The 57,070-nt window shown below is 61.1% G+C and carries 49 protein-coding genes and 1 tRNA gene (1 of these 50 cut by a window edge); 29 read left to right on the plus strand and 21 right to left on the minus strand.

The window, feature by feature from the left end:
* Positions 1-218 precede the first annotated feature (218 nt).
* Positions 219-461: a DUF2249 domain-containing protein gene (locus tag BGC09_RS13045; protein WP_069804435.1), complete on the minus strand. Its 243-nt coding sequence runs from the start codon at positions 459-461 to the stop codon at positions 219-221.
* Between the two features lie 376 nt (positions 462-837).
* Here BGC09_RS13045 and BGC09_RS13050 point away from each other — a divergent pair, with 376 nt between their 5' ends.
* On the plus strand, positions 838-1,170 hold the full coding sequence (locus tag BGC09_RS13050; RefSeq protein WP_218104042.1) for a metal-sulfur cluster assembly factor: 333 nt from the start codon (positions 838-840) through the stop codon (positions 1,168-1,170).
* Positions 1,171-1,222: 52 nt separating this feature from the next.
* On the opposite strand, the gene BGC09_RS13055 is transcribed toward BGC09_RS13050, so the two are convergent.
* Both BGC09_RS13055 and BGC09_RS13060 read right to left on the minus strand, forming a co-directional pair.
* On the minus strand, positions 1,223-2,524 hold the full coding sequence (locus tag BGC09_RS13055) for a hypothetical protein (RefSeq protein WP_069804437.1): 1,302 nt from the start codon (positions 2,522-2,524) through the stop codon (positions 1,223-1,225).
* Between the two features lie 83 nt (positions 2,525-2,607).
* Positions 2,608-2,889 carry a DUF2249 domain-containing protein gene (locus tag BGC09_RS13060; protein ID WP_069804438.1) on the minus strand — a complete coding sequence of 94 codons (282 nt, stop codon included), beginning with the start codon at positions 2,887-2,889 and terminating at the stop codon, positions 2,608-2,610.
* A 180-nt stretch (positions 2,890-3,069) separates the two neighbouring features.
* Between BGC09_RS13060 and BGC09_RS13065 the strand changes: the two genes are divergently transcribed.
* The 4 genes from BGC09_RS13065 (at position 3,070) to BGC09_RS13080 (ending at position 6,884) form a co-directional block, all read left to right on the plus strand.
* Positions 3,070-3,774, plus strand: coding sequence for a Crp/Fnr family transcriptional regulator (locus BGC09_RS13065; RefSeq protein WP_084658701.1), 705 nt, complete (start codon positions 3,070-3,072; stop codon positions 3,772-3,774).
* Positions 3,775-3,988: 214 nt separating this feature from the next.
* Positions 3,989-4,543 (plus strand): O-acetyl-ADP-ribose deacetylase, encoded by a 555-nt coding sequence (locus tag BGC09_RS13070; RefSeq protein ID WP_069804485.1) that lies wholly within the window; start codon positions 3,989-3,991, stop codon positions 4,541-4,543.
* Between the two features lie 493 nt (positions 4,544-5,036).
* Positions 5,037-5,435 carry a hypothetical protein gene (locus BGC09_RS13075; protein ID WP_069804439.1) on the plus strand — a complete coding sequence of 133 codons (399 nt, stop codon included), beginning with the start codon at positions 5,037-5,039 and terminating at the stop codon, positions 5,433-5,435.
* 96 nt (positions 5,436-5,531) lie between these two features.
* Complete coding sequence (locus BGC09_RS13080) at positions 5,532-6,884, plus strand: metallophosphoesterase family protein (protein ID WP_069804440.1); 1,353 nt, start codon at positions 5,532-5,534, stop codon at positions 6,882-6,884.
* Between the two features lie 74 nt (positions 6,885-6,958).
* Here BGC09_RS13080 and BGC09_RS13085 read toward each other — a convergent pair whose 3' ends face one another.
* Together BGC09_RS13085 and BGC09_RS13090 are read right to left on the minus strand one after the other, a co-directional pair.
* Positions 6,959-8,155, minus strand: a complete 1,197-nt coding sequence (locus tag BGC09_RS13085) for a M20 metallopeptidase family protein (RefSeq protein ID WP_069804441.1) — start codon at positions 8,153-8,155, stop codon at positions 6,959-6,961.
* 81 nt (positions 8,156-8,236) lie between these two features.
* The gene (locus tag BGC09_RS13090) at positions 8,237-9,409 is read right to left on the minus strand and encodes a redox-regulated ATPase YchF (protein WP_084658706.1); all 1,173 of its coding nucleotides are present in this window, start codon (positions 9,407-9,409) and stop codon (positions 8,237-8,239) included.
* 119 nt (positions 9,410-9,528) lie between these two features.
* On the opposite strand from BGC09_RS13090, the gene BGC09_RS23540 reads away from it, so the two are divergent.
* Both BGC09_RS23540 and BGC09_RS13095 read left to right on the plus strand, forming a co-directional pair.
* Entirely contained in the window at positions 9,529-9,765 is a 237-nt protein-coding gene (locus tag BGC09_RS23540; protein WP_084658709.1) for an FmdB family zinc ribbon protein, read from the plus strand.
* On the plus strand, positions 9,752-10,321 hold the full coding sequence (locus BGC09_RS13095) for a hypothetical protein (protein ID WP_141727776.1): 570 nt from the start codon (positions 9,752-9,754) through the stop codon (positions 10,319-10,321). Before BGC09_RS23540 ends, BGC09_RS13095 begins: the two co-directional genes overlap by 14 nt.
* A 1,392-nt stretch (positions 10,322-11,713) precedes the next feature.
* Here the strand turns inward: BGC09_RS13095 and rho are convergent.
* A complete protein-coding gene (rho, locus tag BGC09_RS13105; protein WP_052891013.1) occupies positions 11,714-12,973 on the minus strand; it encodes a transcription termination factor Rho in 1,260 nt (419 codons plus the stop codon).
* Positions 12,974-13,661: 688 nt separating this feature from the next.
* Entirely contained in the window at positions 13,662-14,171 is a 510-nt protein-coding gene (locus BGC09_RS13110) for a hypothetical protein (RefSeq protein ID WP_069804444.1), read from the minus strand.
* Positions 14,172-14,505: 334 nt separating this feature from the next.
* On the opposite strand from BGC09_RS13110, the gene BGC09_RS13115 reads away from it, so the two are divergent.
* The 4 genes from BGC09_RS13115 (at position 14,506) to BGC09_RS13130 (ending at position 18,628) form a co-directional block, all read left to right on the plus strand.
* On the plus strand, positions 14,506-14,955 hold the full coding sequence (locus BGC09_RS13115; RefSeq protein WP_069804445.1) for an FtsB family cell division protein: 450 nt from the start codon (positions 14,506-14,508) through the stop codon (positions 14,953-14,955).
* A gap of 537 nt (positions 14,956-15,492) precedes the next feature.
* Positions 15,493-16,266: a gamma-glutamyl-gamma-aminobutyrate hydrolase family protein gene (locus BGC09_RS13120; protein WP_069804446.1), complete on the plus strand. Its 774-nt coding sequence runs from the start codon at positions 15,493-15,495 to the stop codon at positions 16,264-16,266.
* Between the two features lie 386 nt (positions 16,267-16,652).
* On the plus strand, positions 16,653-17,957 hold the full coding sequence (locus BGC09_RS13125; RefSeq protein WP_084658715.1) for a GAF domain-containing sensor histidine kinase: 1,305 nt from the start codon (positions 16,653-16,655) through the stop codon (positions 17,955-17,957).
* A complete protein-coding gene (locus BGC09_RS13130) occupies positions 17,954-18,628 on the plus strand; it encodes a response regulator (RefSeq protein ID WP_069804448.1) in 675 nt (224 codons plus the stop codon). Before BGC09_RS13125 ends, BGC09_RS13130 begins: the two co-directional genes overlap by 4 nt.
* An 82-nt stretch (positions 18,629-18,710) precedes the next feature.
* Here BGC09_RS13130 and BGC09_RS13135 read toward each other — a convergent pair whose 3' ends face one another.
* Together BGC09_RS13135 and BGC09_RS13140 are read right to left on the minus strand one after the other, a co-directional pair.
* The gene (locus BGC09_RS13135; RefSeq protein ID WP_069804449.1) at positions 18,711-20,156 is read right to left on the minus strand and encodes an aldehyde dehydrogenase family protein; all 1,446 of its coding nucleotides are present in this window, start codon (positions 20,154-20,156) and stop codon (positions 18,711-18,713) included.
* Between the two features lie 157 nt (positions 20,157-20,313).
* Positions 20,314-21,207 (minus strand): fumarylacetoacetate hydrolase family protein, encoded by an 894-nt coding sequence (locus BGC09_RS13140; protein ID WP_069804450.1) that lies wholly within the window; start codon positions 21,205-21,207, stop codon positions 20,314-20,316.
* Between the two features lie 414 nt (positions 21,208-21,621).
* Between BGC09_RS13140 and BGC09_RS13145 the strand changes: the two genes are divergently transcribed.
* Both BGC09_RS13145 and BGC09_RS13150 read left to right on the plus strand, forming a co-directional pair.
* A complete protein-coding gene (locus tag BGC09_RS13145) occupies positions 21,622-22,470 on the plus strand; it encodes a class I SAM-dependent methyltransferase (RefSeq protein ID WP_069804451.1) in 849 nt (282 codons plus the stop codon).
* A gap of 7 nt (positions 22,471-22,477) precedes the next feature.
* A complete protein-coding gene (locus BGC09_RS13150) occupies positions 22,478-23,500 on the plus strand; it encodes a class I SAM-dependent methyltransferase (protein ID WP_069804452.1) in 1,023 nt (340 codons plus the stop codon).
* Here the strand turns inward: BGC09_RS13150 and ppk1 are convergent.
* On the minus strand, positions 23,475-25,643 hold the full coding sequence (gene ppk1 / locus BGC09_RS13155) for a polyphosphate kinase 1 (RefSeq protein WP_069804453.1): 2,169 nt from the start codon (positions 25,641-25,643) through the stop codon (positions 23,475-23,477). The two genes, BGC09_RS13150 and ppk1, sit on opposite strands and share 26 nt — an antisense overlap.
* 308 nt (positions 25,644-25,951) lie before the next feature.
* Here ppk1 and BGC09_RS13160 point away from each other — a divergent pair.
* The 7 genes from BGC09_RS13160 to BGC09_RS23125 all read left to right on the plus strand — a co-directional run bounded on the left by BGC09_RS13160 (position 25,952) and on the right by BGC09_RS23125 (position 35,337).
* Positions 25,952-26,036: transfer RNA gene (locus tag BGC09_RS13160), tRNA-Leu, on the plus strand.
* A gap of 464 nt (positions 26,037-26,500) precedes the next feature.
* A complete protein-coding gene (gene tig / locus BGC09_RS13165; protein ID WP_069804454.1) occupies positions 26,501-27,985 on the plus strand; it encodes a trigger factor in 1,485 nt (494 codons plus the stop codon).
* A 51-nt stretch (positions 27,986-28,036) separates the two neighbouring features.
* Entirely contained in the window at positions 28,037-29,317 is a 1,281-nt protein-coding gene (gene clpX, locus BGC09_RS13170) for an ATP-dependent Clp protease ATP-binding subunit ClpX (protein ID WP_069804455.1), read from the plus strand.
* 444 nt (positions 29,318-29,761) lie between these two features.
* The gene (lon, locus tag BGC09_RS13175; RefSeq protein ID WP_084658721.1) at positions 29,762-32,413 is read left to right on the plus strand and encodes an endopeptidase La; all 2,652 of its coding nucleotides are present in this window, start codon (positions 29,762-29,764) and stop codon (positions 32,411-32,413) included.
* A gap of 486 nt (positions 32,414-32,899) precedes the next feature.
* Complete coding sequence (locus BGC09_RS23120; protein WP_218104043.1) at positions 32,900-33,463, plus strand: magnetosome magnetite crystal formation protein family; 564 nt, start codon at positions 32,900-32,902, stop codon at positions 33,461-33,463.
* 280 nt (positions 33,464-33,743) lie between these two features.
* A complete protein-coding gene (locus BGC09_RS13185; RefSeq protein ID WP_084658724.1) occupies positions 33,744-34,316 on the plus strand; it encodes a DUF4870 domain-containing protein in 573 nt (190 codons plus the stop codon).
* Positions 34,317-34,710: 394 nt separating this feature from the next.
* Positions 34,711-35,337, plus strand: a complete 627-nt coding sequence (locus tag BGC09_RS23125; protein ID WP_218104044.1) for a DUF4870 domain-containing protein — start codon at positions 34,711-34,713, stop codon at positions 35,335-35,337.
* A gap of 182 nt (positions 35,338-35,519) precedes the next feature.
* Here BGC09_RS23125 and BGC09_RS13200 read toward each other — a convergent pair whose 3' ends face one another.
* From BGC09_RS13200 to BGC09_RS13230, 7 genes are all read right to left on the minus strand, one after another.
* On the minus strand, positions 35,520-35,915 hold the full coding sequence (locus BGC09_RS13200) for a MerR family transcriptional regulator (protein WP_069804457.1): 396 nt from the start codon (positions 35,913-35,915) through the stop codon (positions 35,520-35,522).
* 437 nt (positions 35,916-36,352) lie between these two features.
* Positions 36,353-37,354 carry a DnaJ C-terminal domain-containing protein gene (locus BGC09_RS13205; protein ID WP_069804458.1) on the minus strand — a complete coding sequence of 334 codons (1,002 nt, stop codon included), beginning with the start codon at positions 37,352-37,354 and terminating at the stop codon, positions 36,353-36,355.
* A gap of 402 nt (positions 37,355-37,756) precedes the next feature.
* The gene (locus tag BGC09_RS13210; RefSeq protein WP_084658727.1) at positions 37,757-38,482 is read right to left on the minus strand and encodes a nucleotide exchange factor GrpE; all 726 of its coding nucleotides are present in this window, start codon (positions 38,480-38,482) and stop codon (positions 37,757-37,759) included.
* A gap of 314 nt (positions 38,483-38,796) precedes the next feature.
* Complete coding sequence (locus BGC09_RS13215; RefSeq protein ID WP_069804459.1) at positions 38,797-39,816, minus strand: segregation and condensation protein A; 1,020 nt, start codon at positions 39,814-39,816, stop codon at positions 38,797-38,799.
* A gap of 166 nt (positions 39,817-39,982) precedes the next feature.
* On the minus strand, positions 39,983-40,603 hold the full coding sequence (locus BGC09_RS13220; RefSeq protein WP_141727778.1) for an HD domain-containing protein: 621 nt from the start codon (positions 40,601-40,603) through the stop codon (positions 39,983-39,985).
* Positions 40,578-41,309, minus strand: a complete 732-nt coding sequence (locus BGC09_RS13225) for a site-2 protease family protein (RefSeq protein ID WP_069804460.1) — start codon at positions 41,307-41,309, stop codon at positions 40,578-40,580. The genes BGC09_RS13220 and BGC09_RS13225 overlap by 26 nt, the downstream gene beginning before the upstream one ends.
* A 169-nt stretch (positions 41,310-41,478) precedes the next feature.
* A complete protein-coding gene (locus BGC09_RS13230; protein ID WP_176728920.1) occupies positions 41,479-42,591 on the minus strand; it encodes an MBL fold metallo-hydrolase in 1,113 nt (370 codons plus the stop codon).
* A 75-nt stretch (positions 42,592-42,666) separates the two neighbouring features.
* Here BGC09_RS13230 and BGC09_RS13235 point away from each other — a divergent pair, with 75 nt between their 5' ends.
* From BGC09_RS13235 to BGC09_RS13255, 5 genes are all read left to right on the plus strand, one after another.
* Positions 42,667-43,416, plus strand: coding sequence for an LppX_LprAFG lipoprotein (locus BGC09_RS13235; protein WP_176728921.1), 750 nt, complete (start codon positions 42,667-42,669; stop codon positions 43,414-43,416).
* A gap of 54 nt (positions 43,417-43,470) precedes the next feature.
* Positions 43,471-45,312 (plus strand): MFS transporter, encoded by a 1,842-nt coding sequence (locus BGC09_RS13240; RefSeq protein WP_176728922.1) that lies wholly within the window; start codon positions 43,471-43,473, stop codon positions 45,310-45,312.
* A complete protein-coding gene (locus BGC09_RS13245) occupies positions 45,309-46,520 on the plus strand; it encodes a DUF4097 family beta strand repeat-containing protein (protein ID WP_069804464.1) in 1,212 nt (403 codons plus the stop codon). The genes BGC09_RS13240 and BGC09_RS13245 overlap by 4 nt, the downstream gene beginning before the upstream one ends.
* Positions 46,521-46,576: 56 nt before the next feature.
* Positions 46,577-47,257 (plus strand): alpha/beta hydrolase, encoded by a 681-nt coding sequence (locus BGC09_RS13250; RefSeq protein WP_084658741.1) that lies wholly within the window; start codon positions 46,577-46,579, stop codon positions 47,255-47,257.
* A gap of 424 nt (positions 47,258-47,681) precedes the next feature.
* Positions 47,682-48,359 carry a tryptophan-rich sensory protein gene (locus BGC09_RS13255; protein ID WP_084658745.1) on the plus strand — a complete coding sequence of 226 codons (678 nt, stop codon included), beginning with the start codon at positions 47,682-47,684 and terminating at the stop codon, positions 48,357-48,359.
* Positions 48,360-48,493: 134 nt separating this feature from the next.
* Here BGC09_RS13255 and BGC09_RS13260 read toward each other — a convergent pair whose 3' ends face one another.
* Positions 48,494-50,218: a peptide ABC transporter substrate-binding protein gene (locus BGC09_RS13260; protein WP_069804466.1), complete on the minus strand. Its 1,725-nt coding sequence runs from the start codon at positions 50,216-50,218 to the stop codon at positions 48,494-48,496.
* A 394-nt stretch (positions 50,219-50,612) separates the two neighbouring features.
* Between BGC09_RS13260 and BGC09_RS13265 the strand changes: the two genes are divergently transcribed.
* A complete protein-coding gene (locus BGC09_RS13265; protein WP_245688589.1) occupies positions 50,613-51,308 on the plus strand; it encodes a cysteine hydrolase family protein in 696 nt (231 codons plus the stop codon).
* A 71-nt stretch (positions 51,309-51,379) separates the two neighbouring features.
* Here the strand turns inward: BGC09_RS13265 and BGC09_RS13270 are convergent, their stop codons facing one another.
* The 3 genes from BGC09_RS13270 to BGC09_RS13280 all read right to left on the minus strand — a co-directional run bounded on the left by BGC09_RS13270 (position 51,380) and on the right by BGC09_RS13280 (position 55,509).
* On the minus strand, positions 51,380-52,717 hold the full coding sequence (locus BGC09_RS13270; protein WP_069804467.1) for a glycoside hydrolase family 3 protein: 1,338 nt from the start codon (positions 52,715-52,717) through the stop codon (positions 51,380-51,382).
* A gap of 326 nt (positions 52,718-53,043) precedes the next feature.
* On the minus strand, positions 53,044-54,777 hold the full coding sequence (locus BGC09_RS13275) for an AMP-binding protein (protein WP_069804468.1): 1,734 nt from the start codon (positions 54,775-54,777) through the stop codon (positions 53,044-53,046).
* A 264-nt stretch (positions 54,778-55,041) separates the two neighbouring features.
* A complete protein-coding gene (locus BGC09_RS13280; RefSeq protein WP_069804469.1) occupies positions 55,042-55,509 on the minus strand; it encodes a hotdog fold thioesterase in 468 nt (155 codons plus the stop codon).
* Positions 55,510-55,727: 218 nt separating this feature from the next.
* Here BGC09_RS13280 and BGC09_RS13285 point away from each other — a divergent pair, with 218 nt between their 5' ends.
* From BGC09_RS13285 to BGC09_RS13295, 3 genes are all read left to right on the plus strand, one after another.
* Positions 55,728-56,177, plus strand: a complete 450-nt coding sequence (locus BGC09_RS13285) for an FAS1-like dehydratase domain-containing protein (RefSeq protein WP_069804470.1) — start codon at positions 55,728-55,730, stop codon at positions 56,175-56,177.
* Positions 56,178-56,216: 39 nt separating this feature from the next.
* Positions 56,217-56,672, plus strand: a complete 456-nt coding sequence (locus BGC09_RS13290) for a MaoC/PaaZ C-terminal domain-containing protein (RefSeq protein ID WP_069804471.1) — start codon at positions 56,217-56,219, stop codon at positions 56,670-56,672.
* Between the two features lie 186 nt (positions 56,673-56,858).
* Positions 56,859-57,070, plus strand: the 5' end (the start) of a protein-coding gene (locus BGC09_RS13295) for an SDR family NAD(P)-dependent oxidoreductase (RefSeq protein ID WP_069804472.1). Its footprint extends 616 nt past the window's final position; the window shows 212 of its 828 coding nt (coding positions 1-212); the start codon lies at positions 56,859-56,861; the stop codon falls past the right edge of the window.

A 57,070-nucleotide genomic window follows, 5' to 3' on the forward strand; every position in this document is an offset into this window, starting at 1 on the left:
AGCACACGCACCGCCGGCCCCTCACTGCGAAAGGTCGCTGAGGCTGCCAAATCAAAGACCCTGAAATGGCTCACGGCCTCTGGCTTCTCGACAGCGCGGCTTTCCTGGCTGCTGTTGGCCTGCTCCTGCTGCTCCATCTTGTCTGGATGCCTCCTTTGTTTGCTTAGACTATCCTCCCGGGGATCATCCTTGCCTGTCAATCGGTAATCGGAAGGAGGTCAGCCAGCGCGCTTGACAATGCGAATAATCCACTCCTCTGGTCCCTGTTGCTCCGGTATCCAGTCGAAAGTCTCTGGATATTCGGCCAGCAATTGATAGCGCAGCGGGGCGGGATCGTGGTCGTTGATGAGGCGCAGCGCACTGCCCGGCTGCAGCGCCTCCAGGCGACTGAAAATGAGGGGATGACGCTCACGGGGCACGATCGTGCGTACGTCGAGTGTTTCGGCAAGGTTGTCGCTCATAGTGTAAACTTCTCCTTCTGGTCTATCTATCTGCAATAAGGTAACGATCATCTCTAGTGCGGGTCAGGGAGCGCTGTCCTGCGGGGGGCATCCGGAAGGAGATGCTCCCCAGCCGGGCAGGTTGTTCCCCTCTCTGCTCCCAAGTATGGCCATTTGACGGCGAAAATACCGTGACTTTTGTCGCAGCTTCGCTGCCCTTCTTCCCTCTATACTTGCCTGTGAGGTGACGGTGAGCTGTCGCTGCTCCGCTCTCTTCTTCTTCTTCTTCTTCTTCTCTTCGGGACCGACCTCGTCCCTCGAGGGAGACGCGGGGCAGCGCCCTCTGTAGACGAGACGCTCTCCTGCTGGAAGAGTGGAGAAAGAAAGAAAGAGGTTGATGGCGACAATGCTTGATGAGGAGGCTATCGAACGGGTCAAGCGCGAGATTTATGAAGCGCTGCACGAGGTAGATGATCCCGAGCTCGGGGTCAATCTGGTCGATCTCGGCTTGATCTATGGTATCCAGTTGACGCCCGAGGGCTTTGTGACGATCCGCATGACCCTCACTACGCCCGGCTGCCCCATGCATGAGTCTCTGGCGGACGGCGTCGGGGCGGCGCTGGCCCGTATTCCCGAGCTAACGGGTGGCGAGATCGAACTGGTCTGGGAACCACGCTGGACACCTGAGCGCCTGACCCCCGAAGGAAGGCGCCTGTTGGGCCTGGCCTGAGCGTTGAGGCAGCAGGCCGGTTCCAACAGGCGGGCCTGTCGAGGACTCGAAGCTAGCTGCGCAAGGTGCTCAGCTTCCACTCCAAATGGCGCACCACACTTAGCACATTAATGGCCGCACCCACCAGGCTGATCCCGACCAGGGCCGCGCCCAGGCAGATCAATCCTTCCCAGCTGAGGAGCACGGCGGGCAGTAACAGTACCAACCCGCCATTGAGCAGCCAGAAGCAGGCCCAGGCCAGGCGCTCGTGAACCAACTCGCGCATCAGCGGCACCTTCTGATGGCCGACCAGTGGCCCGTAGCGGCTATGCCAGACGAGGAAGGGCACGATCTTGTAGAGGTAGCCGACAATGCTCTGCCCGGTCCAGCCAATGAGAAGACAGAGCAGGAGCGCAACCGGCCAGGCGGTCAGCGCGGAGCCGACCGTGATCGCGATGGGCAGGGCTGTGGCCCCACTTATAAAGCAGAGTAGGGCCGCAAGACCGTGATACTGGGTCACGTCCAGCGGACGCCTTCGCCGATGGCGCAGCATGCGCCAGTAATCCCAGCCAAAGAGCCAGGCGCTAAGAGTGAGAGAGATCGCCCCAGCTAACGCCAGCCAGGTTATCCCCTCCAGCAGGCCGAGCGCCAGGCCGATGATCCCCACATTCAACAGACCTAGCACCGCCCAGCCCAGACGGTCGTCGTGATCGTGCACCAAAGCAAAGAGACGCACCAGCGTATAGGAGACCCCGATCAGGGTATTTGTCAACCAGCCAGCTACACCCAGGGTCACGTGCAGCGGCAGGATCAGCAGCACCCCCAGGCCCAAAAAGCCGTAAATGAAGTTGAGGGCCGCCGTCAGGCCGAGGGAAACGACCAGACACAGGTAGAGCAAGGCGGCAAAGAGGTAGAAGACTGTCAGAGGGCGCTTGCTGGCCTGGAACAAGGTGCTCGCTAGAATGATCACATAGCCGAGCACGGCCACGATGACCAGTGAGCCGCCGAGCGCGAGCAGTCCAGGCAGAAAGAGCCAGAAGCCACCCAGCAGTACCAGCACCCCAGCGAGATAGAGCGGATAAACTACTGGAGCCAGCGCTTTGAAGCGCAAGGGAGTAACGGCGATCACCGGCGTGAGCTGCTGTGAGGCCCCCAGGATGGTCATAGTCAGCCAGCCGAGCGTCACCGTGTGGACAAGAGCCAGGACGTGGGGCTGACCGCGGTTGATGAGGGCCTCGGGCAGCACGAAAGGCAGCAAGAGGCCGGCCAGGGCGGCCAGGCAGATGCCTGTGACCAGGAAAGGCAAGGGCACCCCGAGCGGGACGCCGCGCCGTCCCATCATCCCAGGCAGTCCACCAGCCTGCTGATCCGTCACTCTGAAAGCTCCCGGGCGAGCGCCTGCTCCAGAGGGTCCGCCGGTCATTGGCATCATCGTTCTGCACCTGTCTCGCTGCGCACTTATGATCCTCCAGGGATCTGCTGGCGCGTGAAGCGTACCACCCATTCATTAGGAGCCAGACAGAGTGTCTCGTGGCTGAAGCCACGCCCGCCAAGCACTTCGTAGAGCGGGACCGGCTCAAAGGGGGCCACGATCACCAGTGTTTCGCCTCTCTTCAGCGGCGTAGCGGCCTCCATAATGCGCACAAAAGGTTCATCGCCGCGCTCCAGGTCAGGGCGCACATCTAGCAGGGCTGTCGCCTGCTGGCGCCAGGTCTGAGCCTCTTCTTGGGCAGCGTCCATAAGCCTCCTTTCCGGCTCGGCAGGAGTACCGAGCATCTCACATTTACTTGGCTCGTCAATCGGCGCTACAATTCTGAGTGTACAGCTCGGGATAGGCTGGCACCGTGACTTTTGTCGCATCTGCAGACACGGCGCTGAGTTGACTACTTTGTACAGGCAGGCAGCGTAGACGGGAAGGCGATGACGATCGATATCGAGGCAGTACGCCGCATACCAATGTTTGCCGCATTAGGGACCGAGGAGCTGGCGCGTGTGGCCGCGGTCACCAGAGAGCGGCGCTACGAGCGTGGTGAGTTGATTATCATGGAAGGAGACCGCGGAGGGGCACTGTATTATGTGCAGAGCGGACTGGTCAAGGTCTTCAAGCTTTCGCCCGAGGGCAAAGAGCAGGTCCTGCGTCTGATCAGCGCTGGCTATACCTTCAACGACGTGCCAGCGCTGGACGGTGGCCCCAATCCCGCGAGCGTAGCTGCTCTGGAACCAAGCACTGTCTATAGCGTTGGCCGCGAGGAGCTGCGTCGACTAATCAGAGAGCGGCCTGCGGTGGCGGAAGGAGTGATCGCCGCCCTGGCGCTCGCTCTCCGCCACCTGGTGGGCCTGGTCGAGGACCTCTCGTTCCGCCACGTGACCGCGCGGGTGGCGCGTATCCTCTTGGAGCAAGAGCAGGCCCTGGCTGAAGGTCGTCAGGCACGCCGCCTGACCCAGCAGGAGATGGCCGCCATTGCGGGCACCGCGCGCGAGGTCGTAGGGCGTGCTCTCAAAGAGCTGGAGGCCGCCGGTACGATCTCCGTGCGGCAAGGGCGGGTTCACATTCTCAACCAGGAGCGCCTGCGCTTCCTGGCCGGAGGCGGCCCCGGGCTGCTGCCTGACTTCGAAGCTTCTTGATCCACACCACTGGAGAGGAGCGAGCCGCCAGGCGGCGACCCTTCCGGGCCGATTCGTCTCGTTTATCCACTGGGCCGGTGCTTGCCAGGACCGAGCGGCATCAGCCACAATGGATAAGGGAGGCTTCTCTCCTGGCAAGGCCGACCTGCTGTTAGAAGACATGAGCGGAGCGGGCAATCTTGCCTGCTGGCACGATGAGAGAAGGGGTGACCGCATGCTAGAGCAACGTGAGACGCGGATCATCAACGGAGTGACACTTGCCCTGATGCAGGGCAATATCGTCGAGGTAGAAGCGGATGCCATTGTGAACGCTGCCAACTCAGCCCTGGCCGGAGGCGGCGGAGTCGATGGGGCCATTCATCGCGCCGGTGGCCCACAGATCATGGCGGAATGCCGCAAGATTGGCGGCTGCCCCACCGGAAGCGCTGTGGTGACCACGGCAGGGCGACTGCGCGCGAAATACGTCTTTCACGCCGTTGGTCCCATCTATGGAGTCGATCGCGAGGCCCCTCGCCTGTTAGCCAGTGCTTATCAGCGCTGCCTCGACCTGGCCGAACAGTATGGCCTGCAGAGTATCGCCTTTCCTTCGCTCAGCACCGGCGCCTATGGCTATCCACTGGACGAGGCCGCGCCCATTGCCCTGCGCACCATTATTACTCATGTGCTGAAGCCAACCTCGCTCAAGCGTGTCATGCTAGTGCTCTACGGCGAAGAGGCCTATCGAGCCTATGCCCGGGCGCTCGCCTCGCTGCTGCCTGCTCAGCGGTGAAGCGGCGCCAGAGGCCGGGACCCGCTGGCGAAGCTCCCCCCTGGGCAGGAGAAGATCACCTTCGGCACCGCAGCCGGCAACGCGATAGCGACCGTACTCCACCGTCACAGCGTGACAGCGAGAGCTGGCTGTCGAAGGCAGTAGCGAGGGAGCGATAAAAAGGGCGTGGCGTCACTGAGAACGGTCCCCCCATCTTTTCCTACTCGCTCCTGAGTCGCAAAGAACAAGGTCCCTGCTCACACAGAGACGTGGGCGCCGCTCAACGGTTCCCGGCAGCGCTCCGGCCTCAGCTCCACTCTTGTTTTTCGCAGGCCGGGCGCGCTATAGTTAGGGCAAGTCGAGTCTCCCCGTCCACTTTGCACCATCACAACAAGAAGCTTATGAAAGGACGCAACCGCCGATGGCTTCACCGGGCTGATCCGGTCGATCCGATCCCCAGGCCAACTACCGGTCTGCTCTGGTAGCCCAACACGACGGGTGCGCTAGGCATACAATGGCACAGGTGTTCATCACACTCCACTATTGGAATCAGTTTCTGGTCCTGGCGACAGGCGCGATCACAACCATCTGGGGCTTTGTCCTCTTCTTCACCAAGAGGACCGAGACCCTCAATCCGGCCTGGCGCGTTGCCTTGATTGTCACAGGCTGCGTCGCGGCCCTGCAAGGTCTGCTCGGAATCATCATGGTCATCATGGGGCTGCGCCCTGGAACCGGCACGGGCCTCTACTGGCTCCATTATGTCTATGGAGCCATTGTTGTCTTCATCCTGCCCGTAGCCCTCACCTACAGCTCCAGCGGTAAAAATGTCCGGCGCGATGTCCTCATCTTCAGCATTGCGACCCTGATTCTCGTCGCGGCGGCCATTCGGGCTATGATGACCGGGCCTGCCTGATCTGCACCTGCTGGCCTGGACCTGAAGTTCTTCAAGCAACACCAGCTCAAGGGGCGGCTGCCCAGAAAGCAAGCAGCCAAGGGAGGACTCATCAGCGTGCGAGCATCCTTCATTCATGTCGCCGATATTCACCTGGGGTACGAGCAATACGGCGTCAGCGAGCGCTTCAACGACTTTGCCCGCGCCTTCTGGGAAATCATGGACGAGGCGGTTCGGCGCCAGGTTGACTTTGTCGTCATTGCGGGCGATCTCTTCAATAAACGCTCCATCGATGCCCGCACCCTGCTGCAGGCCATCGAGGGGCTGCGGCGTTTGCGAGAGCGCAACATCCCAGTGATCGCCGTCGAAGGCAATCACGACCGCAGCTATTACCGTGATGGCGTCTCCTGGCTGCAATTTCTCTGTCATCAAGGCTACTTGACCCTGCTGGCGCCGCAGATGCGAGGAGGCGCGCCGGTCATCGCGCCCTGGAGCAGAGAGACCATGCTTGGCTCGCATGTTGACCTGCTAGAGGGGCGACTGCGCATCTATGGTCTGCCCTGGCAAGGATCAGCAACCCTGCGCTGCCTGGAAGGGCTGGCCGAAGCCCTGGCGGGCGAGCATGCTCGCGAAGAGGCCGCCGGCCTCGAATACTGCTTACTTGTCATGCACACTGGCATCGAGGGGGTGGTGCCACGACTGCAGGGGCTGCCCTCACTGAGTCACTTTCAGCGTCTGCGCCCCTACATCGATTACGTAGCTCTGGGACACATCCACAAGCCCTACGAATTTGAGAGCTGGATCTACAACCCAGGCTCGCCCGAGACCTGGAGCGCCGAAGAGGCTCAGTGGCAGGAACGAGGCTACTACTTTGTGGAAATCGACACTGGCGACGCCCAGCCGGGAGGGAGGCCAGAGCGCCCTTGCTATCATCGGGCCACCCACCTGATCAACAGCCGTCGCCCCTTCGTCCGCTATGATCTGCGCGTCGATGGCCTGACAACTCCTGAAGCCATTTATGCCCGGCTCAGCGAGTTTTGCCAGCGCGAAGGACCTCGCTATGCGGGGGCCGAAGAACGCCGGCGTCCCGTCGTGCAGGTCCAGCTACTGGGAACGCTCGCCTTTGACGCCGACGCCCTTGATCTACAGCGCATGGAAGAACTGCTGCGCTCCTCTTTTCAGCCGCTGCATGCCCGTGTCGAAAACAATACCAGCGACCGTGATTATCTGCTGGACGGCGAAGGTCTGGATGGGCGCGATCGCTCCACCTGGCACGAGCTGGAGCGACGTATCTTTGCCGAGCTACTCGGGCAGGACAGCCGCTATCTGCCGGCGAAAGAAGCCTGGGGGCAGGTCCTGGCCGAGCTGAAGGAGCGTGCTCTGCAGAAAGAGGACCCCGCTCTTCTGGCGCACTATTTACGGGAGAAGCGTGCAGAGCTGCTGAGCGGAGGCGAGCCAGCTCCTCACTAAGCTGCTCGACCGCCGCCCAGCCGCCTGCACGCTGGCGATTGTCGGGTGCGGCTTGCCTCACTCAACTCAAGGCGTCAGGGATGGAGATAATCAAGCGCTGTGCGCGTTAGCACCTCCACGGCCACTGGCAGGGCCTCCTCATCGATGTTGAAGTGCGGATGATGATGCGGGTAGACTGCCCCTTTTGCTTCATTGCGGGCCCCAACGATAAAGTAGCAACCAGGCACGGCGTGCAGAAAATAGGCCATATCATCGCTGCCGGTCGTCATCACGCGCTCGTCGCTATCGACCCGCTCGGGACCAACCGCGGCCTCCGCTGCCTGGCGCACCACCTCGGTCACCAGTGGATCATTGACGCAGGCCAGGCAGCCGTCGGCCACCTCGACCTCGCAGCTTCCCCGATGGGCGGCGGCGATGCCCTGCGCCATCTCACGCAAGCGCTCGATCAGCCGCTGACGATGTCCCTCATCAAAGGTACGCAGCGTTCCCTGTAGGACCGCCTCCTCGGGAATAATATTGAAAGCCGAGCCGGCGTGAACGCTGGCGATGGTCAACACAGCCCGCTCGAAAGGCGAGGTCTCGCGACTGATCAGGGTCTGGAGAGCGAGAATAATCTGCGAAGCGATCACCACCGGATCGATTGTTCCCTCGGGCATCGCGGCATGGCCGCCCTTGCCCTTGACGCGCAGCTCCAGGCGGTCGGCGGCGGCAAAGATCGGGCCGCTACGCACCCCCACGCGCCCGACCGGGTGGCCGCTGAAGAGGTGCAAACCAATCACCCCATCCACGCCCTCCATCACCCCGGCCTGAACCATTGGCGCGGCTCCCCCGATCACCTCCTCAGCCGGCTGAAAGACAAACTTAACCGTACCTTTCAGGCGATCGCGGTGACGGCTCAAGAGGGCTGCCACCGCCAGGGCAATCGAGACATGCCCGTCGTGGCCGCAGGCGTGCATCTTGCCGTCGACCGTTGAACGATAGTCGACCTCGTTCAATTCATGGATGGGCAGCGCATCCATATCGGCGCGGATCGCCAGCGTGCGCCCGCCCTCGCCGGCGGTCCCGCGCAGCAGACCGACCACGCCGGTCCGGGCGATGCCGGTCTGCACCTCCAACCCGAGCGCGCGCAGGCGACCGGCCACAATCTCGGAGGTGCGCACCTCCTCAAACGCCAGCTCAGGATGCTGGTGCAGATCGCGTCGCAGGGCCACCATATCCGGTACCATCTCATCGATTTCCAACTTCAAAGTATCTTGCTCAGTAGAAGTCATCCTCTTCCTCCTGGCAGAAGGACTGATTGAGCCGGTGGGCGGAGCCAGACCCAGACCTGGCTAACCTGACTGGCTCTCACCTCAGCGCCCCACATTAAAGCGGAAGTGAGCGATATCGCCGTCCTGGATCACGTAATCCTTCCCCTCGAGTCGCTGCAGGCCCTTGCGAGCTGCCGCCGCAAAAGAGCCACCGCAGGCCATAAAATCGTCGAAATGGGTAATCTCGGCGCGAATGAAGCCGCGCTCGATATCCGAATGGATCTTGCCGGCGGCCTCGGGGGCCTTTGCCCCTTTCGTCACCGTCCAGGCGCGCACCTCATCCTCGCCGACCGTCAGGAACGTAATCAAATTCAACAAACGATAGCCGACCTGAATCACGCGCTCCGCTCCCAGCTTCGGCAGGCCGAGCGAAGCCAGATACTCGGCGGCCTCCTCGGGCGCCAGCTCGCTCAGCTCCGCCTCCAGACGAGCGGAGACCGCCACCGTCTCGGCCTCCTCGGAGCGTGCCCGTAGCGCCACCGTCGCCACGCCGCGCAGCTCGCCGACCAGGCTCGCCAGAGCTGGCTCCCCCCCCTGGTGGATCTCCTCCAGCAAGGTTGCGGCCTCAGCGAGCACATCCTCGCTCACGTTCAGCACATACATGCGCGGCTTCATTGTCAACAGGAACAGCTCTTTGACAAGAGCCTGCTCCTGGGCGTTCAGCTCCAGACGGCGCACCGGTATGCCATTGCTGAGTGCCTCCTGCAAGCGCGCCAGTAACGCCAGCTCTTGCTGATATTTCTTCTCGCCCGACTTGGCTGCCTTGGCAGTGCGCTCGCTGCGGCGCTCGACAGTGGCCAGGTCAGTTAGCGCCAGCTCGCTATCGAGCTGCTCCAGATCGCGCAGGGGATCAATGCCGCCGAGCGGGTGAGGCACATTTTCATTAGCAAAGGTGCGCAGCACAATGGCCAGCGCGTCGGCATTGCGGATATGGCCCAGAAACTCGGCGCTCAGGCCCCCCTTACGGGCCTCTTCGTCCTGTTGACCCATGCCGGCCACATCGACAAACTCCACCGTGGCATAGGTTACCTTCTTGGGCTTAAAAATCTCCGCCAGCGGCTTCACACGCGGATCGGGCACCTGAACCACGGCCGTATTGGCCTGCACCGTCCTGGTCGCGTAGCCGCTAATAGGCGCCTGAGCGCCCGTCAGGGCGTTAAAAAGCGACGTCTTGCCACTCTGCGGCAGACCGACGATGCCTATTCTCAGAGCCATAACGAACAAACCCCTCCTGACCAGCTATTCTTGACGCTTATTCAACCCTCCCTTACAATTAGGAGTGGTATTCTTGATTGCTCCTCTCTCTTTGTGGAACAACGCGGAGGTCGCTTCTCATGCCATTGTACGAATATCGCTGTGGTGATTGCAAATCCCACTTCGAGCTCCTGGTCAGCCACCAGCAGGCTGACGACGTGGCCTGTGCCCAGTGTGGAAGCGAGAACGTCAGGCGCCTGCTCTCAGTCTTCGCAACGCAGCGCGTTGGAGCGGCGACAGCCGTGGGCCCGGGAGACTTCTCCGCCGACGCTGGCGGAAGCTGCAGTTGTGGTGGTGGGAGCTGTGGCTGCCACTGAAACCTCTTCTCCCACTCAGCAGAGGCCGCAGAAGAAGGAGTCGCGCCTCTTCTTCAAGACCAGCTATCGGCGTGGCGTAATCGAGGCGGTCGTGATCTACACGCTTGGGCGCCTGGGGGCCTTGATCAGCCCGCAGGTCTTTCCCGACTGGCTGTTTGTGCTGTTGCCCCTTCTCTTCCTCTTCCTGCAGTACCTGGGTGGTCCGATCTGGGCAACCTATCGTATCCAGTCGACCAGGCGTGAGCGCATGAGCCGGCGCTTCTGGCTGCTCGGTCCACTCCTGGCTGGCCTCTGTTTCCTGATCGACCTGGTGATCTCGCTCACGCTTGGACTGGCCGTCAACGCGCTTGGAGGAGTGCAGCAAGGTCCAGCTCTCTGGCGCTTCTTTGCCAGCGGAGAGGCGCATCTCACCCTGAGCCAGTTCGCCCTCAATGAGCTGCGCACCGCCGTGGCCCTGCTGGCGCTCTACACCGTAGCCGTAGTCTGCACGCGCCTGGCTCAAGGCGGCTTCCTGCGCTTCACCATGCCGGCGGGGGGCCGACGGGTGACCCTCTAGCTCTCGTAGCCTCTCTGTCGCCCGCCCCTTCCCTGGCTCCCCAAGAAGAGGACAGCAAGCAGAGCAGCCGGGCGTCAAGAGAGCAACCACAGGCACGCCATAGGGAAATCGCCCCTGGCAGCTCCTCCAGCCAGGCTGGAGCCAGATCACGCGCTCGCTCGCTGCGGCGCAACGCGACGATAGAAAAGAGCGCTGCGCGGGAAAAACAGCCCGCCGCGCTTTTTCCCTGCTACGGTCAGCCGCCTGTTCATCGGCGGGATGAAACCACACGTGATCGAGGCTCTTGCTGACTGGTTGTGGTCGGTAGCCGCAGACTGCGGCATGACCCGCCCGACCCAGTCTGCTGGCATCGCCGTCCAGCGATTAGCGCTGAAAGCCCCTTCGCTAAAAGCCCCTTCCAAGAAGCGGAACGCCGGCAAGACCGGGAGCCAGTGGCTCCTTTCCTTGCCCCCATCAGCCATCAAAGCATTGGCGAAGAAAGCAAGCAGTAAAAGCGACCTCGAACATGGTGGCGGTCGTCCGAAGAGGAAGGCCGCTGATAAGTGAGCCTGCTCGCTCGCTGTGAAGGGCGAGCCAGGCTGAACGGCTCCTATTGGTCGCTGGTGCTGAACGAAGCGGGCCGGACTGGCGCGTAGCAGCCGCGAACAGCCGGCGCAACGGCGAACTTACCTGAGTCAGAGAGGTCGGCCTCCTCTCTGACGTAGGCAACGAGCATGATCCTCAACGATTCAAGCGGCAGCCAGCCAACAGAGCGTACTCATCCTGGCAGCGCAGGCCGAGGACGATCAGAGGACGGCCCTGTTGGTCCTACTGCTGGCCTGTGCTTCCCTGGCCTGGAAGCCAGGCTCCGGGCACGAAGCGAAAGAAGAGAGCGCCTAGCCTCTTATTCACGTCTGCACCTCCCACAGGAATCGGCGCGAATCAGCGCTGGCGCTCACGCTGGTTGCTCATCAACCGCCCCCAGGCGGGGGAGCGGAGAGCAAGAGGCGCTGAGCGAGCGGGAGGAGGTCCTGGCGAGGACCTGGATTGTGAGCAGCAGGCAGACGGCTCCGCCCCGTGCTGTGAGTGGCAGCCAGGGGCAGTGACCTGACCTACCAGCCGAAGCCTGCCGGGGTCTGACCTGTCAACCGACCTCGCCTCGTCGCGGCAAAGGAAGAGAGTGGGAAAGAGAGACCGGATGGCCCGGTCAAAACAGAAGGGACACTGTTGAGGGGGCCAGGAGCCAGGCCTTGCGACGGTGCGACAGCGCCAGAGAGCCCACAGTGCCCACAGTGCCAGAGCGCAACGCCGTAGCGACGCGAACGAAGCGGACAAGTGAAAGCCGACGAAGCAGAAATGACCAGCCGGCAGAGAGAAACAGAAACGTGAATGGGAATCTCTGATCGAGCTTCTCTACAAGAGACTCTTATTCAGAGTAGCCAGGAACTCCATATTATTCTGCGTCTTAGCCATCTGCTGTAGCAGGGCCTCCATTGCCTCCAGGCCGCGCTGCTCCGCCAGGGTAGAGAACATTCTGCGCATCAGCACCACGGCGCGCAGCGTCTTCTCATCGAGGAGGAGATCCTCGCGGCGCGTGCCGGAGAGGCTGATATCGATGGCTGGGAAGACACGGCGCTCGGCCAGCTTACGATTGAGGATCAGCTCCATATTGCCGGTACCCTTAAACTCCTCGTAGATCACATCATCCATGCGGCTACCGGTATCGATCAGAGCCGTAGCGATAATAGTCAGGCTACCACCCTCCTCGACCTTACGAGCGGCGCCGAAGAAGCGCTTGGGAGGGAAAAGGGCGCTGGGATCGAGGCCGCCAGTGAGCGTACGGCCACTGGGCTGGACAGCCAGGTTATAGGCGCGGCTGAGGCGAGTGATGCTATCGAGCAAGACCACCACATCGCGCCCGCCCTCGACCAGGCGTTTGGCGCGCTCCAGAACCATTTCGGCCACGCGGGTATGGGCCTCCGTTGGCTCATCGAAGGTCGAGCTAATCACCTCGGCCTTCACCGAGCGCTTCATATCCGTGACCTCTTCAGGGCGCTCACCGATGAGGGCCACCATCAAATGGACATCGTCGTACTTCTCGGTGATCGAGTTGGCGATGGCCTTCAGGAGCATCGTTTTGCCGGCTTTGGGAGGAGAGACGATCAGGCCACGCTGACCGCGGCCAATGGGGGCGACCAGGTTGATGAGGCGACCGGCGATGTTCGTAGGACCGGTTTCCAGATCGAACATCTCGCGGGGGAAGATGGGCGTCAGGTTATCGAAGTGGGGACGCCGTTTGGCCTCTTCCGGGTTCATGCCATTGATCGCCTCCACGCGCAGCAGGCCATAGTACTTCTCGTTGTCCTTCGGCGGACGCACCTGGCCGGTCACCATATCGCCGGTGCGCAGGCCGAAGCGGCGGATCTGCGACTGGGAAACATAGACATCCATGTTTCCCGGCAGGAAGCGCTCCTGGCGCAGGAAGCCGAAGCCATCCTCCACAATTTCGAGCACGCCGGCGCTAAAGATGTTGCCCTGCTGCTCGGTATGCTGCTGAAGAAGCCGGAAAATGAGGTCCTGTTTTTTGAGGGTTGTGTAGCCGGAAAGTTCGAGGTCGCGAGCGATCTCGCGCAACTCTGCGATTGTTTTGGTCTCTAGCTCAGCGATGTTCACGTTGCGTTGGGCGAATTATGTCCTTTTGGGAAAGAACACGCCCCCTCTCCTTTCTGGTTGAACCTAGATTTCATAAAGGCTGCTGGTGGGAACAGGTACATAACAGGCTTCCGCCTCTGAAAACCTGTGAACAGGTGGTGACCGTATGCTTGCTGTGCTGAAGTAATGTTTGTTTGGTTGCAGGACCCGGAAACGGATCGACAACCCGGGAGGTTCTGGTCCGGGGAGTCAGCTTCACTATACCACAGGCGCAAAGCAATGTCAACTGCTCTAACCCTGGTTTTTGCCCGCTGCTGTCCACTTCTGTCCCTCTCTGCCCGCTTGCCTGGCCTGATGCCTGCCTCGGCTGGCCTGGGGTGGGCGGGCGAGTGGGCGGGCAGGCCAGAGGGGTGATCGGAGCAGGGCGGAGCCTGCGGACGGGCTGGTCTGCCAGTGCAGTCAGTGGGAGCTGCGGCTTGAGCGAGCGAGGCGCGCCCGAGTATTGACTGGCTGATCCGCGGGCAGGCGCGCGCGCAAGCGAGTGGGCCAGCAAGTGAACGAGCAGCTAGAGACGATTGACCTCCCCAGAAGGCGAGCGTCTCGCGGGTCAAAGCGATCCGACTCGCTTCCCGTACCCGTGATCGAGCGATCGAGCGCTCTGATCGGCATTGGAGGCGGAGGCGGGATCGGCCAGGCCCCTTGCTGAGGCTTAGCGTGGCTGAGGCCGGACCCGGGCCTCTATCCAACCCGATTGTTGGACCATATCATAAAACGGAAACCACTGGTTGTCAATCCAATCATCGCAGAGGCGACGCTCTTCGTGCAGGCCGCGCCGATCCAGTTCATCGTTTACCACATTATGGGCATGCGGGTGGCGATAGCGGCGTGGCAAAGGAGAGCCGAAGCCGTGGGCGTAGTGCGCCAGCTCGTGGGCGATAGTGATGAGCAAGACCTGCTCTGGAACCAGTTCATGCTGTAAGAGGAGATTGATGCCAATAAAAGTGGTGCCGCTCTCTTCCGAGAGGCGGATCAGTCCCAGGCGGCGCTTCCAGGGCTGGCAATAGGCGATTTGCACCTCGTTGACGCGCGGAATGTCGGCAAAGTAGGTCTGCCAGATGTAGTCTAGACAGGGGGGCAGAGCGCGCTGTGGCGAGACTTCGGCCAGCGAACGGGTGCGAGCGGGGGCCTGGTCTCCAGGTGCTAGCGCAGATGGCAGCATGGCCGCTGATCCTCCTCGACGATGTGATTCTGCTTGTGAGTTCAGTATAGCAGGGTGGTCCCAATAGGCGACCTGCTGGCCTCTCGTCCCCCTCACCCCAATTTTTGCTGGTGGTTGCCTCATGATTCCTGTCCACTGCAGCGCGCGTAAGCGTAAGATCGTGTATTATTTCTACATAGCATACCTTCTGGCCCGAGCATCGCCAGCAGTTTTTTTGACAGAGAGCATCGTTGTAGATGCGCCTCGTTATGAGGCACGAAGCAACTTTCCAGGCACTCGCCCGGAAAGAAGGTAGGCAACCATGCAGTACACGCCAAGGAGAAGAAAACGACTCATGCCCCGACAAGATAGCAGCGGTTCCAGTGTAACCGCCGCGGTGGGCTTTGGCGAAAGGAGTGGGGCCAGCCGGGCGCGGAGGAACGCCCTCTTCACACGTGGCCTGATCTGGGTCACGGCCCTGATCAGTCTCTCGCTCCTGCTCGGCTCGATTGCCCAGGCCTGGTCGAATAGTCGCTTGCTGGAGCAGGAGGCCGCCGCGCGCGCTCAATATGAGCAGACGCTGGCGCGTCATGACCAATTGCAGAAGTTGGTCGACTACTACAAAGACCCCTTCGTGATCGAGAGCGAGGCGCGCCAGCGTCTGGGATATGTGCGGCCCGGCGAGCACCGTGTGGTGATTGTCAGTCCGCCATCCAGCCAGCCGGCGGCCAGGTCCCACCCGGCGCCATCCACTTCCAGCGGCGGCTTTTGGTCCCAGTGGTGGGCGATCCTCTTCGGCAGTTAGTGGGGGGTGTGCTCTTCGCCCTCGTGGTCCCTGAGTCCAGCACAGCAAAGACTCTGCTCACGCTAGCGGGCATCTGGCTGCCCAGGCTGCTGCTGCGGCCCAGGCAGCCAGATGCCACAGCCCAGTAGCATAGAAGTAATAGCATGACACAACAGGCTTGACGCCTTGCCTATAATAAGACTAGACTATCATCAGTAACAAGCCTGCAACATTGTTAGTCTTTTGAGGTAGACAACGTGAAACGTGCTATCGCTGGCGACCACGTGAGCGTCTCCTACCCGCAGTGTCCGCGTGCTCTGACCCTTGCTTCGCGGACTTTTTGTGCATTTATGGGCCTTATGGAGATGCTTATGCTTATGCGTGGACTTCAGCGTGTAACGCTGGAGCTTCGTAAGCTTGGTTGCGCAGCGATGCGTTTCGTTGTGTAGTATCTGGCATCTCCTCTGAAGCGGAACGCATCACAAGCGTTCCGCTTCTTCTGTTTTTATAGCGCTCATTATTCATACTCGAAATCTTATATGAAAGGCTGTTAAGATCATGCGTCCTTTGATCGGCATTCCGTGCCATCCGGCTTACCGGCATGGCTCTCAACGCCCGATCTACGGTAACAATCGGGCCTATGTCCATGCCATTGAGGATGCCGGGGGCGTTCCTGTGCTCATCCCGCTCGTTCATGATCTCTCCTCGCTGGAGGCTTTGCTGGCTCACCTCGATGGGCTACTCCTGCCCGGTGGGCAGGATATTCAGCCGCGTCGCTACGGGGAAGATCCGCATCCATGCCTTGGCGACACTGATCCCGCCCTCGATGAGTTTGAGTTGACGCTGGCCCATTGGGCCCTGCAAGAGGAGAAGCCGATTTTGGGCATTTGCCGTGGCCTGCAACTGCTCAATGTGGCTTTGGGGGGGACGCTCTATCAGGATTTAGAGAGCCAATATACTGGCAGCCTGCATCATATGAATCAGGATTTGCCCCGCAGCCAGGTGGTCCATCGGGTGCTCATCGAGCCGGGAACCTGCCTGGCGGCCATCGCAGGTGAGCGTGAGTTTTGGGCGAATAGTATTCACCATCAGGCCGTCAAGGAGCCGGGCAAAGGGGTGCGTATCGCTGCGCGCGCCGAGGATGGGGTGGTGGAAGCGATCGAGGTTCCAACCAGGCGCTTTGTTCTGGCTCTCCAGTGCCATCCCGAGGAGATCTATGGCCAGGTTCCCGCCTGTGCGCGTGTTTTCTCGGCCTTCGTCCGGGCCTGTGGTCTTAGCGAAGCAGCGCCTCAGCCCCAGCGTGCCCTGTCGTTGCCGGTCGGGGCTGCCTGAGTCAGCGTCGTGTGGTGGTAGACACCTTTCCCTGGCAACCCCTGGCGCCGGCCCGCTGTATGCCGTCCCTGTGCCTGTCCCTGGCAGGGGAGTGTGCGACAACGGGCCGGCGTGCCGTTGGCGGGCAATTCCGTCCTGAGTGGGGCTCCATGCGTGGGCTGCTCCGCTGCTCTGGCTCTGTGGGGGGCCAGCCTGGACCGGAGCGGTGTGATATACTAGGGAAGAATTCTGGTCCTTCTTGATTTGTTTGTTTGTTTGTGGGTGGATGTACCAGGGCCCGCCCTCGCTACCGTACAGCGGCAGGCTCAAGCTGCTTGCCACGGGGGAGAGTGTAGGATGGGGGTCCATGCTGCGCTAGCCAGCCAGCCAGCCAGTCAAGTGAAAGCATGATGGATTCTGAACGGCACCACGCTCCGGCCAGCGAGGATCTGGTCGCTGCCAGCGAGGAAGGGCAAGAAGCTTCCTCGTTGCTTGGTAGCAATCGCGAGCTGGCCATCCTCTATACTATTGCTGGCCAGCTCAATCGCAAGGTGAATGTCCGCGAGGCGTTGCAGGAGGTCTTAAGCCAGGTGGCCCGTCTGCTAGGACTCAAGACGGGCTGGGTCTGGCTGCTTGACGAGGAGGGTGCGCCGTTTCTGGCAGCCTCGCAGTCCTTACCCCCCTATCTCGCCGATCACCCCGAGCGGATGACCGGGCGCTGTCTCTGCCTGGATACCTTTCTGGGGGGGAATCTGGCCAGGGCGGCCAATATCAATGTGCTGCGCTGCAGTCGCTTGCGCAACGCTGAACGCGAGGGTGATCCTTCTTCATGGGGTCTGCGTTTCCATGCCAGCGTTCCGATCCATGTCGGGGAGACGCCGCTCGGCGTGCTGAATGTGGCCAGCGAGGACTGGCGTGAGTTGCATTCAGCGGAGCTGCAGCTATTGCATATTATTGGCGATCAGATCGGTCTGGCTATTCAGCGGGCACGCCTCTCGGCTGAGCATACGCGCGCCGCGGCCCGCCTGGCTGCCATTGAGGAGCGGAACCGGCTGGCGCGCGAGATCCACGATACTCTGGCTCAGGGGCTGGCGGCGATCGCTTTGCAGCTAGAGACCGCCGATGCTTTGCTTCCTACGCAGCCCGGGCGGGCCCAGACCGCTGTTCGCCGCGCGCTGGCTCTGGCGCGCAGCAATCTGGAGGAGGCGCGCCGCTCGGTGATGGACCTGCGCGCTGCTCCCCTACAGAACCATGCTCTGCCCGAGGCGCTCGCTCTCCTGGTCAGGCGCTTGCGCGTCGAGAGCGGGAGCCGTCTGGAGTATCGCTATGAACCGCCACCTGGACCGGGGCCGGGCGATGAACCAGGCCACTTTCCTTCTCTCTCGCCCCATTGCGAAGCCGGCCTCTATCGTATCGCTCAGGAGGCCCTCAATAACGCTCTGCGCCATGCCGCTGCTGAGCAGATCACACTCACGCTGGCTGTTCGTGATAAGATGATTGTGCTCCAGGTTCAGGATAATGGTCGGGGCTTTGATCCCGAGCGCGCCCAGGAGTATGCACGCGCAGGTCATTTCGGGCTGGCCGGCATGAGTGAGCGGGCCCGCCTGCTTGGGGCCCAGATCAGCATTGAAAGCCTGCCAGGCTCCGGTACCTCCATTAGCGTCTATCTGCCCTACCAGGGGCAGGAGCAAGAAAGGTCCCCCTGGCTATGACGATTCGTATCTTGCTCGCCGATGATCATCCGGTCGTGCGCGAGGGCTTGCGGGCGGTGCTGGAGACGCAGCCGGATCTGACCGTGGTAGCCGAAGCCGCCAATGGAGCGGAAACCATCGCCCAGGCCCGCGTGACGCATCCCGACATTGTGTTGCTGGATCTTGAGATGCCCGTCTTGGATGGCGTCGAGGCTATTCGCCACTTGCTTGAGCTGGAACCCAGGCCGCGAGTGATCGTCTTTACGGCTTTTGATAACGATGAGCGAATTCTGCACGCGGTGCAGGCCGGAGCCAGTGGCTATCTGCTCAAGGGAGCGCCACGTGAGGAGATCTTCCAGGCCATTCGGGTGACAATGGGCGGTGGCTCACTCCTGCAACCGGTAGTCGCCTCAAAATTGCTGCGTCAGGTGAGTCAGCAGAGCAACGGGCCGCAAGCTGCTTCCTACCCGTACGAGCCACTGACCGAGCGCGAACTGGAGGTTCTGCGCTTACTGGCTCAGGGCCTGCCGAACAAGGAGATCGCCGCTCGCCTCGTTATCAGTGAGCGCACTGCCAAGTTTCACGTCAGCTCGATCATGAACAAGCTGGGAGCCACTAATCGCACCGAGGCCGTGGCCCTGGCCGCTCAGCGCGGTCTGATCACACTGCAGGGCCATTCGTCCTGGCGCTAACCTGAGCGAGCGAGCGAACGAGCGAGCCACGCCGGCAGCCTGCTCATGGCGGTCGCGGCCCGCTCTGCTCAGGAGAGGGAGCTCAGGGCAGCTGGTCGATATAGACGGTCTTCCACTGAGTAAAGAACTCGCGTGCCGCCTTCCCCTGCTCACGGGAGCCAGAGGAGCTGTCTTTCATGCCGCCGAAGGGCACCTGGAACTCCAGACCTGCCGACTCCTGGTTGATCTTGACGACGCCAGCCTGAATCTCGGAGGCGAAGCGCAGCGCCAGCGAGAGGTTGGTAGTAAAGAGGCTGGCCGATAGTCCGAAAGGGGTAGCGTTTGCCAGGGCCACAGCCTCCTCGAAGGAGGCGGCGGGCAGGAGGGCTGCTACGGGGCCGAAAATTTCCTCCTGAGCAACACGGCTGCTCTGGCCGAGGTCCGTGACGATGCTGGGCCGGACGTAATAGCCCTCGCCATTGATCGTTGTCGACTCGCCACCTGCCAGGAAATGCCCCCCTTCGCTGCGTGCCAGCTGCAGGTAGCCGCTCACTTTCTGTAGCTGATCCTCCGAGACCAGCGGGCCGACGCGCGTGTCCGGTTCCAGCGGGTCACCGAGTTTCCAGCTCTGGGCCAGGGTCGCAAGGCGCTCCTGAAACTCTGGGAGGATGGCCCGCTCGACAATCACACGGCTGGTGGCCGTGCACTTTTGTCCCGCGCTGAGAAAGGCGCCGCGTGCCACCTGCTCAACGGCGACGTCGAGATTGGCGTCTGCCAGCACAACTGCCGGGTTCTTGCCGCCCATCTCCAGTTGGACCTTTTTGCCGTGCTCGATGGCCTTATGCTGGAGGGCGCGACCGACAGCATTAGAGCCGGTGAAGGTGATGGCATCAACTGCGGGATGGGTCACCAGGGGATCGCCCACTTCGGAGCCTTTGCCCAGCACCAGGTTAAGGACGCCAGGCGGCAGGCCAGCATCAAGGAGGGCCTGGGTGAAGTGGACCGCCGTTAGCGGCACCAGCTCGGCAGGCTTCCACACCACGGTGTTCCCATAAGCCAGAGCCGGCGCGATCTTCCAGGCAGGGATGGCAATCGGGAAGTTCCAGGGCGTAATAACGCTGACCACGCCAACCGGCTCGCGACGGGCGTAGAGGAAGGTCACGCGCGAGCTGCTCGGATAGGTCTCCCCGTCTGGCTCCAAGGTCTGCCCCGCATAGTAGCGCAGGATAGAGACCGCGCGCCTGGTTTCCCCAATGGCCTCGGCCAGCGTCTTGCCCTCCTCGCGCGTCAGGTCACGCCCGACGCTCTCGGCACGCTGTTCCAACAGATCGGCGGCCTTGCGCAGAATCTCGCCCCGCGCTGGTGCTGGCGTTGCGCGCCAGGCGGCAAAGGCTGAGCGCGCGGCCTGCACCGCCTCAACAGCCAGCTCCGCCCCTGCCAGCGAGGTCCGTGCCACCACCTCACTCGGGTGGGCCGGGTTAAGATCGTCGCTCAGACGCACGCCATCGCGCCAGGTGCCACCGATATACGAACGTAGTTCAAGGGTCATAGACAGACCACTCCTTCCTCCGTCTCTGCTCAAGATAAGCACTGCGTAGCTGTTCATCTGTAAGTGAGGCCGATCGCTGGTCGCTGCCGGCCAGGGCAAGATCTGGCGCCTCTATGGAATGGACCATCTCGCTACAGCCGGCGGACAGCTCGCCGAATCAGCAGCACGGGCCTGCGCTCGCCGCCTGCAGGGCCAGTTTGCCCCGCACCACCCGGTTGCGCAGCCTTCCGAGACCGCTGATCGCGATGCTTACCAGGTCGCCGGCCTGCAGGGTAAAGGGTCGTTCTGGCACCAAAGCGGTGCCAGTACAGAGAAAGGCACCGGCGGGAAACTCATCCTCGCGGAAAAGGTAGACGACCAGCTCTTCCAGGCGACGCCGCAGATCAGCGGTCGAGCTGCGACCCTGCCAGCACAGTTGCCCGTTGCGCTCGATGGTCAGCTCGATGCTCAGGGCGTAAGGATCGGGGATCTCCCAGGCCGGGATAATGGCCGGACCAAGGGCACAGCTGCCAGCGTAGACCTTGGCCTGGGGAAGATAGAGGGGGTTCTCACCTTCGATGCTGCGGGAGCTGACGTCGTTGCCGATGGTGTAGCCGACGATCTCCCCGTGGGCATTGATGACGAGCGTCAGCTCCGGCTCGGGTACGTCCCAGTCGGAATCGGCACGCACTGCAATGGCGGCCTCGGGACCTGCCACCCGCCGCGGATTGGCCTTGAAGAAGAGCTCAGGACGCTCCGCGGTGTAGACACGCGCATAGATGTCGGGCGTGGCGCTCTCCTCGCGCCTCGCCTCCTCGGAACGCTTGTAGGTCACGCCTGCCGCCCAGACCTCGCTCTCTCCATCGATCGGCGCCAGCCAGGGCGGCCTGACCTCCACTGGCTCACCACGTGCAGCGACCGCGCTCAGCAAGGCGCGCAGCTCGGCGAGACGCAGGGTCCAGAGGTCAGAAAGACGCTGTCCGGCATCGGGAAAGGCCCGCACCGCGCCCTCGTCGGTGAGCAGCCCCACGCGCTCGCGACCGTCCGCAGCGCGGTAACGAATGATCTGCATGGCTATGCTCCTTGTCCTTGCCCGTTGTAGCGACGTAGAAGCTTCAAAGGAAGTACATCTTCTAACCATATAGCCCCCGTAGGCCAGCCTGTCAACCTCTGCCAATCAGCAACTTCGCTGGTTCGCTGGCTCACTCCTCTGGTGCTCCCCCTGTTACTGGGAGTCGGCTCGCTCGTCATTATCAATGCATATTTATAAAGTACATTACTGTTCAGCTGCCGGTCGAACAGGGTCGAGCGTGCCGCCAGACCTGGCTCATGTGCCAATAGAGCGGCAAGCAACCTGAGAAGCGATCGGGCAGGGCCAGGAAGGTCAAAGCAAGAGAGGGTAGCGCCGCTGCGAGCGAGCTGAAGTGCACGTAGCTGCGCGATGGTCTGCTGAGTGTGTACTGGTTGGGGAAGAGGACAGCGTGTGATGGATCACACCCACCCTGAAGCACCACTCTCATACAGTGTTCCAGAGCTGGAGGAGCTACAGCATCTGTATCACGCACAACACGGGCTCCTGCCGCCAGAGATTGATACCAGGCGTCTCAAGCGTGTCTTGCACCTGAGCTATGGCGATCTGGCCTGGCCACAAGCGCTGGCGCGTGCTCGTCCGTCCATCAGCGTCGTAGCGCTTTTTACCAGCGCCCAGGCCCTGGCTGCCTGCTGGCAACGGCTTGATGGAGCCATCTTGCGACGGCTAAACATCGCCGAGATCGATCTCGGCGGGCCCATTCCCTTTGCCGCCGACTTCTTTGATCTGGTGCATCTCTTCCTCATGGGTCCACTACTGCGCCCGGCGGCCTGGCCGACCTTATTACAAGAGTGTCAGCGCGTGCTGCGGCTCCGTGGTCAGATCAACATCGTCGCCTTTCTTGCCGGCCCCTCTTCCAGCAGCGCCTACCAGCGTCTCCGTTCCCTCGCCGTTGCCGCCTGGCAAGCGCTCGGTTACAGCTTTGCCAGCGTGCCTGAAAGGAGCACTGGCCCCTTCGTCGACTGCAGCGTTCACCTGGGCCATCTCCTGCGGCAGCAAGGGTTTGGGCAAGTGCGCTATCGGCTCTATCCTGTAGACCTGGGCGGGTGGAACAATCCCATGGGCCGGGCCTGCGCTCGGCGTCTCCTGCAAGACCTGGCCCTGCAGAAGGCCCTCGTCCTGGAGCAGGGTGGCTGTGACGAAGCCACCTATGCCAGGCTCCTCACCGAGGCAGAGCGCGATCTCGAGACCGAAGCTTTCTGCGCCTCTGGGGTCCTCGTCTCGGTGACGGCGCGAAAGCGATAGAGCTATCATGAGCCAGTCATTGACGAACAAAGGCCAGTCAAGCGGCCTTCAAGAGCAGCAGACTCGGCAGGCCAGCATGCGACGCAGGAGGGCATCCGCTCCCGCTCTCACAGGTCCTGCCGAGCTTCCTCCAGAAGTGCGCGAAGAAAGCATTCGCCATCGCTATCTTCTGCAAATGCAAGGCGGGCGTCTCTTCCCAGAAAATATTGATATCGAAGGTGTAGAGCGTGTCCTTGATGTGGGTTGTGGCAGTGGTGAGTGGGTTTTTGCCCTGGCGCGGCGCTATCCGCAGCTCTTCATCTGTGGGATCGATCTTGATCGGCGTCTGCTGCAGCGAGCGCAGGCCCGGCGCAATCGGGCTGGCCTGGGCCAGCTTGAATTTCGCCAGGCGGACTTCACCCGTCCTTTTCCTCTGGCCGAAAGCTCCTTTGACCTCCTGCACATGCGTGCCTGCGCGCGCTTTATCGCCGCCGACGCCTGGCCGGCGCTGCTCGCCGAATGCCGGCGCGTCCTGCGTCCCCGCGGTTGGCTCACCCTGGTCGAGATCGAACTCTGCGAAAGTAGCAGCAGCGCCTTCCTTGAACTGCGTCAGCTCTTCAATCGCTGCTGGTATCGGCTTGGCCATGCCCTGGACGAAAGCGGGCTCAGCTTTGGCGTTGCCAGCCGTCTCTACGGCATGCTCCTCGCGGCGGGCCTGCAAGAGGTTGCCTACGAAGTTCACATTGCCGACCTGGGGCGGCAGCCAGGCCCCATGCAAGACGGAGAGGCCGGAAGCGCCGGGCCAGCGGGAACAATCACCACTCTTTTTCTACAACAATGCCTGGCCGAAGTCCGTCTGGCGGCTCCGCTGATCATTCAGCAAGGACTGATGAGCCCGACGGCCCTGGCCGCCCTGCTTGAGCAAGCCGAGCATGAGCTGCAGGACCCTGATCTCTGGGGCTGGGGGATCATCATCTCAGCGTATGGCAGGCGTCAGGCGGAGGAACTTGGGCAGCCAGGAGGAATCAAGCGCCCGAGGGCAGCGCGCTAATGGTCGGGCCAGCCTCATCGCTATCGTCCTCCTCTAACAGAGGGTGGCGTAGAAACCAGGCCTGGCAATCCAGCGGTGGCTCACCCGGATGCGGACGAATCCGGGCGTAGGTCCCATCCGGCAGCAGCTCGCGGGCATTGACCGTATCGGCCAGCAGCACCTCCAGCACTCGCTCACGGATGGCCTGACGCAGGCGGGGATCTTCGAGGGGAAACAGGGTCTCCACCCGATTATTCAAATTGCGCTGCATCATATCAGCGCTTCCAAGAAACAGCTCCTCGGCGCCGCCATTGTAGAAGTAGAAGATGCGACTATGCTCCAGGAAGCGGCCCACGATGCTGCGCACGCGGATATTCTCACTCACCCCCGGGATGCCAGGTCGCAGGCAGCAGATCCCGCGCACAATCAGCTCCACCTGCACCCCGGCCTGGGAGGCCTCATAAAGCTTATAAATAATCTCCGGGTCAACGAGCGCATTCAACTTAAAGATCAGCAAGCCGTAGCCATACTCGCGCCGCAGACGGATCTCCCGCTCAATACGCTCCAGGATACCGCGGCGCAGACTGACCGGGGCCACCAGCAACTTACGATACGCATTCAAGCGAGAATAGCCGGTCAGCGAGTTAAAGAGATCCGAGATATCGGCTCCTATCACCGGATCGCAGGTCAGCAAGCAGAGATCCTCGTACGTACGGGCGGTCAGCGCATTATAGTTCCCCGTACTCAGGTGAACATAACGGCGCAGCCCATCGGGTTCGCGGCGCACCACCAGCGCCACCTTGGCATGGGTCTTCAAGCCGATCAAGCCGTAGACCACATGGACGCCGGCCCGCTCCAATGCCCGTGCCCACTCAATATTATTCTCCTCATCGAAGCGCGCCTTCAGCTCCACCAGGGTGGCCACCTGCTTCCCATGCTCAACCGCTTCCAGCAAAGCATGCACCACAGGTGAATTCGTCCCCACGCGGTAGAGCGTCTGCTTAATGGCCAAGACCTGGGGATCGGTGGCCGCGGCGCGAATGAAGTCCACCACCACGCCAAAGCTATCGTAAGGGCGATGCAGCAGCAGATCCTGCTCGCGAATAGCAGCAAAGAGATCGCCGCAGTACTTCGAGAGCAAGTGGGGCACGCGCGGAGTAAACGGTGGGTCCTTCAGATCGGGACGATTGAGGGCATGCAACTCCATCAGATCGCCCATGCCTAGTGGGCCATCGATCACCGTCAGATCCGAGGCCTCGATCTCCAGATTATCGAGCAACAAACTGCGGATGCGCGGCGGCATCGACGGATTGACCGCCAGATCGACCACCGAGCCAAAGCGGCGCTCACGGACGCTCTTCTCCACATCCTCCAGCAGGTCCGAAGCCTCGTCTTCCTGCAGCTCGATATCGGCATCGCGCAAGACGCGGAAGGGATACGACTCCCAGACATCGATGCCTGGGAAGAGGCGGCTCAAGTGGGCGGCGATCACCTGCTCGATCCAGACAAAGGCCACCGGTTGCACGCCTGAGACCGTCCGGGCATGCAGCGGCAGCGGCACCTGGATGAAGCGGGGGAGGCGCGGAGGGACCTTCACCCGTGCAAAACGCTCGCCGTGGACGGCATCGTTAATCACCACGGCCAGATTCAGACTGCGGTTCGAGATATGCGGGAAAGGATGACCGGGATCGACCGCCAGCGGCGTCAGCACCGGGAAAATCTCATACTCGAAATACTCAGCCAGAGCGGCACGCTGCTCCTCATCCAGCTGCTCATAATCGAGAATATAGATATGTTGCTCTGCCAGGCGTGGTAGCAGCTCCTGACGCCAATAGCGGCGCACCTCCTGTACCAGAGGGGCCAGGCGTCGACGCACCTCGCGTAGCTGCTCCTCAGCGCTCAAGCCGTCAGGACTGGGCGTTGTGGCGCGAGCGGCCACTTTATCCTTCAGCCCGGCCACACGAATCATCATGAACTCATCGAGGTTTGTATCGAAAATCGACAAAAACTTCACCCGCTCCAAGAGAGGATGGCGACTATCCTGGGCCTCCTCAAAAACGCGACGATTAAACTCAATCCAGCTCAACTCGCGATTGATATAGAGATCGGGTCGTTCCAGGTCCATCGAGGACGAGGTAGATGGGGAATGCGGCGGCTGCTCCATGCTCTCTTCAGATGACCTCTGCACCTTAGCCTGGCAGGCGTCTCCTTAGCTTTATGATAGCACGCAATGTCCAGCGAGAGAGCAAGGTCCCAGTAGATAACGGCCCGCGCACAGGAGCTCCCCCGCGGCCGGTGCTCCCCCTCTTTGGCCGGAGGGAGTGCTCACCTTGACACTGGTAGCCCCCCTGATGTATCATCACTCAGGTGAGAGCGTTTCATCCCCTTACCAGACAGCAGGGGTGTAGGAGCGAGGAGCAGCACCCCTGAAGCACGACGGCTGGCAGCGTGGAAACGCTGCAGGGCTATCATGGGCGGTTGCTGAAATTGGTAGACAGGACGGACTTAGGATCCGTTGGTGCAAACCGTGAGAGTTCGAGTCTCTCACCGCCCACCATCACAAAGATCCCGGGGTCACCTGCAGCGGGGGGTGGCTCCTTCCATTTGCCAGCGGAGCGGGGCGGAGCGCCTGCGCGCAGTGGTACCGACAGGGCAAGGCGAAGCACACAGACGGCACGAGGGCAGGCAACCAGGCAAGCACGCTTTATCTCACGTATCTGGCTCCCCTGAGTGCTCTTCCCCGCTGCAGTTCCCGTTTGGTTCGCGGTCTCGGCGGGTGGAGAAGTGAGCGCGTCGAGCGAGCAGCCCGAGGGAGGCAGGCGGGAAGCGGCAGAGGGTGACAGCTCTGCGTCGATCGAGCAAGCAAGACCAGATTCGTCCGTCGCATCTTGTTCTGTTGTGCCCTGTATCGAGCCATAGCAGATCAAACCACCGCTCAGCCAGTCAGTGGAGCAAACAAGCAAGCAGGCGGCACGCCGGGCGGCGCGTACGTACGATGATGATGCTTGTGTTGGAGGAACAGTGAAGGTCACAGTTGAGAAATTAGCGAGCAGCGAAGCCATTCTAGATGTAGATCTCACCTGGGAAGAGGTGGAGAAGGCTTCGGAAAAGGCTTATCGTAAGCTGGTGCAGCAGGTTGAAATTCAGGGGTTTCGTCGGGGCAAGGCCCCCCGCTCCTTGCTCGAGCGCAGGTTAGGCAAGGAGTACATTTATCAGGAAGGTCTTGACGACCTGATCAGCGAGGCCTACCGTGAGGCGCTCAAGGAGCACCAACTTACTCCACTCGCGCAGCCGGAGCTGGATGCTCCCATGTTTGAGATGGGGCAGCCCTATCATTTCCGCCTGAAGGTTCCCATCCTGACCCCCGTAGAGCTGGGCGACTACCGCTCGCTACGCTTTGAGGATGAAGAGGTTATGGTGACGGCGGAGGAGGTCGAGCGGGAACTGGAGGCGCTGCGTAACCAGTATGCGAGCTGGCAGAAGATCGAACGTCCTGCCCAGATGGGGGACCGCGTCACAGTCGATCTCAAACTGACGGTCGAGGGGCGCACCATTTCCGACTACAAGGAGAATCCCTTCGAACTGGCCGCCGATCGGCCCGGTCTCTTCGCCGGTATGGATGAGCAAATCGTTGGCATGCAGGCCGGTGAGAGCAAGAGCTTCACTCTGACCATTCCCTCCGACTATGGCAATGAGGAGCTGGCCGGCAAAGAGGCCCACTATGAGCTGACCCTCCATCAGGTTGAGGAGAAGGTCCTGCCCGAATTGGACGACGCCTTTGCCGCGCGCGTTGGCCAGTACGAGACCCTGGAGGACCTGCGCAAGGTCATCAGCGATGCCATCCAGGATCGCAAAGAGCGACAGAAGCGCCAGGAGCTGCGTGATAAGGTGCTGGAGGCTGTGGTGGCTCAGTCCAACATTGTCCTCCATCCGGTTCTGATCAAGGAGGAAGTCGAGGACATGCTGCATGAGCTGTCCCACATGTTGGAGAGACAGCGTATGTCGCTCGAGCAGTATCTCCTGCTGATGCGCAAGAGCCGGGAGGAATACATGAAGGAGCTGGAGCCGGACGCAGAGAGGCGCGTCAAGCAGCAGCTGGTCCTGGATGAGGTTGCCAGGCAGGAAGGGATCGAGGTCACGCCGGAAGAAGTTGAAGGCGTTTTTCGCATGTATGCCCAGGCGGGGCAGCCACTGCAGCGCAGCGAGGCCCAGGTGCGGGCGCTGATCATCACGCTGCGGCGCGAGAAAGCGCTTTCGCGCCTGGTAGAGCTGGCGACACGTCCGGCGGAGGAAAAGGAGCAGCAGGGCGAGGAGAGCGAAGAGCAAGCGCAGCAGTCAGAGGAGACAGCGAGTGAGGCCACTGTGGCGCAGGCGGAGGCCGACTCGGAGCCAGAGGGCGGGTCGGAGCCGGAGACCGGGCGAACCAGCGAGGCACCGTCTTCCTCTCCTGCTACAATAGTAGTAGAAGATGCGGGGGCACCGGCTGACACCGGAGGCCAGCAGTAAGACTCCAGCCAGGACTCAAGCGTCGTAATTGAGGGAAAGGTAACAACGGACGTGGCAAACTCTAAGAATATTCGCACAACCTATCGCTGCTCTTTTTGCGGCAAGAGCCAGGATCAGGTCCAACGGCTGATTGCCGGCCCGTCAGGGGTCTATATTTGCGATGAGTGCATTGACCTGTGCCGGGAGATCATCGAGGAGGAGCAGGCCACCTTTAGCAAGCCGCGTCTTCAGACCGGGAAGATTCCCACTCCGAAGAAGATCTATGAGCAATTGAGCCAGTATGTGATCGGGCAGGAGCGGGCCAAGAAGACGCTGGCTGTGGCGGTGTACAACCACTATAAGCGCATTAGCGTGGGCATGCAGATTGATGACGTGGAGCTGGGAAAGAGCAATATTCTGCTCATCGGCCCCACCGGCTGCGGTAAGACCCTGCTGGCGCAGACGCTGGCCAAGATCCTCGATGTGCCCTTCTGCATCGCCGATGCCACGGCCCTCACCGAGGCTGGCTACGTGGGCGAGGATGTGGAGAACATTCTGCTGCGCCTGATCCAGGCCGCCGATTTCGATGTAGCGCGGGCCGAGCGCGGCATCGTCTACATCGATGAGATCGATAAGATTGCCCGCAAGTCTGACAATCCCTCGATCACGCGCGATGTCTCCGGCGAAGGTGTGCAGCAGGCCCTCCTGAAAATCATCGAGGGCACGATTGCCAATGTGCCCCCCCAGGGTGGCCGTAAGCACCCGCATCAGGACTTTATTCAGATCAACACCTCGAATATTCTCTTTATCTGCGGCGGCGCCTTCGAAGGACTCGATAAGATCGTCGAGCAGCGCCTGGGCAGCAACCGCACCATTGGCTTCAAGAAAACGGTGGACGAGCCTGAGCAGCGCGCTCAGGAGACCGTGCTCTCGCAGGTCATTCCCGAGGACCTCCTCAAGTACGGGCTGATCCCCGAGTTTATCGGGCGCCTTCCCGTAGTGGTGGCCCTCGATAACCTGGATAAGGAGGCGCTCATCCGCATCCTGACGGAGCCGAAGAACGCCATTGTCAAGCAGTATCAGAAAATCTTCCAGCTCGATCGCGTCGAGTTGGTCTTCACTCCTGATGCGCTCGAAGCCGCCGCAGAGTGTGCACTGAAGCGTAAGACTGGCGCGCGTGGCCTGCGCAGCATCATCGAGGATGTGCTCCTTGATGTGATGTATGAGATCCCTTCGCGCGCCGATGTGAAAAAGGTGATCATTAACGGCGACGTTATTGCCCAGCGGCATAAACCGCTGCTGGTGACGCGCAGCGAACGCTCTGCCGCCTATTCTGAGGATGAGTCTGCATAACGCAGACTCATCTGTTTTTCTCTTACTCTGACTCATTGCCTGCTTGCCGTCGAGCAAGCAATGACCGGTCGGGCAAGAGGATCAGGCCGGGCCGGCCAGGGCGGGACAGCAGGAAAGCGATCGAACGAGGACTGGGGTGAGGTGCCGGAGCGTCGCCTATGCTCGTTGCCGTTTCCGCTCCAGCTTCGCCACAGAGCGAAGGGCGGGCACGGCCAGGAGTGGCGAACAGAATGGAAACAGCCGGTCAGCACTGGGGTCTCTCCCAGGCTTCTCCCCTGGCCAGTCCTGTCCATTCCCGTTCGTCAATGGCTCGCTCTCATTCGTCTGATCACTGAGCCGTTTGCTTCTCTTCTGTGAGAAAGCTCTCGCAAAAATCAACAATTATTCTTGTTGTTATAGTTTATATAGAGAAGAGAAATAATAGATAGTAGATAGGCGGAACTCATGAATGAGCAGCAACACCCATCGGTGGAGCCAGAGACGATAGAGGTCTATCCGCTGGTAGCGCTCAAGAACATGGTTGTCTTCCCGCGCACGCGCATGTCCCTGGCGATTGCGCGGGAGAAGTCGGTGCGAGCTGTCGAGGAGGCGCTGTTACGAGCCGACCGCATGCTGGTCACGGTCGCGCAGCGTTCGCCGGAGATCGAAGATCCCCAGCCTGCGGACCTCTATGGCTGTGGGGCTCTGGTCGAAATTGTCACCGTGCATCGTCAGGCCGATGGGAGCCTGCAGGTGCTGCTCAATGGCCTGCGCCGTGTGCGTCTGTTGGAGTTTCAGGATCTGGAGCCGTTCATGCGGGTGAGCGTGGAAGTGCCTTCCGAGCCCCAGGCGCAGGGTCCCCAGGCCGATGCTCTCGTGCGTCATGCTACCAATCTCTTCGAGCATTACGCCCAGCTTAATCGTCGCTTCTCGGTCGAAGACATCAATTCGATCGTGGCCATTAAGTCCCCGGCCCGTCTGGCTGATATGCTGGCGGCCCATGTAGTGAGCGATGTGACCCAGCAGCAGGATCTGCTTGAGACCTTTGATCCCCTGGCGCGCCTGGAAAAGGTCTGCGTCTTTATCGGCAACGAGATCGAGATTCTGGAGCTGGAGTCGGTGATCCGCAATCGCGTGCGTTCGCAGGTGGACCGCTCGCAGAAGGAGTTCTATCTGCGCGAGCAGTTGCGCGCGATTCAAGAAGAGCTGGGCATGGAGACGCCGTCGGAGGCCGATGAGTTGCGCGAGCGCTTGCGCCAGAAGAATCTGCCTCCCGAGGCGGCGGCCAAGGTGCGCAAGGAGATCGATCGCTTAGAGCATATGCCACCGCAGTCGGCGGAGATCGCCGTGGTGCGCTCGTATATCGACTGGATGCTCGCCTTGCCCTGGAGCGAGCGCACGGTGGATAGTTTCGATCTGGAGCGCACGCGTCGCATTTTGGATGAAGATCACTACGGCCTGGAGAGCATCAAAGAGCGCATCATTGAGTTTCTGGCCGTGCGCCAGTTGCGTCTGCAGCGCTCCAGTGAGCAGGGGCAGCCCCAGCGTGGCAGCCAGGGGCAGATCCTTTGTTTCATTGGTCCGCCTGGCGTCGGCAAGACCTCCCTGGGTCAGTCGATTGCCCGCGCCCTGGGGCGTAAGTTTGTGCGCATTGCCCTGGGCGGCGTGCATGATGAGGCCGAGATCCGTGGGCATCGCCGCACCTATGTCGGTGCTCTGCCCGGGCGGATCATCCAGTCGATGAAGTCCGCGGGCGTGCGCAACCCGGTCTTTCTGCTCGATGAGATCGACAAGCTCTCGTCGGAGTATCGGGGTGATCCAGCGGCGGCCTTACTGGAGGTGCTTGATCCCGAGCAGAATTCACAGTTCGTGGACCATTATCTGGAGGTCCCGTACGATCTCTCCGAGGTCTTCTTTATCTGTACCGGCAACGTCAAGTACCAGATCCCGCGCCCGCTGGCCGATCGCATGGACATCATCGACGTTCCCGGCTACATGCTAGAGGAGAAGGTCAATATCGGCCTGCGCCACCTGCTGCCGAAGGTGCTGGCTGAGCATGGCCTGACCCCAGAACAGCTTAAGATCCCGCGCTCGGTGATGGAGCGCATCGTGACGGACTATACCCGTGAGGCCGGCGTACGCAATCTGGAGCGACAGCTGGCCACCATTTGTCGCAAGGCTGCTCGCCGGATCATTGCTCGCCCTTCCACCCACTTGCGCCTGACTACTGCCTCTCTCGAGCACTACCTGGGTATGCCCCGCTATTCGACGCCGCCCCTGAGTATGCGTATGCAGGTCGGGGCTGCAATGGGGCTGGCTGTGACCGAGAATGGGGGCATTCTCTTGCCGGTGGAGGTGGTCACGATGGCCGGCAAGGGCGACCTGCTGATTACAGGCCAGCTCGGCGATGTGATGCGCGAGTCGGCTATTGCAGCCCTCTCGTACATCCGCTCGCGGGCCACGGAGCTGAACATCGATCCCAATTTCCAGGACGTCACGGATTTGCATATCCATCTGCCGGAGAACGCCATTCCTAAAGATGGCCCGTCCGCCGGGATCACGATCGCTACAGCGCTGATTTCGGCCCTGACTCGCCGCCCGGTGCGCGGCGATGTGGCCATGACCGGTGAAATTACCCTCCGGGGACGGGTGCTCGGCGTCGGTGGCCTCAAAGAGAAGATCCTGGCTGCCCACCAGGCTGGCCTACGCCATATTGTGGTGCCCGCGGAAAATAAAAAGGACCTGATGGAGATCCCGGCCCGCATCCGCCAGCAGATGCGCTTTACCCTGGTGGAGACGATGGACCAGGTGATTACTACGGCTCTGGCCAGCTCTTCCGCTGGAGAGAGTGAGGCCGACAGCGAGAGCCAGACGCTGGCGGAGTCACAGCCGCGTCCTTTGCTTGCCGATGAACGTTTACCGGCTTCGCGTGGGCGCTCGCGCTCGCGTCACGCCGCTATTGAAAACCGGAGGATTGAAGAGCCGGTCCGTCAGGGGGAAGAGTCCCAGGAGCCACCCTCGCTGATTCTTCCCGTGCAGGAGGATCACGCCGCCGACGCGCCACAAGCGCAGCTCGGGGCCCGCGCTCTGGATGAAACCTCTGAAGGAGAAGCCTGAACGCTGCTCTCCCTCCCTGCCTCTTGCTCTGATCAGGGACCAAATTGATCCTCTACGAATCCCTGGGTGGGGCGTTTACTCTTAAGAAGGGAAATCTCTGAGCAGCGCTAAGTTGTCTGCGCAAAGAAGGAAGGCAGCCTATCATGTTCCTGTGCACGCTCATACGCTGGCAGCCATGCTGAGTCGTGCGTAGATCTGCCCGCTTCTTTGGAGCGCCCATGTCGCCGGACTCGCCTTTGATCGAGATGGAGAGAGCAGCAAAGACCTATGACCTGGGCAGATAACAAGGGTGGCAGGCAGAGGAGAAAACGGCTCACGGACAGGTAGAGGGATCATGTGGGGCAAAAGACTGCTGAGTGCTGCATCGGACAGGGTAGTCTGGGTGCGCGGTGATCCTGTGATTGCGCACTTGCTCTTGTGGCGATAGCGCAGAGTTTCCTGGCATTACAGTTCTCTCTTAGGAGAGAAGAAAGAGGGGCATTAATAATGAGCTGGAATCCCACGCCTGGGCAGGAGCCCAATCAGCCGAGTAGTGGTCAGTATGGAGGCTATTCCTCGCAGCCCGGCGGCGCTTATGGCTCCCCTCCAAATAATCCTTACGGTAGCTCTCCCTCTGGTGCCAGCTATGGGCAGGCCCAGTATGGTCAGCAGCCCCATGGAATGAGCGGTGCAGCAAGCGCTCTTGGTCCCACCTCGATGGGCATGGAGGCCAACATGGCTGCCGGCCTTAGCTATCTGGTGGGTTGGATCACTGGGTTGATCTTCTACCTCTCAGAAAAGCAGAATCGCTTTGTGCGCTTCCACGCCATGCAATCGATCATCTGGTTCGCGGCTTTAACCATCCTTATAGTGGCCCTGGGCGTCTTGGGGATGATTCCCTTCGTAGGACTCTTGACCTTCTGCTTGAGTGGGCTGGTGGGCCTGGTCGGTTTTGTTTCCTGGATCGTTCTGTTGATTATGGCCTTCCAGGGGAAGTACTTTAAACTGCCGGTTGTCGGCGACTACGCCGAACGCTACGCGAGCACGCCGCCCACCGGCGCCGGCCTCTAGGCCCCCTGCTCAGAGGTAGATCCTGATAGATCCTTAGAGGGAGAAGGAGAGCGCTGCTGCAGTCCTCTCCTTCTCTGCCTTGCATTACCGCGGCTTCTCCTTTCTTCCCTGCCAGTCCCGCTGGCCGGAGCGCAGGCCAGCGGCAGCCCTCTTTTAATCCGCTGACCCTCCCTCTCCAGGTCCCCTGATCTCCTACAACTCTGGCCGCTCCCTGTGCGTAATATCATAAGGAAAGTAATAAACAGAGGCATTGTCATTATCAAAGAGTGAGTGCAGAGGGATGAGCTGGAAGCCAAATCCGCAGGAACCGACGCCGCCCTATGAGGACCCTCATCAGCCCTATCAGGGCTACCAGTACGGTCAGCACTATAGTGGTGGCTACGGACAATATGGTCAATATGGTCAGCAGCAACAGCAGCAGTACCACCCTGGCCGCTGGGGGGGACCGGGTTACTCGTCTGCCGAGAACGCGGCGATCGCCGCCGAGGCCAATACGCCGACTTCCTCTGGCCTGCCCGCAAACGTAGCGGCAGCCCTGGGCTATCTGCTCTTCTGGCTGAGCGGGCTGATCGTCTTCGTGACGGAAAAGCGCAATCGCTTTGTGCGCTTCCATGCCATGCAGTCGCTGATCCTCTTTGGACTCGTCACGCTGGTGTTGATCGCGCTACGTATTATAGAATTCATCCCTGTGATCGGGGCTGTTGCTGGTTTTCTCGATGCTCTGATTCAGCTGCTGGCTACCCTCGGCTGGGTTGCCTTGATCGTCCTGACTTTCCTGGGACGTCATATACGCTTGCCCATCATTGGAGACTATGCCGAGCGTTACAGCGGCCCGGCTGGCCCTGGCTTTTGAAGAGGCTGCTAGAGGCTGCTGAGAAACTGAGCAAGCGGGTAAATGGCTCGCGGCAGCGCTGGCCAGCTCTTTCGCCTGGCCCGGCTCGGCTGAGCCGGGCTGGCGCGAGGAACATGGACCACCGTTCACCCAAAGAGTACAACCCTCCTCCGGCATCCCACGTAATATGGAAGACGACTGAAAGAGGACTCTGGGGTGCGGCGGGCCTGACTGAGGGCCAGGAGATCTCACCCAGCCTGGTCGAGGCGTCCTCTATCGCCATTGAGTATGGAAGGGACCCCCTCCCGAAGAGGGGCGCGCAGGGAAGGGAGCTGCCGTTTGCTCCTTCCGGGAAGGCGCTAGCTAGCTTCCCGGAAGGACAGAACAGGCCAGAGAGCAGGAGTAGTGATTGCCTATGAGTTGGAATCCGAACCAGCAGCCGGCGCAGGGGCCAGAATCACCACAACCCCAGCAGCCGGGACCCGGCTATGGGGGATATCGAGGATACGGCGGGTACCAGCCTGGGCCGGGCAGCCCGCCCTATAGCTACAATCCTTACGGTCAGCAACAACAGCAACAACAGCAACAACAGTATTACACCTATCAACCGCCGTCCAGTGTCACACGGGCTGCCAGCGTCTTTGACCCCACCACGCTGAAAATGGATGCCAGGAGCGCGGCCCTGTTAAGCTACCTGTTCTGGTTTTTCAGTGGCATCATCATCTTTCTGGTGGAGCGCAAGAATCGCTTTGTGCGTTTTCACGCCGCGCAATCGATTCTCTGGTTTGGGGGACTCACCCTTCTCTTTGCCCTCGTGAGGGTGATCGGGCTGATTCCCTTCCTGGGGACCATCATTCTCGCCCTTCCTGTCAGCTGTGCCAGCGGTGTCATCCTGGCGGTTGGGGGACTCTCCTGGCTCTTCCTGATGGTGATGGCCTACCGTGGCTCCTACCTCAAGTTACCAGTGGTCGGGGATTACGCGGAGCGCCTGGCGAATCTCTTCACGAAGAAACCGGCCCAGCCTACGCCGCCCACAGCCTGACGGGGGAGGAGTGCGCGAGTGCGCGAGAGAAGGAGGCTGTGGGCAGGAGGCGCTCCGCGAAGAACGCAGATCGGGTGACCTCACGGCGAGGCAGGCGGACAGACAGGCATACCTGTGTCACCCAGAGAAGCCCCCGTCGGCCTGGCGAAAGGGGCGGCTCTAGCAAGGGCGCCTGCCTCACTTCATGAGGAAGACGAAGGCGAAGAGGGTGAAGACAACCCCTGTTGTAGACGCTGAATAATCTCCTTGAGACGGCGCGTCTCGGCCTCGTGCTGCTCGCGCAGGCGGGCGATCTCCTGCTCCATCTCCTGCTGCATTTGCTCCATACGATCCTTCATATGGAGAATCGCCTCCACACCGGCCAGGTTCACCCCCAGATCGCGCATGAGCCGGCGGATGTGGATCACGCGCTCGATATCCTTATCGGAATAGAGGCGTGGGCTATGGGGGCTATTGCCTTTCCGGGCAGGAGAGATCAGCCCGAGGCGCTCATAGTGGCGTAGGGTTTGTTCATGCACCTGGGCCTTCTCCGCGGCGACGCTAATGATATACCAGGCACCATCATCGCGCTCCGACACGGTACCTCCCTCCTTCCTTCCTTCCTAATGCTCAGGCCGTGCCTGGCCGCTGCCCGGCCTGCTCTTGCTCAACCTGCTGGAGCATGAACCGAGCAGGCAGGAGAGCGGCGGGCGAGCAAAGCTGTCTGGCCAGCCTGCCATGCTACGTGAACGCATGAGCACGTCGCTCAAATCGGTTAGTGAAGACAGGTGATCGCGCGGGCCAGCGGGCGATCACAGCAGATGATCGACCACAACGCTCATTCGATCATCATCAGCCTCTGAGACCAGCGATCAGACCGGGCGGGCGGATGGATCGTGCCCCGGGCACGCCAGGCCGAGTGAGCCGAGCCAGGTCAGGCTGGAAGTGGGCGACCAGTAGGGCTGCTGGCTGACGGCTGGTTGTCAGGTTGGGGCGGATCGCGCGAGACGAATCAGGCAGGGCGCGCACCGGCTGATCAGGTGGCCGAACGAACCTCGACGTTGCGTGTACGGGCCAGCTGTTCAAAGAGCTGGCGCTCCTCATCACTGAGATGCATAGGCAGCACCACACGCACCCGGGCGTAGAGATTTCCCTGGCCCTCGCTCCGCAAACGAGGCATGCCTTTACCCGCCAGGCGGAAGAGCCGCCCGTTCTGCGTTTCCGGTGGAATAGTCAGCATCAACTTGCGCCCGTCGGGGAGGGGAACGAGTGCCTCGCCGCCCAGCAGAGCCTTGTAGAGATCGACATCGATATCCAGATAGAGATCGTCGCCGCGGCGTTCAAAGACCGGATCAGGCTTAACGCTGATGATCAAGTAAAGATCGCCGCGGGGCCCGCCTCCGATGCCGGGCTGGCCTTCACCGGCGACGCGGATGCGCGAGCCATTGTCAACGCCAGGAGGAATCTTGACCTGGATTTTCTTACTACGTACGACCGTGCCCTGGGCGCCGCAGGTCGCACAGGCCCGGCCATGCACCTCGCCAATACCCTGGCAGACAGGGCAAATCTCAGTCGACTGTATATTGAAAGTGCGCGTGCCGCCGGTGTAGGCTTCGCGCAGCGTCACCTCGACCGGCTGCTCGATATTGTCCCCGGCCCGCCGCCGGAACTCCTGGCGGGGCGTACGAGCGCTGCGCCCGAAAAGCGCCTCAAAGAAATCGGAGAAGCCACTGTTACTATCGAAATCGATTGTTGAGGAGCGCCCACTGCCATAGGGGTAGGAGCGCCGGAAGCCTGAGAAACCGGCAAACTGATCCTGCCAATTGGGGCCGAGCGCGTCATACTTGCGTCGCTTCTCCGGGTCAGAGAGCACCTCGTACGCCTCATTAATCTCCTTAAACTTCTCCTCGGCGAAGCGGTCACCCGGGTTCACATCGGGGTGATATTTGCGGGCCAGCTTGCGAAAGGCCTTTTTAACCTCATCGGCGCTGGCCCCGCGAGCAACGCCGAGGATCTTATAGTAGTCTTTATATTCCATCTGCCCGCCCCTTTGTACGTTGAGAGCTGCTGGCTCTGATGGCTAGCTTCCCAGCTTCTGCCAGCGTGCTTGTATGCTTGCTTGCGGAGCCACTACGGATTGATCATCTTTGCAGAACCCTACCACGTTGCCTCCGGCCTGTGGCGATCTCTGGTAATGGCTGGCCTGGCAGTCGGGACCGGAAGACAGGGAAAGGCCACGCTATCGTCTGGGAGCTTGACCAGGAAGGAAGGAGCGCTGTGCGCTGCAGCACAGCAAGCAGCGCTCTGCCGGGCCGCTCTCCTTTCTGTCTGCTCCGCGAGCGCATTGATGGATGATAGCCTGGTTCCTGGTTCGGCTGGCGTGAGCGTGACTGGAAGTCCCTTGCCTGGAGTGAGCCTTCCCCTGGCGGTCGCGACTCGGTCAGGCCTCCCCTGGCTGTTCGCGCTGTTCCTTCTTGCTAACGGCCACTGTCACCTTAACGCGGGCAGGGCGCAGTGTCTCATCGCTCAACTTATAGCCCTTGCGGACCTCCTCTACAACGAGGCCCTCTGGCTTCTCGCTGTCCTCGACGGCCTCGACAGCCTCATGGATATAGGGATTGAACTGCTCGCCCACTGTTGGCACCGGGGTCAGGCCCTCACTGCGAATCAGCTCGTTCATCTGCCAGGCCACCAGGCGCAAGGTTTGCTGCAGGCCCTGGCGATCCAGGCTATCCTGATAAACCAGCGCGCGATCCAGATTATCCATGACCTCCAGCAGCTTATTCAGTAGCGCCTTCTTCTGCTGCAGGACGCGGTCGGCAATCTCGCGCTCACGCCGCTTGCGGAAGTTTTCCAGATCAGCGCGCTCGCGGACAAACTTGTCCCAGTTCTCGCGGGCTTCCTGGCGGGCCTGGGCGAGTTGGGCCGCCAGGTCTGCCAGCTGGGCCTCCAGTTGAGCGATGCGCTCCTCTAGCGTGGGGGCGGGCTGCTCCTCAGCCGCGGCAGCCGGCGTCTCGGCAGATTCAGCTGGAGCCGCGGCGGCGTCGGCGGTAGCTTCCGGCTGTTCCTTTTGTTGGGGCGTCTCTGCCGCCGGTTCCGGGTCCTGGCTTCGGAACGGTTGCTCTGGCTGTGGCCTCTCGGTAGTTTCCCTGGGTTCGTCCGTCATAACAACACTCCCCTCGTGCTTGGGTCTTGAGTCTATCTAGAATGGCACAGGGCGCAGCTAAGCGCCGCACCCCGCCAGAGGTTCTCTCTCGTTTGCTTTGCTATGCTTGCTCCGGAGCAAGCGCTCTATTCAGGCGATTTACTATTGTTTTAGTATAAATTTTGAGCCAGCTCTTGTCAAGTTGTGCCGAAACGAGCCAGCAACTGATTCTGGCCTTGCCTGGATGCCAGGGAGCGAGAGGAAGGCAGGAGTGGCCAGGTCAGGCGCGGGAAGGGAATGGGGCTGAGGAGAGAGGGGGGCAGGAAGCAGAGCGGCTAGTCGCTCTCGGTCAGCATCTGGGCCGATTCCTCCTGCTCTGTCTCGCTCTCCTGCCAGCGCGACCCGCGTTCAAGCAAAATCGGCCCAAAAAGGGTTTCCTGGCGGACGCTGATGCGCTCATGTTTCCACAGGTCGAGCATCGCGAGAAAAGTCACCACGATCAACAAGCGCGAAGCGCCTGGCTCTAGCAGTTCGCTCAGCCAGAGGCGCGGGGTCTGGCGGAGACGAGCGGTAATGACGGCAATGCGCTCACTCACGCGCACGCGCGCCTGGGGAAGCACCAGGCCCCCGTTGGCCTCTGCCTCGGCGCGGCTACGGGTCTCCAGCAAGCGGCGAAAGCTGCGGGCGAGAGCCTCAACCTCCAGGCCGACGAGAGTTGGCGGGGTCCAGGCCAGTTGGGCCTCAATGCCGGCCAGCAGGCTGGAGCGCCCATACGTCTGGAGGCCCGCCTCCGCTCGCTGGCGCAGGACTGAGGCGATCTCTTTGGCGATCTTATATTCCTTCAAATGGCGCTCCAGCTCGGCAGCCATTTCCTCGGCCTGACGCGCCTCCTCTGAGGTCTCTTGACGTGGATTGCGCGGCAAGAGGCTTTGCGATTTGATAAACAGCAGACGAGCGGCGATGGCGACGAAAGCGGCCATATTGGCGATAGGCAGCTCCTCCTCGCGCCAGTGGCGCAGATAGGCCAGGTATTGATCTGTCACGGCCACCAGGGAGATCGTGGTGATCTCCATCTGGCGTTTCTCGATCAGGTAGAGCAGCAGCTCCAGGGGCCCCTCGAAAACTGGCAGACGCACAATGTAGCCGGTTTGGGGCAGTCCCCAGAGTTCTGAGGCGCTCTGGAGAGGAGGCGGGGTGGAGCGCTCTCGCTCCTCGTGTTCTCTCGTCTGAGGCGCTGGCTGCTCCTGTTGGCTGTGGGCCTGGGCACGGCGCGGCCCGGGTGCTGAGTGAGCCAAAGGAGGGGAGGAAGTAGCCGCTGTCTGGGCCTGTCTGGTGCGCTCGTTGTTCTGTGTCATGCCGGCAAACCTCGTCTGTGGTGGGTGGCCTATAGCTGGACTGGTTGCTTGCTGCCAGCGCTGGCCTCTGGATGGGCCTTGGACCAGCAAGGTCAGTATAGAGGGAGGATGGGGGACGGGTCAATCGCTCCCGCTCTCTCTGCGATCTATCGTCTCCCCGCCCAGGCTAAGATTGCTCATCAACGCGATGCAGCTCGGAGGCAGGCCCATCTGGTTCGTGGTGGGTACGGATATAGAGCACTGTCCGCTCAGAGAGGCCGGCCTGAGCCGCGAGAGCAGCCCCAACTTCAGCGTGCCACCAGGCGTAACCGAGCGCCTGTTGCCAGTGGGGCCGCTCTGGCTGTGGATAGACAGCCAGACGCGCCAGCAGGCGAGGGGCAAAGTGTTTGCCAAGCACGATCACGGGCCGGGTCCAGAAGGGCACGCGCCCATTCCCCTTGCCGACATCGTGCAGGAGGGCGGCGATCAGCAGCTCCTGATCGCGGCAGCCGCCCGCCAGCAAGCCGCGATAGACACGCAGACAATGGGCCTGGTCGGCGAGCGACATGCTCTCGAAAAGCGCAAGTGCGGCAGGGGGCAGGAGCGCGGCCACTTCGGCTCGTTCGGCACTGCTCAGGGGACGGCTGGGACCAAGCTGGGCCCAGACCTGCTTGAGACGATAGCCAAGACGCCCAAACCGCAGAAGCCCGCTCGAACGCTGTGGCCTGACTCTTAAGCTCTCCTGGCGCTGTTCTCCCCCCATTGGCGCCTCGCCCACCTGCTCAGAAGCTGTAGATTGCGCTGACATTTGTGATGCTCAGGTTGGTTACCAGGCCAGCCAGGAAAAAAGCCCCGGTGCGGATATAGTCAGGGATATGGGCCAGGGGGAAGCCAGGCATCTGGGCGATCTCGGCGATAAAGGGGACAATAAAGAAAAGCGCCAGGATGATCAGGGGACCCCAGGGGCCAGAGCGCGCGAATTGCAGGGCCTGACGAGTGGGCAGCAGGATATAGACAATCTGGTAGCCATCGAGCGGGTAGAGTGGCAGAATATTCAGGATGGTCAAAGCCAGATTGGTGCAGCTGAAGACCATCAGGAATTGTGGTATGCGCAAGAGTACCGCATTCTCCGAGAGCAGCGGGTAGATGAGGCGAGCGAGCAAGGCAAAGATCAGGCCCAGCAACAGATTAGCAAGCGGGCCGGCCAGAGCAACTAACAAGGGACCGCTGGTACGTCCGCCGCGCAACTTCCAGGGATCGGTCTTCACCGGCTGGCCCCAGCCCAGGCCAACGGGTCCAAAGGTGATGGGCATAAAGGCGAGAATCAGACACAGCAGCGTCCCGAGCGGATCGAGATGGCGGCGCAGACGCAGTGTATAGCGTCCCTCGACCCGGGGCGTTGGATCGCCGAGCCAGATCGCCATTTGGGCGTGAGCGAACTCATGCAGCACGATGGCGATCAAAAATGAAACGACGATCATCAACGCCAGAACCACATTGATTTTCGTCTCCATCGCTCTCCTCGTTGTCGATATCGGATCTCTGTGCAGGCCCCGTAGAGGCTGGCGTGTGACTCCAGGCGCTTCTGGCCAGGGAGATCTGCCGGTGAGCTGAAGCCTTCTTGGCCTGGTGCCTCTGCTTCAGATGCTCAACCTCCTTCGGGTGGCGAACTGACAGATGCGTTTATGAACTGACCAGCAGGTCGATCTCCATCGCTTCGCGGGCCAGGCGCGCCCGACTGAACTGCTGACGGGTAGCGAACTCGATACGCTCTAGCTTTTGATCATCGTAGGTTGGCTCGTGGTGGAAAAGAATCAGCTCGCGTACCCTGGCCAGTTGCGCCACTGTGGCCGCCATCTCATAGGTACTATGGCCAAAGCCGCGTCGCGAGTGGCGATAATCTTCGGGAGTATACTGGGCATCGTGGATGAGAAGATCGGCCTGTTCAAGAAAGGCCAGCATCTCGCTCTGGTACTCCTCTCCCCACTCCAGATCGGTAGCGTAGATCAAGCGCCGCCCAGCGTGTTCGATGGCGTAAAGCAGCGAGCCATTTTGTGGATGGAGGGTCGTAAACCGGGCATGAATGCGGACCTCCTCCGGCAAGGGCGGCTCCCGCGCAGCCTGGCTTTCTTGCAGCAGGAGCGGCTGATTGCAGCCTGGTTTCCAAACGATCCACATATTATCTTCCAGGGTGTGGAAAGCTCGCTGCGATGGTAGCTGACGAATATCGACAGGAAAGTAGGGTGGCGACATGACGGGTATAACAAGCCCTTCGAGATCACGTCCAGCAAGGCGGGGGCCAAAGAAGTCGATGCTGACCGTTGGTTCATAGAGAGGAGCAAAGAAAGGCAATCCTTGCAGGTGGTCACCGTGAGCGTGGGTGATCAGCAGCGCGAGATGGAGCGCATGACCGTTGCTGCGCCGCAGCAGCGAATCGCCCAGGGCGATAATGCCGCTGCCGGCGTCCAGCACCAGCGTGCGCCCGCTGACGTCCACTTCGACGCAGGCGGTATTGCCACCGTAGCGCAGCGTCTGTGTTCCTGGTACCGGGTAGCTGCCGCGCACGCCCCAGAAGCGAACACGGAAACGCGGCTGCTCAGCCATCAGTTGCTCCTTTGTGCCTGCTGACGTATTGCCTGTCGTTGCATGGTAATTATAGCTTGCGCTGCTCTCCTTGAAAAGGGCTGCTCTTCCCATGCGGCAGGTCGACCAGCAAGAGCGGTGGTAGCGGCAGACCGGGATCAGCTGGAGACCTGGGGAAGGAAGGATAACCGCCGCCTTACCTTCAGTCGTCATAGCTGGTACAATCCTTAGCAGAAATATAGGACGAGGCGGAGCATGCACCATCAGAAGAGACAGGTGTCGAACGGTATGAAGGCGACCAGAAGTCTGCCCTATGACGGGCGAACAGGGGGGGCCAGGCCGGACCGACGAGGGTGGCTGTCGGCAGTGGTTGTAGCGGTGGCGCTGGGGTCCCTGCTCCTGTTAGTGGCCTGCGGTGGCAGCTCGGCCCCCGATGCGCGGCAATTGCTCGCCGCATCCCAGGCGGCCATGCAAAAGGTTCACTCCTACCATTTCAATCTCCAGGTTGAGCACGCTGGCAGCAGCGCCACTCTGGTCATTCAAAGTGCCGATGGCGATCTGGTCGTACCCGATCGCTTGCAGGCCAATGCTGGCGCTCTTGTGCTTGGCTCGCTGGTGCAGGTGAAGATCATTGTGGTGGGCGGGCAGCAGTACATGACCGACCCTATTACGGGACGCTGGCAGACCATCAGTGGCCTGCCTGATCCCCGTGTGCTCTCTGACTCGCGCACCGGCATTGCTGCCCTTTTGGGGCAGATTCGCAACCCGTCGACGCCTGGCGAGAGCAGCATCGGCGGGGTGGCTTGCTGGCAAATCTCCGGTAAGCTCGACGCCAGCTATCTGCGCGGCTTGCTGGGAGACCAGACGCGAGCTGGTTCGCTGCTGGACGCCGTGGTCTGGATCGGCAAGAGCGATCACCTGCTCTATCAGCTGCGCCTGACTGGCGTGGCTGCCGATGGCGATACCAACCAGACGGTGCGCACGTTGAAGCTCTCCAAGTTTAACGAAGCGATGACGATTAGTGCGCCAGCTATCTGACGGCCCTTGGGGGCTGGGAGCTGCTGGTGCCTCCTGGTCACTGGAGGTGAATGGGTGCGCTCTCTTACAAGTGCTGGGCGCCGTCAGCGTGAGGTGTCGGGGCAGTTGTCCCTGCTGGGCCTGGTCTTTGTCTGTGCGGCTGTCTTCCTGACAGCTCTCGATCAGACAGTTGTCGTCACGGCGCTTCCCCAGATCATCACTGATCTGCAAATACCAATCTTGCAGCTCGACCGCGCTTCCTGGATTATCAGCGGCTACTTGCTGGGATATGTGATTGCGATGCCCCTGTTGGGGCAGCTGGCTGACCGTTATGGGAGGCGGCGCCTATTGCTCTTGTGCCTGGCCGTGTTTGCCGGCGCCTCGCTGATGTGTGGACTGGCTCCCTGGCTTGGCTCGCTCAATGATTTGAGCTTCTTGCAGGTGGTCGGCGTTGACACGCAATCGCCTGGCCTGGTCTGGTTAGTGGGGGCGCGCGTGCTCCAGGCGGCGGGCGGGGGCGCCATTGTACCGATCGCTATGGCGATTGCTGGCGACTACTATGGCGCGCGCGGTTTAGGTCCGGCTCTCGGGCTGATCGGGATGGTCACCGAGGCCGGGGGCGTGCTCGGCCCCCTCTACGGAGCCTGGATTACGCAGACGTTAGGGTGGAACGCGATCTTTCTGCTCAACCTGCCTCTGGTGGCCGTGCTCATGGTGCCGCTGGCTTTCTGGCTGCGGGAGCCGGCGCGGGTTCTGGAGACAGAGCGAGGGCAAGGGCGGAGGCAGCGGCCAGGGGTCGACCTGCCTGGGGCCGCTCTGCTTGGCGCTGCCCTCCTCTGTCTGAGCCTCGGCCTGGCCCAGGAGGCGACCCTCTTAACGGGGGGACAGCCCGGTGGCCTCCAGGCTCGCAGTGTGGCGGAGAGCGCCAGCGCGCACGGCAATCCTCTCTTGATCGGTCTGGCACTGCTTCTACTCGTCCTGTTGGTCCTCCTGGAGTTGCACTTACAGCGAGCAGTGCCAGCGGAAGAAGGCCAGGCCGATCCTACGGGGCGAGGGCGCTGGTCCAGGCTGAAGCTTCCTGGTCGAGGGGCGCCCGTGCTCGACCTGCAGCTCTTTCGCCGCCTCTCCTTTGTCGCCGCGGCGGTGGTCAGCCTGCTCGTGGGGGCGGCTCTGATCATTGCGATGGTAGACATTCCTATCTTCGTTGCCACGGTGCTGGGGGAGACGGCCATTGCCAGTGGCCTTGCCTTGCTGCGGCTGACGGCGATGATCCCTGTCGGGGCGCTGGTTGGTGGCTGGCTCTGCGAGCGTCTGGGAAGCCGGCCTGTGGCCATCGTCGGACTCCTGTGCGCTGCGGCGGCGTTCTGGTTGATGCATTTGTGGCCACTGCACGTGGACTGGAACCAGATCACGCTGAGCACCATGCTCGGAGGCTGGGGCTTTGGGCTGGTTATTGCTCCGATTGGGGTGATAGCCCTGGATGCGGCGCGCGAGAGACGGGCGGGTCTGGCGGCGGCTCTCATCACCATGCTGCGGATAGTAGGCATGATTCTCGGCCTGGCAGCGCTCACTTCCTGGGGTCTGGGCTATTTTCGCGCCCTGGCCGCCGCTTTTGTGCCCCCGTCTGGGGCTACCCCTTTCAGCTCTGCCTACCTGCGTGCCTATACCGCCTATCTGGTCTCGGCAGCTCACACCGTCTATACCACCATCTTCCTGGTAGCCGGTGTCCTCTGTCTGCTGGCCGTTCTGCCGGCTTTAGCCTTTCGAGAGAGCCAACCTGTGGCCTTCTTCAAGCGTACTTCAAAAGGGGGACAGGAATCTTCCCAAGCGACGACTGACCTGGTTCGGCCAGGACGGACCGCGGGCGAGAGCGGAGCCATCCCGGCGCCGGACCCAAGAGAAGGGGAGCAGCTATGAGCAGAGAGAGCAAAGGGCCTCGCTGGTCCGAGGAGCCAGAAGAGGATAGCTGGCCTGGCTATGACGAGGAGGTACCTCCGGGCCGTCGGGCGCAGCGCCGCGCTCGGGCCAGCGGCTACAACTACGAGGCCAGATACTGGCGGCCAGAGAGGGAGCGTCTGAGGCGCAGAAGGGCATCTCAATGGGGGGGGGAGGATGCTGAGGTAGAGGAGGTGGAGGGGGTTGAGGCAGGGAGAGAGGAGGAAGATCTCCTGTTTCCCAATGGGAGAGGAGACTGGGCGGTCTCCCATCGCCGGCCCAGACGCCGCGGCCCTCCCTGGCTCTGGTTTCTCTTCGGCTGCAGCGTAGCCATCCTCCTGCTGCTGCTCGGGATCATCGTGGCAGTCTTCGCGGCCCTGCGCAGCGTCACTGGCAGCAGCCCCTTGCCGATCCTGGGCCCGACCGCCAACACCTATACCCAGACAAGCCAGCAGACGATTCCTGTCAGCAACCTTGAGCAGCTCACGATCAGCAGCCAGATTGGCACTGTTGACATCACTAGCGATTCCCGCCTGGCTACGCCGGAGCTGACAGTTGTTAAGCGAACAAAAGCAGCAGGCCAGGCCGAGGCAGATGAAGAGTTCAAGCGCATCAGCATTCAGGTTCAGCCGGGACCTGGCAGTTTGCAGGTCACAGCGACACTGCCGCAGAGTGAGGGTCTGAACGGCCCCAGCGACACCGTCGATCTCCAGTTCAGGCTGCCAGCGCAGGTGAATCAGAGCGTGACCCCCTTCAAGTTGAATGTCGAGCTGGCCGTGGGGGACATCCACATTCAGGGACTCACGGGCATGCTGGTCGTCAAGGATGAAGCAGGCAATATTACTGTGGAAAGGGCAACCTTGACCGATGGCAGTAGCCTGCGCACAGTCAATGGCCAGGTAACCTTCAGCGGGTCGCTCGATACTCGTCCTGTGGGCGGCGGGAAGCCGCTCTTCCAGATTCATAGTGAGGTTGGCCAGGTCAACGTCACCCTTCCAGCCTCTACCGCTGTGGTGGTGGATGCCTACGTGAACAGTGGCAAGATTGTGAGCGCCTTCCCTATCCAGGTCAGCACTAATGCTGGCTCTGCCACCTATTATGGACCGCTAGTACCAGGGAGCGGGCCTATGCCAGCGGCCCTCTTGCGCCTCGATGTCGGCACTGGCGCTATCAATCTGCACAGTGCATAAAGTAGCATATCTGTAGCGGACAAAAGATTCGTGCTATACTATGAGAGTGACGACTCTTGCTATGGGTAGCTCTTTATTTTCAGACTAGAAAGGCGGGGGATGTTATCGCACAGATCTTACATGTTGACATACCGTCACCGCTGGGCCGCCTTGAGGGCATTCTGAAGCCCGAGGAAGCGGGTGTCAAACCGCACTACGTCTCCCTGGTCTGTCATCCGCATCCGCTCTATGGGGGGACGATGGACAACAAAGTTGTCTTCAAGGTGGCCCAGATTCTTCAGGCTTTGCAGATCCCGGCGCTGCGCTTCAACTTTCGAGGGGTAGGGAGAAGTTCGGGTAGCTATGATGAGGGGAGGGGGGAAATGGATGATGTGCGCTATGCGCTGGACTTCCTCAGCCATCGCTATCCGGGCCTCCCGGTCATTCTCGCGGGTTTCTCCTTTGGCGCCTATGTGGGCCTACGGGTAGGGGCCGCCGATGGCAGAGTGCAGGCGCTCATCGGCCTGGGTGTGCCTGCACGCAGCTTCGATGGCGACACCCTGCAGGGCTGCACCAAGCCCAAGCTGATTATCCACGGGACTCGGGACGAAGTTGCGCCTTATGCTCTGACCGCGCGCTGGTTCGAGCAGTTACCGGCTCCCAAGACGATGATGGCGGTCGAGGGAGCGGACCACTTCTTCCAGGGACGGCTGGACGAAGTGCAGACGATTATTGCCAGCTTCGTTCAGACATTGTGACAGCCAGGTGACAACCTGCTTGCCAGCCTGTCTGCCATTTCCGGCCCACCGCAGGCCAGCCTCCCCTCCATCTGCTCCTTGCTTGCCTCCACTTGCCAGGCTGGCGGGAAGCAGCGCCGGCCCGGTCTGGCAGTGGTTTCGTTGGCGCTGTTGGCGCCTGTGAGCGGGCAAGCGTTTCAAACGTTTGCTGCTTTTCTCTCTTGCTCTGTTTTCTCCGCTGCAGCTTGCCTGTCCGATTGTTTGGCTTATCCGGTTCCTCGCAGCACGAGCGGGGGCGACGCCTTCCTGAGTGATAGCACGCTTGTTGAGAGAGGTACAATAGCAGGCAGAGAAGAGCATTAGATCGCTAGCTGTTTGCCATTGTGGGCAGAGGCGGGTGTGCAAAGGAGCAGACCCTCCCCTGTCTGGGAAGGAGGAGACCACTATGGCGCTCACGCTCAAGCGAGCCGTGAACAGGCCGAAGAGAGGGGGGAGTTGGGAGAGCCGGGCGAGAGAACTATTGGCGCGGGAAGCAGGCCGGCCCTGGCGCTGGTATCATGGATTGCTCTTCTATCTGCTCGTGCAAGGGCTGACCTTCGCTCTGAGCGGCCTCGTCAATCGCTGGCAGGGGAGGAGGATCAGCAGCCCGGGGCAGCTTCTCGGAGATGTAGCCTATTTCAAAGCACTGAGACAATCGATCTTTGCGCCGCCGGCCTGGGTCTTTGGGCCAGCCTGGACGATCAACAACCTGGCAGCTATCTGGGGGCTGCTGCGAGTTCTCAACAAGCCGGCCAGCAGCGAGGGGCGGACAGCCTACCTGGTTCTGCAGGCCGCCTCATGGCTCGATTATATCATCTTCAGCGCCGCCTATTTCGGCCTGCGCTCACCATTGAACGCGCTCTTGCTGACGCTGTTCATGCTGGGTCTGACGGGAGCGAGCGTGCTTGTGGCCTTGCTTCGTCTGCGTGATACGCTGGTTGCGCTCTCGCTGGCCACCCTCTTCCTCTGGCTATTGGTAGCCTCCACGGCGGCGATCTTTCAGGCGCTGTGGAACCGCGACGCCTTCTACGGGGTGGGGCCGTTTGCCGAGCCGATGCCGCGCCTCCTGAAACAGACAAAGTAAAGCAATTGAAAAAGCCGGTCTGCGCAGCCGCTGAGTGGCGGTCGATCGAGACCGCCGCGGCTGGCAGCCGGCTTTTTCTTCACCAGCGTGTGTCTGACTGAGCCTCCTCCGGGGGCTTCTGTCCTGCGCTCAGGCTAGGAATGCTGAGCGATGTAGACGTCAGCCCACAGCTCAGGCGGGAAGAGACCCTGAGCGTTGAACTTCATGCCGATCACATACGGCTTGAGCAGGCGCACACCGATGCGCTGATCAAGCGAGAGCCAGGCAACGTCGTTGACCAGTTGCTGCTCTGCCTGGTTGTAGGCCTGGTAGCGGGCCGAGCCGTTGTCCATAGCGTCAGCCGCCTCCAGATTCTTCTGAACCTGCTGCTGCTGAGCGGCATCGGTGGAATTGTTCTGGCCGTAGTTGACCTGGTTGTTGGGAGAACCCTTATCGAACTGGAGCGTCAGCCAGTCCTGGGGATCGGGATAGTCGGCGATCCAGGCGATCGACCAGAAGCCGATGCCCTTGGGGTTCCCCGGAAGCGCGTTCAAGTCCTCCAGCAGCTTATTGAAGTCGGTGGCCACGGGCTTCACGGTGATCCCGAGCACGCTCTGCCACTGGCTGGTCAGCGTCGTGATCTCGTTGGTCACGTCCTGAGAGCCGGTGGGGTAGTAGAGCTGCAGCGGGGGCAGCTGGGATGGGCTGGAGAGGCCCATCTCCTTGAGGGCCTGCTGCAGGAGCTGATTGGCTTTGTCCTTGTCGCCCGCGGTTGAGGTGACGCCCGCCGGGCCAGTCAGGCTGGCGTTATAGCCCGGCATCCCCTGCGGCACGATATGATATGTCGGCTTGCGGGTGTTCTTCCAGATGGCCGACATGATCTGGTCGCGGTTGATGGCCAGCGAGAGCGCCTGGCGGAAGTGGACGTTATCATAGGGCTTGACCAGGTAGTTCATGCCCAGGTAGTCGATCGAGAGCTGTGGCGTCTCGCTGTACTCACCGGTCCTGGCGCGCGCCTGCTGGATGTTGGTGATGGGGATCGGCGTGATATCGACCTTGCCGGTCTGGTAGACCTGGTAAGCCGTCTTCACGTCCTGATAGAAGGGCATGATGATCTGCTGCAGCTGCGGCTTGGGCCCATAGTAGTTGGGGTTGGGCACAAAGACGATCTGCTTATTGTGCTGGTAGGACTGCACCTTGAAGGGGCCAGTACCGCCGCCCTCGTCAAGATGGTCGGTCCAGCTCTTGCCGTACTTCTCAACGATGCTCTTCTCCACCACATAGGAAGTGGGGTAAGCCAGCGCGTCCAGGAAGTAAGCGGCTTTCTTGCTGAGCGTGATGCTGATCGTCTGTGGATCGGGCGTTTTCAGGCTGTCGTTAATGATGGTCTTGATCTTGCCGGTGCCCAGCAGATCGGAGTCCTTGATCAAGTTCAAATAGCTGCCAGCGACTGGCGACTTCGTGGCCGGCTGCAAGGCGCGGTCAATGCTGTAGGCCACGTCTGCTGAGGTAACTGCTGTGCCATCGCTGAACTTGACGTTCGACTTCAGATGGAAAGTATAGGTGAGGCCGTCGGAAGAGATGTCCCACGATGAGGCAATCTCCGGCTGCACGTTGAGGTTCTCGTCCAGCGTCACCAATCCGGTGAAGACCAGGTTAATAGCGGTCGACGAGGGAAGATCGGTCACCAGTGCCGGATCGAAGGTCTCGATATCCTGGACACCGGCGTTGGTAAAGATAAACTTTTGCTGGCTGGCTGGCGCCTTGGTCGTGGTGGTGGTGCCGCTCTGTCCGCCGCCACCGCAGGCGACCACAAAGAGGGTAAGCACCCCCAGAAGCAGCAAGCGAAAAACGCCTGTGGTTACCTTCTGCTTCCTCATAGGTTTGATACTCCTTCCCGCACCATTCGGATATGTCATTCCCACAGTTCGCTGTCTGATGGCTGAAGGAGAAGCGTCCTCGGTGGATATTTGATCAGTGACACGTGCTGGTGACGAAACACCAGGGGTTGCAACGAGCAAGGCAGAGAACCCTGGCACCAGCAGCACCCCATTCCGGGTGCGGTTCTCTCCTCATTGACCCCTTGAGTACTACGTCACCAGGGGAAAAAATCTCACAATGTGTTATGGCTCTGGTTTGGTTTTCCCTGGGAAGAAAGTGCCAGGACAAGTGATCGCTAACCTGTTCTCTCCTTCACTTTCTGCGACTCCTGCGGCTTGATAGTGATACAATGATCACAACATGCTGTTTGGTAGGAGCCAAGAGTTGGCCCTGGTGAGCTTTATGGATCATTACACCGTGCCTGATTTTACTGCTGTTGCTCTCATTGTAATTGATATGCAAAGAGACTTTCTCGATGGCCTGCCGGCGGGAGTGGCAGGAACTGTAGCAGTTGTGCCGCGCATTGTGCGTCTGCTGCAGGCTTTTCGGGCGGCAGAGTGCCCAATTGTCCATATCGTGCGTATCTATCTGGCAGATGGCTCGAATGTCGATCTCTGCCACCGGGCGGCGGTGGAGCGTGGAGCCGGCTGGACCCTGGCCGGTTCCCCAGGTTGTGAGATCGTGCCAGAACTGCTGCCTGATCGCTTCTCGCGTCTGGAGGTGGAGCGCCTGCTGGCCGGCCAGGTTCAGTATCTCTGGCCGCGCGAGGTGGTCATCTACCAGCCGCGCTGGGGAGCCTTCTATCGCACTCCACTGGAGGACTATCTGCGTCGGGCCCATGTTTCGACGCTGGCGATCTGCGGCTGCAATTTCCCCTATGCTCTACGTGCAACTCTCTACGAGGCGAGCGAGCGCGATTTCCGCCTGGTCTTAGTAGAAGATGCGGTCTCCGGTTTGTATGAGCAGGGCAAGCAGGAGCTGCAGACCATCGGGGTCTCAATCATGAGGAGTGCTGAGGTCGTGGCTGAGCTGCAGCGCCTCAAGGCTGACGCGAGGGAGGTGGCCGGAGACAAGCCTGGAGGGGAATGACAAGGGATGGGGAAAGGCCAGTGGTTCTGGCGGCGCTACCTGGCTGTCTGCCTGTCTATCGGGAGTGTTAGTCAGAGGGCTTCCTGCCAGGACGAGCGGCGCAGGTCGGCCTCGGCTATGCTCTGGGGATGGGGAGCGTGAGCTGTCGGGACCTGGTCATTGCCAGGAGTGGCCAGCAGCTGCAGAGCACGTGCCTGGCTGAGGATGCCGTAGCGTAGCTTGAGGGCCAGAATGCGCTCGACGGCGGCGTTGATCTGGCTTTCCTGCAGCTCTCCTTTGAGGACAGTCTCTTTCAGCGCAGCCAGCATGTTGCGCGTCTCGCTTAGACCGCGCGGACCGAGCAGGAGGTCCTCTCCGGCCTTGATGGCCAGGACGGCTGCCTGGGCCAGGGGGTAGGTGTTGCTGATGCCGCCCATCCAGAGGGTGTCGCTGATGGTCACGCCCTCGAAATGGAGACGATTGCGCAGGAGGTCGGTGACCACGGCTGGGGAGAGCGAGGTAGGCAGACGCGGGTCGAGCTGGGGGTTGAGGATATGGGTGGTCATGACCATCGGGACAATCCCTTCGTTGACGAGGGTGCGATAGGGGACAAGGTCGATGCTGGCTAGCTGAGCCAGGCTGCGGTTATCGTTGGGCAGCGCGCGGTGAGGGTCGACGCTGGCCGCACCAAGGCCCGGGAAGTGCTTGAGGCAGCCGATGACCCCGCCGTCGGTCAGACCTTGAAGGTAGGCGCGCCCCATGTTGGTGACCAGCGTCGGGTCGGAGCCGAAGGTCCGCTGGGGAAGACCGGGGTTGTTCGCATTGGTGAGAACGTCGACGATGGGCATGAAGTTGACATTGAGACCAAGAGCCTTGAGGGTCTGGGCAGCGGCCAGCCCTTGGCTGTAGGCATATTGGGTGCTGCCACTGGCACCGATAGCGGCCTCAGAAGGGCGCTCGCCAGTAATCCGGCGCAGTTCGTTGACGTAGCCACCCTCAAAGTCGGTGCTGATGAAGAGAGGGATATGGGCGTGAGCTTGCAGGGTGGTGTTGAGAGCTGTGAGCTGGTCCCTGCTTTCGACGTTGCCGTTGTTGTTCTCGATGAGAACGCCTGAGACCTGGCTGGTCTCGATCATCTGCTGCAGGTCGGGGTTGTAGCTGGCCCCGGAGAACTCAACAATGACCATCTGGCCAAGCTTTTGCTCAAGGGTCAGATTGCGTACGATGCCACGAGCAAGCTCATCGAGCGTCGGAGTGGCCGCGGATGGGACCACGGTGGGCACGGTCGGACTGGCTCGGACTGTTGCCGACCCTCTCGTGGAGGGGAGGAGCTGCCCGCTACCAGGCGAGCTGGTGACGGTGCTGCAGGCGTTGCTGCTGAGCAAGAAGAAAAGCAGTATAAGCAGGAAATAGCGTTTGCTGATGTGCATCTGACCTGGCCTTTGGGAGCGAGGCGAGCCGACGACCCGCCCTGAATTCTCTTCTGGCTCTGGGAACGAGCGAGGGCCAGACGAGCATAGAGACCGGTACTTTTTTCCCGTTTGTCGGAGCAGCCTCGCGAGGGGAGGCTCCTCGCCTCGGTCGAAGCGGGAGGCCAGATCGCGCTTGTGGTCTGGACCAGGGACAGGGCCGGGCCGGCCCAGCCCGCGAGATGAGAAGAGCGTTCCCAGGGGCGGCAGCCTCTGCAGACTGCCGTACTGAGAACGCGCTCCTCTCCGCCGGCTCCTGTTCAATTGTCCCGGCGTAGCCGTAGTGGCTATGGCCTGGCTTCCTGCAGTCCCAGCTCTTTGACGGCCTGCTCGCGGAGCAAGAACTTCTGAACCTTGCCGCTGGCCGTCATAGGGAAATTGTTGGTGAACAGAAAATAGCGTGGTATCTTCTGGTGACTGATCTGGCCCTGGCAGAAAGCGCGCAGCTCCTCGGCGCTGAGCTGGGCGCCCTCGCGCGGGCGAATCACGGCGGCGATCTCCTCGCCGAAAAAGGGGTCCGGCACGCCGATCACCTGGGCTTCGGCCACGCCTGGATACTGCAGCAGGAAATCCTCAATTTCCGCCGGATAGATGTTCTCCCCGCCGCGAATGATCATCTCCTTCAAGCGGCCCACGATGCGCACATAGCCCTGTTCATCCATCGTCGCCAGATCGCCGGTATGGAGCCAGCCGTCACTATCGATGGCCTCTGCAGTCTTCTCCGGCATCTTGTAGTAGCCCTTCATCACCAGGTAGCCGCGACAGCAGAGTTCTCCGGCTGTCCCGCAGGGAACCACTGCGCCGCTCGCCGGGTCCACGATTTTGACATCCGTGTAGGGCAACGGTACCCCGACCGTACTGGCCTTCAGCTCAAAGCTATCGTCCGGCAGGGTCTGCGTGATCACCGGAGAGGATTCCGTCAGTCCATAGACGATGGTGATGTCGGCCCCGATCTGCTCCTTGACCTGCTGCATGAGCGTGAGCGGTACCGGCGCCCCTCCGGAGGTCACAGCCCGCAGTGTCGAAAGATCATAGCGGTCAAAATCGGGGTGCTGGAGGAGGGCCAGCAGCATGGTCGGCACGGCTCCGAGCAGCGTGCAGCGCTCGCGGCTGACAATCTGCAGGGTCTTGAGGGGATCGAAGGCCAGCATTGGTACCAGCGTCGTGCCCATGTAGAGGCAGCCCAGCACCGCCAGGACGCAGCCAGCGGTGTGGAAAAAAGGCATCGGGTTGCACACGCGGTCGGCGGGAGTACCATTGGAGCGGCGTACGAAGAGCATGGCGTTGTTGAGGACATTGCGATGCGTCAGCATGGCCCCTTTAGGGAAGCCGGTCGTGCCAGAGGTATACTGGATCTGGACGACATCGTCGGGGGAGAGGCTGCGCTGGCGCTCACGTAGAGCCTCTAGAGGAATCGCTGTTCCTGCGGCCACCAGCTCGCGAAAGAGGGCGGGCCGCCAGTCGCGCTGCTGAGCCAGAGCTTCGGGCAGAGGACCGATCAGACAAACGTAGCGTAGACAGGGCAAAGTCTCGCTGCGCACAACACCAGGGGGACCGGCGGGAGTCGCCAGCCGACGCACCGTCTCCAGACAGTCGTGGTCACGGATGCGCGCCATGAAGAAGAGGGCGGCGACATCGCCCTGCCGAAGCACGTACTCCAGCTCACGCGCGCGCAGGACGGGATTGACGGTCACAAGCACCAGCCCGGCCTTGGCCGCCGCCATCTCTAGCAGCAGCCACTCGGGGAGATTCGCAGCCCAGACGGCGATGTGCTCGCCTTTGTGCAGGCCCAGAGCCAGAAGACCGCGCGCCACCGCCTCGGCGTGCTCGCGCAGGTCACGATAGGTCCAGCGCAGATCGAGTGCTCCACCATACTCGGGATAGCCGCTATAGACGACGGCCTCGCTTGAGGGCAACTCTTCAGCACGATGATCCAGCAGGTCGCCAATGGTCATATTCAGAAGGGGAATTTCGGCAGGCTCGCCCTGCCAGTGGGAGAGACCAGCGGTGGTCAGGCCCATAGCGTCTGCTCCTGGGGGACACTAGCAGGAACAGGATGAGGTGGCGAGAGACGTGAGGGGGACTGCTCTGCTCGTCTGATAGCCTGTCCACCTTCACGCCTGCCCGCTCTCCTGTTCCCGCAGCCGATGCAAGCAAGCCTTCCTGCCTATCAGTACCTGTGAAGTGGAGCCAGATGGCCCGCTATGCTGAACAAGGAACGTCAGCGTTCTTACTGGTAGGTAGGGTACCTGCTGGAGCAGAGGCTGTCAAGACCTGTAGATGAATCACTCGGACACCTGGGATGAAGACATGAGTGGGTTGATGGCCTCGGGCGGACGCGGTACCACGGCGAGGGTACAGCGCGAGATACAAACCAGCTTCTCCTGTTCGTCCTGAATGCGGATCTCCCAGACCTGGGTGCTGCGTCCGCGGTGGATGGGGGTGGCGATGGCGGTGAGACGGCCCTCGCGCTTGGGACGCAGGTGGTTGGCGTTGATTTCCAGTCCCAGGGCCATCTGCTCCTCCATGTTGATATTGAGGGCTGTGCCGATGGAGGCCGCCGTTTCGGCCAGCAGCACCGAGATGCCGCCGTGCAAATAGCCGGCCTGCTGCTTATGGCGCGGCCCAATCGGCATGCTCAAGACCACGCGCTCCTTGTCGGCACTGACCAGCGAGATATCCAGGGCTTCCCACAGGGTGCCAGCCCGCGTGCCATTGAGGCGCTCAACGATTTCCTGGCTCGACAGTTCCATCTATGGCTTTCCTCTGTACGTTCGTTGTTTTTGCAGCTCTGGTGCGGGTACAATTACAATACCCTGTACAGCAGGCGCATGCGGACGCCTGGTCTGAACCGTCGCCCCCTCCCAAGGCGGGCGATGGGCCGCCAGGCCGCAGCTCGGTTGCCGTCGTTTCGTCCATCATTATATACTATTTCTGGCTACTTGCCGTACTGCCGAAAAAGAGGTGTCTGATGTTCGACCAGAGCAAGATCGGGCAGAGTTTTCCCCCATTCACCTATCAGGTGGAGCGCTCTAAGATTCACGAGCTGAATCTGGCGATCGGCGATGAAAACCCGCTCTATCATAGCAAAGAAGCGGCGCAAGCGGCGGGCTACCCCGATGTTCCGGCCTCGCCGACGACGCCGACGACCTTCCAGTTCTGGGGCAACACTGACTTTGTCAAGCACCTGGTGGCGATCGGCGTCAATGTAATGCGTATCATCCACGGTGAAGAGGAATACGAGTATCTGGCGCCGGTCTATGCTGGGGATGTCTTGACCGGTGTGACCACTCTTGTGGATGGCAAGTCACGTCAGAGCAAGGATGGCTCGTCGATGGATATTCTGACGCTGGAGACTCGCTATACCAATCAGAGCGGGCAGGAAGTCCTGAAGGCGCGTCAGGTGCTGATCGTTCGCTAGCGCGACGAGAGTCGAGAGAGCGACCAAAGGAGTTCATTGATGACAACGGAAGCCAAACTTCCTACGAAGCGCTATTTCGAAGACGTCCAGGTCGGCGATGAGATTCCCCGGCTGGTGAAGGCGCCTGTGACCCATCTGCAGCTTGTGCGCTATGCTGGCGCCTCGGGAGATTTCAATCCCCTTCATACCGATCCCAAGATCGGGGAGATGCTTGGCATTGGCGGCATTATTGCGCATGGCATGCTGATCATGGGTTTTCTCGGGCAGCTGCTCAGCGACTATGTGGGGCCGACGGCTCTGCGCAAGTTCGGCGTGCGCTTCAAGAGTATGACCCGTCTTGACGACGTGATTACCTGCAGCGGAACGATCACCGAGAAATACGAGGCAGACGGCGAGGCGCGCATTGCTGGCAAGGTCCAGGCGGTGGATCAGAACGGCGATGTCAAGGCAAGCGGGACCTTCGTAGCGGCCCTGCCCAAGCGCGGCGGCGAGTAGGCAGGCGGAGTGGACTCGCCCCGCTCTTTATCTGCAGCGTTCGATCTGTTCCTCTCCGCAGAGGAGCGCAGCGGAGAGCAGAAATGAGCAATGAAGGCGAGCAGCGGCGCTCGCTTGGTGGCAGGCGGGCCGCTGCCCAGTCGTCTATCTATCCTGATCTGAGTGAAGAAAGGAAGAGTCAAGGCAATGGGTTTGCTTGACGGTAAAATCGCCATTATCACCGGCTCTGGACGCGGCATCGGAGCGGCTGCTGCGAAGCTGTTCGCGGCGGAGGGGGCCGCTGTTGTGGTGAGCGATCTTGATCAGGGTCCCGCTGACGAGACGGTAGCAGCTATTCGCAATGCCGGTGGCAAGGCTATCGCTGTAGCTGGCGACGTGACTGATCCAGCCTTCCCGGC

This window comes from Thermogemmatispora onikobensis (assembly GCF_001748285.1).
Lineage (GTDB): Bacteria > Chloroflexota > Ktedonobacteria > Ktedonobacterales > Ktedonobacteraceae > Thermogemmatispora > Thermogemmatispora onikobensis.

Excerpts from the sequence above, each read along its gene's own strand:
- BGC09_RS13045 (WP_069804435.1), bottom strand. The coding sequence starts at position 461 with ATGAGCGACAACCTTGCCGAAACACTCGACGTACGCACGATCGTGCCC.
- BGC09_RS13050 (WP_218104042.1), top strand. The coding sequence starts at position 838 with ATGGCGACAATGCTTGATGAGGAGGCTATCGAACGGGTCAAGCGCGAG.
- BGC09_RS13060 (WP_069804438.1), bottom strand. The coding sequence starts at position 2,889 with ATGGACGCTGCCCAAGAAGAGGCTCAGACCTGGCGCCAGCAGGCGACA.
- BGC09_RS13065 (WP_084658701.1), top strand. The coding sequence starts at position 3,070 with ATGACGATCGATATCGAGGCAGTACGCCGCATACCAATGTTTGCCGCA.
- BGC09_RS13070 (WP_069804485.1), top strand. The coding sequence starts at position 3,989 with ATGCTAGAGCAACGTGAGACGCGGATCATCAACGGAGTGACACTTGCC.
- BGC09_RS13075 (WP_069804439.1), top strand. The coding sequence starts at position 5,037 with ATGGCACAGGTGTTCATCACACTCCACTATTGGAATCAGTTTCTGGTC.
- BGC09_RS13085 (WP_069804441.1), bottom strand. The coding sequence starts at position 8,155 with ATGACTTCTACTGAGCAAGATACTTTGAAGTTGGAAATCGATGAGATG.
- BGC09_RS13090 (WP_084658706.1), bottom strand. The coding sequence starts at position 9,409 with ATGGCTCTGAGAATAGGCATCGTCGGTCTGCCGCAGAGTGGCAAGACG.
- BGC09_RS23540 (WP_084658709.1), top strand. The coding sequence starts at position 9,529 with ATGCCATTGTACGAATATCGCTGTGGTGATTGCAAATCCCACTTCGAG.
- BGC09_RS13110 (WP_069804444.1), bottom strand. The coding sequence starts at position 14,171 with ATGCTGCCATCTGCGCTAGCACCTGGAGACCAGGCCCCCGCTCGCACC.
- BGC09_RS13115 (WP_069804445.1), top strand. The coding sequence starts at position 14,506 with ATGCCCCGACAAGATAGCAGCGGTTCCAGTGTAACCGCCGCGGTGGGC.
- BGC09_RS13120 (WP_069804446.1), top strand. The coding sequence starts at position 15,493 with ATGCGTCCTTTGATCGGCATTCCGTGCCATCCGGCTTACCGGCATGGC.
- BGC09_RS13125 (WP_084658715.1), top strand. The coding sequence starts at position 16,653 with ATGATGGATTCTGAACGGCACCACGCTCCGGCCAGCGAGGATCTGGTC.
- BGC09_RS13130 (WP_069804448.1), top strand. The coding sequence starts at position 17,954 with ATGACGATTCGTATCTTGCTCGCCGATGATCATCCGGTCGTGCGCGAG.
- BGC09_RS13135 (WP_069804449.1), bottom strand. The coding sequence starts at position 20,156 with ATGACCCTTGAACTACGTTCGTATATCGGTGGCACCTGGCGCGATGGC.
- BGC09_RS13140 (WP_069804450.1), bottom strand. The coding sequence starts at position 21,207 with ATGCAGATCATTCGTTACCGCGCTGCGGACGGTCGCGAGCGCGTGGGG.
- BGC09_RS13145 (WP_069804451.1), top strand. The coding sequence starts at position 21,622 with ATGGATCACACCCACCCTGAAGCACCACTCTCATACAGTGTTCCAGAG.
- BGC09_RS13150 (WP_069804452.1), top strand. The coding sequence starts at position 22,478 with ATGAGCCAGTCATTGACGAACAAAGGCCAGTCAAGCGGCCTTCAAGAG.
- ppk1 (WP_069804453.1), bottom strand. The coding sequence starts at position 25,643 with ATGGAGCAGCCGCCGCATTCCCCATCTACCTCGTCCTCGATGGACCTG.
- lon (WP_084658721.1), top strand. The coding sequence starts at position 29,762 with ATGAATGAGCAGCAACACCCATCGGTGGAGCCAGAGACGATAGAGGTC.
- BGC09_RS23120 (WP_218104043.1), top strand. The coding sequence starts at position 32,900 with ATGAGCTGGAATCCCACGCCTGGGCAGGAGCCCAATCAGCCGAGTAGT.
- BGC09_RS13185 (WP_084658724.1), top strand. The coding sequence starts at position 33,744 with ATGAGCTGGAAGCCAAATCCGCAGGAACCGACGCCGCCCTATGAGGAC.
- BGC09_RS23125 (WP_218104044.1), top strand. The coding sequence starts at position 34,711 with ATGAGTTGGAATCCGAACCAGCAGCCGGCGCAGGGGCCAGAATCACCA.
- BGC09_RS13205 (WP_069804458.1), bottom strand. The coding sequence starts at position 37,354 with ATGGAATATAAAGACTACTATAAGATCCTCGGCGTTGCTCGCGGGGCC.
- BGC09_RS13210 (WP_084658727.1), bottom strand. The coding sequence starts at position 38,482 with ATGACGGACGAACCCAGGGAAACTACCGAGAGGCCACAGCCAGAGCAA.
- BGC09_RS13215 (WP_069804459.1), bottom strand. The coding sequence starts at position 39,816 with ATGACACAGAACAACGAGCGCACCAGACAGGCCCAGACAGCGGCTACT.
- BGC09_RS13220 (WP_141727778.1), bottom strand. The coding sequence starts at position 40,603 with ATGTCAGCGCAATCTACAGCTTCTGAGCAGGTGGGCGAGGCGCCAATG.
- BGC09_RS13225 (WP_069804460.1), bottom strand. The coding sequence starts at position 41,309 with ATGGAGACGAAAATCAATGTGGTTCTGGCGTTGATGATCGTCGTTTCA.
- BGC09_RS13230 (WP_176728920.1), bottom strand. The coding sequence starts at position 42,591 with ATGACGACTGAAGGTAAGGCGGCGGTTATCCTTCCTTCCCCAGGTCTC.
- BGC09_RS13235 (WP_176728921.1), top strand. The coding sequence starts at position 42,667 with ATGAAGGCGACCAGAAGTCTGCCCTATGACGGGCGAACAGGGGGGGCC.
- BGC09_RS13245 (WP_069804464.1), top strand. The coding sequence starts at position 45,309 with ATGAGCAGAGAGAGCAAAGGGCCTCGCTGGTCCGAGGAGCCAGAAGAG.
- BGC09_RS13255 (WP_084658745.1), top strand. The coding sequence starts at position 47,682 with ATGGCGCTCACGCTCAAGCGAGCCGTGAACAGGCCGAAGAGAGGGGGG.
- BGC09_RS13260 (WP_069804466.1), bottom strand. The coding sequence starts at position 50,218 with ATGAGGAAGCAGAAGGTAACCACAGGCGTTTTTCGCTTGCTGCTTCTG.
- BGC09_RS13270 (WP_069804467.1), bottom strand. The coding sequence starts at position 52,717 with ATGCACATCAGCAAACGCTATTTCCTGCTTATACTGCTTTTCTTCTTG.
- BGC09_RS13275 (WP_069804468.1), bottom strand. The coding sequence starts at position 54,777 with ATGGGCCTGACCACCGCTGGTCTCTCCCACTGGCAGGGCGAGCCTGCC.
- BGC09_RS13280 (WP_069804469.1), bottom strand. The coding sequence starts at position 55,509 with ATGGAACTGTCGAGCCAGGAAATCGTTGAGCGCCTCAATGGCACGCGG.
- BGC09_RS13285 (WP_069804470.1), top strand. The coding sequence starts at position 55,728 with ATGTTCGACCAGAGCAAGATCGGGCAGAGTTTTCCCCCATTCACCTAT.
- BGC09_RS13290 (WP_069804471.1), top strand. The coding sequence starts at position 56,217 with ATGACAACGGAAGCCAAACTTCCTACGAAGCGCTATTTCGAAGACGTC.